The sequence below is a fragment of the Paracoccus denitrificans genome, assembly GCF_900100045.1.
GTDB lineage: Bacteria > Pseudomonadota > Alphaproteobacteria > Rhodobacterales > Rhodobacteraceae > Paracoccus > Paracoccus denitrificans.
Window position 1 is genome coordinate 1 of the sequence record NZ_FNEA01000026.1, and the last position, 55,367, is coordinate 55,367.

58 protein-coding genes and 1 tRNA gene (1 of these 59 running past the window's edge) are annotated in these 55,367 nt (G+C 65.5%); 20 read left to right on the forward strand and 39 right to left on the reverse strand.

All coding sequences use genetic code 11. From position 1 onward, the window contains the following. Positions 1-596: 596 nt before the first annotated feature. From BLT64_RS19510 to BLT64_RS19535, 6 genes are all read right to left on the reverse strand, one after another. On the reverse strand, positions 597-1,433 hold the full coding sequence (locus BLT64_RS19510; RefSeq protein WP_074810602.1) for a protein NO VEIN domain-containing protein: 837 nt from the start codon (positions 1,431-1,433) through the stop codon (positions 597-599). Further along, on the reverse strand, positions 1,430-3,277 hold the full coding sequence (locus BLT64_RS19515) for an SNF2-related protein (protein WP_217633921.1): 1,848 nt from the start codon (positions 3,275-3,277) through the stop codon (positions 1,430-1,432). The genes BLT64_RS19510 and BLT64_RS19515 overlap by 4 nt, the downstream gene beginning before the upstream one ends. A gap of 69 nt (positions 3,278-3,346) precedes the next feature. Next, the gene (locus BLT64_RS19520) at positions 3,347-4,678 is read right to left on the reverse strand and encodes a hypothetical protein (RefSeq protein ID WP_011750074.1); all 1,332 of its coding nucleotides are present in this window, start codon (positions 4,676-4,678) and stop codon (positions 3,347-3,349) included. A gap of 14 nt (positions 4,679-4,692) precedes the next feature. Continuing rightward, positions 4,693-5,157: a BglII/BstYI family type II restriction endonuclease gene (locus tag BLT64_RS19525; RefSeq protein WP_041530418.1), complete on the reverse strand. Its 465-nt coding sequence runs from the start codon at positions 5,155-5,157 to the stop codon at positions 4,693-4,695. A gap of 8 nt (positions 5,158-5,165) precedes the next feature. Continuing rightward, the gene (locus tag BLT64_RS19530) at positions 5,166-6,056 is read right to left on the reverse strand and encodes a DNA-methyltransferase (protein WP_049792407.1); all 891 of its coding nucleotides are present in this window, start codon (positions 6,054-6,056) and stop codon (positions 5,166-5,168) included. A 377-nt stretch (positions 6,057-6,433) separates the two neighbouring features. Next, a complete protein-coding gene (locus tag BLT64_RS19535; RefSeq protein WP_011750071.1) occupies positions 6,434-6,679 on the reverse strand; it encodes a helix-turn-helix domain-containing protein in 246 nt (81 codons plus the stop codon). A gap of 133 nt (positions 6,680-6,812) precedes the next feature. On the opposite strand from BLT64_RS19535, the gene BLT64_RS19540 reads away from it, so the two are divergent. From BLT64_RS19540 to BLT64_RS19565, 6 genes are all read left to right on the forward strand, one after another. Continuing rightward, entirely contained in the window at positions 6,813-7,112 is a 300-nt protein-coding gene (locus BLT64_RS19540; RefSeq protein ID WP_232290539.1) for a zinc ribbon domain-containing protein, read from the forward strand. Further along, positions 7,109-7,291 (forward strand): hypothetical protein, encoded by a 183-nt coding sequence (locus BLT64_RS19545; RefSeq protein ID WP_028717528.1) that lies wholly within the window; start codon positions 7,109-7,111, stop codon positions 7,289-7,291. Before BLT64_RS19540 ends, BLT64_RS19545 begins: the two co-directional genes overlap by 4 nt. After that, complete coding sequence (locus BLT64_RS19550; RefSeq protein WP_011750069.1) at positions 7,288-7,797, forward strand: DUF1176 domain-containing protein; 510 nt, start codon at positions 7,288-7,290, stop codon at positions 7,795-7,797. Before BLT64_RS19545 ends, BLT64_RS19550 begins: the two co-directional genes overlap by 4 nt. A gap of 14 nt (positions 7,798-7,811) precedes the next feature. Next, a complete protein-coding gene (locus tag BLT64_RS19555; RefSeq protein ID WP_221246477.1) occupies positions 7,812-8,072 on the forward strand; it encodes a hypothetical protein in 261 nt (86 codons plus the stop codon). A gap of 141 nt (positions 8,073-8,213) precedes the next feature. Then, positions 8,214-8,423: a hypothetical protein gene (locus BLT64_RS19560; protein WP_011748680.1), complete on the forward strand. Its 210-nt coding sequence runs from the start codon at positions 8,214-8,216 to the stop codon at positions 8,421-8,423. 327 nt (positions 8,424-8,750) lie between these two features. Next, positions 8,751-9,923 carry an ATP-binding protein gene (locus BLT64_RS19565; RefSeq protein WP_011750067.1) on the forward strand — a complete coding sequence of 391 codons (1,173 nt, stop codon included), beginning with the start codon at positions 8,751-8,753 and terminating at the stop codon, positions 9,921-9,923. A 224-nt stretch (positions 9,924-10,147) separates the two neighbouring features. On the opposite strand, the gene BLT64_RS19570 is transcribed toward BLT64_RS19565, so the two are convergent. The 6 genes from BLT64_RS19570 to BLT64_RS19595 form a co-directional block, all read right to left on the reverse strand. Further along, on the reverse strand, positions 10,148-10,681 hold the full coding sequence (locus tag BLT64_RS19570; RefSeq protein WP_041530416.1) for a hypothetical protein: 534 nt from the start codon (positions 10,679-10,681) through the stop codon (positions 10,148-10,150). A gap of 58 nt (positions 10,682-10,739) precedes the next feature. Continuing rightward, a complete protein-coding gene (locus BLT64_RS19575) occupies positions 10,740-11,027 on the reverse strand; it encodes a type II toxin-antitoxin system RelE/ParE family toxin (RefSeq protein ID WP_011750065.1) in 288 nt (95 codons plus the stop codon). Next, positions 11,024-11,269 (reverse strand): type II toxin-antitoxin system ParD family antitoxin, encoded by a 246-nt coding sequence (locus BLT64_RS19580; protein ID WP_010396097.1) that lies wholly within the window; start codon positions 11,267-11,269, stop codon positions 11,024-11,026. The genes BLT64_RS19575 and BLT64_RS19580 overlap by 4 nt, the downstream gene beginning before the upstream one ends. A 104-nt stretch (positions 11,270-11,373) precedes the next feature. Next, the gene (locus tag BLT64_RS19585; RefSeq protein ID WP_011750064.1) at positions 11,374-12,735 is read right to left on the reverse strand and encodes a plasmid recombination protein; all 1,362 of its coding nucleotides are present in this window, start codon (positions 12,733-12,735) and stop codon (positions 11,374-11,376) included. After that, positions 12,728-13,585, reverse strand: a complete 858-nt coding sequence (locus BLT64_RS19590; protein ID WP_011750063.1) for a hypothetical protein — start codon at positions 13,583-13,585, stop codon at positions 12,728-12,730. The genes BLT64_RS19585 and BLT64_RS19590 overlap by 8 nt, the downstream gene beginning before the upstream one ends. A 233-nt stretch (positions 13,586-13,818) precedes the next feature. Next, a tRNA-Tyr gene (locus tag BLT64_RS19595) sits at positions 13,819-13,902 on the reverse strand. 164 nt (positions 13,903-14,066) lie between these two features. Between BLT64_RS19595 and rlmB the strand changes: the two genes are divergently transcribed. From rlmB to BLT64_RS19610, 3 genes are all read left to right on the forward strand, one after another. Next, positions 14,067-14,864, forward strand: a complete 798-nt coding sequence (gene rlmB / locus BLT64_RS19600) for a 23S rRNA (guanosine(2251)-2'-O)-methyltransferase RlmB (RefSeq protein WP_011750061.1) — start codon at positions 14,067-14,069, stop codon at positions 14,862-14,864. Between the two features lie 124 nt (positions 14,865-14,988). Then, positions 14,989-15,378, forward strand: a complete 390-nt coding sequence (locus BLT64_RS19605; RefSeq protein WP_231000582.1) for a YHS domain-containing (seleno)protein — start codon at positions 14,989-14,991, stop codon at positions 15,376-15,378. Between the two features lie 183 nt (positions 15,379-15,561). Further along, positions 15,562-16,014: a CoA-binding protein gene (locus BLT64_RS19610; protein WP_011750059.1), complete on the forward strand. Its 453-nt coding sequence runs from the start codon at positions 15,562-15,564 to the stop codon at positions 16,012-16,014. Positions 16,015-16,081: 67 nt separating this feature from the next. Here BLT64_RS19610 and BLT64_RS19615 read toward each other — a convergent pair whose 3' ends face one another. After that, positions 16,082-17,101 (reverse strand): ribose-phosphate pyrophosphokinase, encoded by a 1,020-nt coding sequence (locus tag BLT64_RS19615; protein WP_011750058.1) that lies wholly within the window; start codon positions 17,099-17,101, stop codon positions 16,082-16,084. A gap of 81 nt (positions 17,102-17,182) precedes the next feature. On the opposite strand from BLT64_RS19615, the gene BLT64_RS19620 reads away from it, so the two are divergent. Together BLT64_RS19620 and BLT64_RS19625 are read left to right on the forward strand one after the other, a co-directional pair. Beyond that, positions 17,183-17,782 carry a 2-hydroxychromene-2-carboxylate isomerase gene (locus BLT64_RS19620; protein ID WP_011750057.1) on the forward strand — a complete coding sequence of 200 codons (600 nt, stop codon included), beginning with the start codon at positions 17,183-17,185 and terminating at the stop codon, positions 17,780-17,782. Continuing rightward, positions 17,779-18,549 (forward strand): alpha/beta fold hydrolase, encoded by a 771-nt coding sequence (locus BLT64_RS19625; protein WP_011750056.1) that lies wholly within the window; start codon positions 17,779-17,781, stop codon positions 18,547-18,549. Before BLT64_RS19620 ends, BLT64_RS19625 begins: the two co-directional genes overlap by 4 nt. 5 nt (positions 18,550-18,554) lie before the next feature. On the opposite strand, the gene BLT64_RS19630 is transcribed toward BLT64_RS19625, so the two are convergent. From BLT64_RS19630 to BLT64_RS19660, 7 genes are all read right to left on the reverse strand, one after another. Next, a complete protein-coding gene (locus BLT64_RS19630) occupies positions 18,555-18,905 on the reverse strand; it encodes an H-type lectin domain-containing protein (protein ID WP_011750055.1) in 351 nt (116 codons plus the stop codon). Between the two features lie 94 nt (positions 18,906-18,999). Then, complete coding sequence (locus BLT64_RS19635) at positions 19,000-19,446, reverse strand: F0F1 ATP synthase subunit epsilon (protein WP_011750054.1); 447 nt, start codon at positions 19,444-19,446, stop codon at positions 19,000-19,002. A 9-nt stretch (positions 19,447-19,455) separates the two neighbouring features. After that, positions 19,456-20,880, reverse strand: coding sequence for a F0F1 ATP synthase subunit beta (gene atpD / locus BLT64_RS19640; protein ID WP_011750053.1), 1,425 nt, complete (start codon positions 20,878-20,880; stop codon positions 19,456-19,458). 17 nt (positions 20,881-20,897) lie between these two features. After that, the gene (locus BLT64_RS19645) at positions 20,898-21,770 is read right to left on the reverse strand and encodes a F0F1 ATP synthase subunit gamma (protein WP_011750052.1); all 873 of its coding nucleotides are present in this window, start codon (positions 21,768-21,770) and stop codon (positions 20,898-20,900) included. Positions 21,771-21,782: 12 nt separating this feature from the next. Further along, positions 21,783-23,318 (reverse strand): F0F1 ATP synthase subunit alpha, encoded by a 1,536-nt coding sequence (atpA, locus tag BLT64_RS19650; RefSeq protein ID WP_011750051.1) that lies wholly within the window; start codon positions 23,316-23,318, stop codon positions 21,783-21,785. Next, positions 23,318-23,878: a F0F1 ATP synthase subunit delta gene (locus BLT64_RS19655; protein WP_175474417.1), complete on the reverse strand. Its 561-nt coding sequence runs from the start codon at positions 23,876-23,878 to the stop codon at positions 23,318-23,320. The genes atpA and BLT64_RS19655 overlap by 1 nt, the downstream gene beginning before the upstream one ends. Positions 23,879-24,192: 314 nt before the next feature. Next, complete coding sequence (locus BLT64_RS19660; RefSeq protein WP_011750049.1) at positions 24,193-24,975, reverse strand: class I SAM-dependent methyltransferase; 783 nt, start codon at positions 24,973-24,975, stop codon at positions 24,193-24,195. Positions 24,976-25,026: 51 nt separating this feature from the next. Here BLT64_RS19660 and gloB point away from each other — a divergent pair, with 51 nt between their 5' ends. Both gloB and clpA read left to right on the forward strand, forming a co-directional pair. After that, on the forward strand, positions 25,027-25,773 hold the full coding sequence (gene gloB / locus BLT64_RS19665; RefSeq protein ID WP_011750048.1) for a hydroxyacylglutathione hydrolase: 747 nt from the start codon (positions 25,027-25,029) through the stop codon (positions 25,771-25,773). Between the two features lie 261 nt (positions 25,774-26,034). After that, complete coding sequence (clpA, locus tag BLT64_RS19670) at positions 26,035-28,353, forward strand: ATP-dependent Clp protease ATP-binding subunit ClpA (protein ID WP_011750047.1); 2,319 nt, start codon at positions 26,035-26,037, stop codon at positions 28,351-28,353. A gap of 293 nt (positions 28,354-28,646) precedes the next feature. Here the strand turns inward: clpA and mfd are convergent, their stop codons facing one another. Both mfd and BLT64_RS19680 read right to left on the reverse strand, forming a co-directional pair. Beyond that, complete coding sequence (gene mfd, locus BLT64_RS19675) at positions 28,647-32,111, reverse strand: transcription-repair coupling factor (RefSeq protein ID WP_011750046.1); 3,465 nt, start codon at positions 32,109-32,111, stop codon at positions 28,647-28,649. 42 nt (positions 32,112-32,153) lie between these two features. Beyond that, positions 32,154-32,720 (reverse strand): hypothetical protein, encoded by a 567-nt coding sequence (locus BLT64_RS19680; protein WP_041530414.1) that lies wholly within the window; start codon positions 32,718-32,720, stop codon positions 32,154-32,156. A 151-nt stretch (positions 32,721-32,871) separates the two neighbouring features. Here BLT64_RS19680 and hemB point away from each other — a divergent pair, with 151 nt between their 5' ends. After that, complete coding sequence (gene hemB / locus BLT64_RS19685) at positions 32,872-33,870, forward strand: porphobilinogen synthase (protein ID WP_041530413.1); 999 nt, start codon at positions 32,872-32,874, stop codon at positions 33,868-33,870. A 70-nt stretch (positions 33,871-33,940) separates the two neighbouring features. Further along, the gene (locus BLT64_RS19690) at positions 33,941-34,513 is read left to right on the forward strand and encodes a lipid-binding SYLF domain-containing protein (protein ID WP_011750043.1); all 573 of its coding nucleotides are present in this window, start codon (positions 33,941-33,943) and stop codon (positions 34,511-34,513) included. A gap of 62 nt (positions 34,514-34,575) precedes the next feature. Here the strand turns inward: BLT64_RS19690 and BLT64_RS19695 are convergent, their stop codons facing one another. Further along, a complete protein-coding gene (locus BLT64_RS19695) occupies positions 34,576-35,223 on the reverse strand; it encodes a lytic transglycosylase domain-containing protein (RefSeq protein WP_011750042.1) in 648 nt (215 codons plus the stop codon). A 232-nt stretch (positions 35,224-35,455) separates the two neighbouring features. Here BLT64_RS19695 and ssb point away from each other — a divergent pair, with 232 nt between their 5' ends. Further along, positions 35,456-35,968 (forward strand): single-stranded DNA-binding protein, encoded by a 513-nt coding sequence (gene ssb / locus BLT64_RS19700; RefSeq protein WP_011750041.1) that lies wholly within the window; start codon positions 35,456-35,458, stop codon positions 35,966-35,968. Here the strand turns inward: ssb and BLT64_RS19705 are convergent. Genes BLT64_RS19705 through BLT64_RS19740 form a run of 8 tightly spaced genes read right to left on the reverse strand, consistent with a single transcriptional unit; the run spans position 35,965 to position 45,325 of the window. Beyond that, positions 35,965-36,504, reverse strand: a complete 540-nt coding sequence (locus BLT64_RS19705; RefSeq protein ID WP_011750040.1) for a carboxymuconolactone decarboxylase family protein — start codon at positions 36,502-36,504, stop codon at positions 35,965-35,967. The two genes, ssb and BLT64_RS19705, sit on opposite strands and share 4 nt — an antisense overlap. Positions 36,505-36,516: 12 nt before the next feature. Then, entirely contained in the window at positions 36,517-37,377 is an 861-nt protein-coding gene (locus BLT64_RS19710; RefSeq protein ID WP_011750039.1) for a carbon-nitrogen hydrolase family protein, read from the reverse strand. Further along, positions 37,374-39,044: an ABC transporter ATP-binding protein gene (locus tag BLT64_RS19715; RefSeq protein WP_011750038.1), complete on the reverse strand. Its 1,671-nt coding sequence runs from the start codon at positions 39,042-39,044 to the stop codon at positions 37,374-37,376. The genes BLT64_RS19710 and BLT64_RS19715 overlap by 4 nt, the downstream gene beginning before the upstream one ends. After that, positions 39,044-39,907 carry an ABC transporter permease gene (locus tag BLT64_RS19720; protein WP_011750037.1) on the reverse strand — a complete coding sequence of 288 codons (864 nt, stop codon included), beginning with the start codon at positions 39,905-39,907 and terminating at the stop codon, positions 39,044-39,046. Before BLT64_RS19720 ends, BLT64_RS19715 begins: the two co-directional genes overlap by 1 nt. Next, a complete protein-coding gene (locus tag BLT64_RS19725) occupies positions 39,904-40,848 on the reverse strand; it encodes an ABC transporter permease (RefSeq protein WP_011750036.1) in 945 nt (314 codons plus the stop codon). The genes BLT64_RS19720 and BLT64_RS19725 overlap by 4 nt, the downstream gene beginning before the upstream one ends. Before the next feature lie 55 nt (positions 40,849-40,903). Further along, entirely contained in the window at positions 40,904-42,493 is a 1,590-nt protein-coding gene (locus tag BLT64_RS19730; RefSeq protein WP_041530627.1) for an ABC transporter substrate-binding protein, read from the reverse strand. After that, entirely contained in the window at positions 42,493-43,992 is a 1,500-nt protein-coding gene (locus tag BLT64_RS19735) for a M81 family metallopeptidase (protein ID WP_011750034.1), read from the reverse strand. The genes BLT64_RS19730 and BLT64_RS19735 overlap by 1 nt, the downstream gene beginning before the upstream one ends. 7 nt (positions 43,993-43,999) lie before the next feature. Continuing rightward, positions 44,000-45,325: an aspartate aminotransferase family protein gene (locus tag BLT64_RS19740; RefSeq protein WP_011750033.1), complete on the reverse strand. Its 1,326-nt coding sequence runs from the start codon at positions 45,323-45,325 to the stop codon at positions 44,000-44,002. 196 nt (positions 45,326-45,521) lie between these two features. On the opposite strand from BLT64_RS19740, the gene BLT64_RS19745 reads away from it, so the two are divergent. Next, entirely contained in the window at positions 45,522-46,394 is an 873-nt protein-coding gene (locus BLT64_RS19745) for a MurR/RpiR family transcriptional regulator (protein WP_041530411.1), read from the forward strand. A gap of 130 nt (positions 46,395-46,524) precedes the next feature. Here BLT64_RS19745 and BLT64_RS19750 read toward each other — a convergent pair whose 3' ends face one another. After that, positions 46,525-47,889: an NCS2 family permease gene (locus BLT64_RS19750; protein WP_011750031.1), complete on the reverse strand. Its 1,365-nt coding sequence runs from the start codon at positions 47,887-47,889 to the stop codon at positions 46,525-46,527. A gap of 219 nt (positions 47,890-48,108) precedes the next feature. Here BLT64_RS19750 and puuE point away from each other — a divergent pair, with 219 nt between their 5' ends. Together puuE and BLT64_RS19760 are read left to right on the forward strand one after the other, a co-directional pair. Beyond that, positions 48,109-49,521 (forward strand): allantoinase PuuE, encoded by a 1,413-nt coding sequence (puuE, locus tag BLT64_RS19755; RefSeq protein ID WP_011750030.1) that lies wholly within the window; start codon positions 48,109-48,111, stop codon positions 49,519-49,521. Between the two features lie 86 nt (positions 49,522-49,607). Beyond that, positions 49,608-50,435, forward strand: coding sequence for a bifunctional allantoicase/(S)-ureidoglycine aminohydrolase (locus BLT64_RS19760; RefSeq protein ID WP_011750029.1), 828 nt, complete (start codon positions 49,608-49,610; stop codon positions 50,433-50,435). Between the two features lie 93 nt (positions 50,436-50,528). Here the strand turns inward: BLT64_RS19760 and alkB are convergent, their stop codons facing one another. Beyond that, on the reverse strand, positions 50,529-51,185 hold the full coding sequence (gene alkB, locus BLT64_RS19765; protein ID WP_011750028.1) for a DNA oxidative demethylase AlkB: 657 nt from the start codon (positions 51,183-51,185) through the stop codon (positions 50,529-50,531). Positions 51,186-51,252: 67 nt separating this feature from the next. Here alkB and BLT64_RS19770 point away from each other — a divergent pair, with 67 nt between their 5' ends. Next, positions 51,253-51,870 (forward strand): DsbA family protein, encoded by a 618-nt coding sequence (locus tag BLT64_RS19770; RefSeq protein ID WP_011750027.1) that lies wholly within the window; start codon positions 51,253-51,255, stop codon positions 51,868-51,870. 16 nt (positions 51,871-51,886) lie between these two features. Here the strand turns inward: BLT64_RS19770 and trpB are convergent, their stop codons facing one another. The 6 genes from trpB to rpsA form a co-directional block, all read right to left on the reverse strand. Then, positions 51,887-53,119 carry a tryptophan synthase subunit beta gene (gene trpB / locus BLT64_RS19775; protein WP_011750026.1) on the reverse strand — a complete coding sequence of 411 codons (1,233 nt, stop codon included), beginning with the start codon at positions 53,117-53,119 and terminating at the stop codon, positions 51,887-51,889. Positions 53,120-53,171: 52 nt separating this feature from the next. Beyond that, a complete protein-coding gene (locus BLT64_RS19780; protein ID WP_011750025.1) occupies positions 53,172-53,624 on the reverse strand; it encodes a GNAT family N-acetyltransferase in 453 nt (150 codons plus the stop codon). An 11-nt stretch (positions 53,625-53,635) separates the two neighbouring features. Continuing rightward, the gene (locus BLT64_RS19785) at positions 53,636-54,283 is read right to left on the reverse strand and encodes a phosphoribosylanthranilate isomerase (protein WP_011750024.1); all 648 of its coding nucleotides are present in this window, start codon (positions 54,281-54,283) and stop codon (positions 53,636-53,638) included. Between the two features lie 4 nt (positions 54,284-54,287). Beyond that, positions 54,288-54,689, reverse strand: coding sequence for a LapA family protein (locus tag BLT64_RS19790; protein ID WP_011750023.1), 402 nt, complete (start codon positions 54,687-54,689; stop codon positions 54,288-54,290). A 38-nt stretch (positions 54,690-54,727) separates the two neighbouring features. After that, positions 54,728-55,015 (reverse strand): integration host factor subunit beta, encoded by a 288-nt coding sequence (gene ihfB, locus BLT64_RS19795; RefSeq protein ID WP_011750022.1) that lies wholly within the window; start codon positions 55,013-55,015, stop codon positions 54,728-54,730. 197 nt (positions 55,016-55,212) lie between these two features. Continuing rightward, on the reverse strand, positions 55,213-55,367 hold the 3' portion of the coding sequence (gene rpsA / locus BLT64_RS19800; protein ID WP_041530408.1) for a 30S ribosomal protein S1. The gene runs 1,525 nt beyond the window's last position; the window shows 155 of its 1,680 coding nt (coding positions 1,526-1,680); its start codon lies off the right edge, out of view — the gene reads right to left on this strand; it ends in the stop codon at positions 55,213-55,215.

Genomic DNA, 55,367 nt, shown 5'->3' on the forward strand with positions numbered 1-55,367 from the left:
CGATCTGGGCCATGCAGACCAAGAGAGAAGACTATCGGGATCCCGGTCTCGCAGCCGCTTGAGCAAGCGCTCGGTCGCCGCGGGATCAGGAGAGGTGGGCATGTGAGGAGGTCGTGAACGTCAAGGGCAAATGATCGGACTGATCGGGACCAGGAAAAGCACCGAGGCTCCAAGAGCGAAAAGCTCGCTGAGTTGATTTGCGCCTGTTCCGCGTATCTCCATGACGGCCGGCGGCAACCACATCGCCGTATCGACAGGCCTGACACATGACCGCACCGATCACATGCCCGGCGGCACGAATTTGCCCTTGCATGAACCGGGGCATCCACACATGGAGCCTCCGGCAAACCCGGCGCGGTTCACTGTGCCGCCTTGCAACAGTGTGTCAGAAAAATACCCAGGGTCGGCCTCGCGGCAGCATAGTGCTACGCTCATGGCGATCAGCGCCGCAAACTGAAAAAGTCGCACCCCACTGCCGACCTTTGGATCGTGCGTGACGCTGCAGCACGGCTTCCCCACATCTGCCATTCGGTCCCCACTACAGCAATTTTGGCAAAAAAATCGTCATGTGGGACAGATCTCGACATTCTGCTAGTTTAAAAGTTTGTGAATACAGGGACTTGAGTGTTCGTCCAAGTTCCCCTGCCGCTATCTGTCGGGATGTGCGGAGCAACTTCGGCGACCGTACGGATGTGCAACACAGGCGCCGCTTGGTTCATATCCCAGATATGAAATACGTAGGCTTCGGCGGCCTGCACGGCCTTGTTCCACTCATTGCGTGTCACGATAAAGCGCAGAGGCGAAATCGTGGTGGATTTGACTTCGATCAGCCTATTCACGATTCCGGCGTTTCCGTGATCGTAAGAAAGGACATCGTAACCTGCAAAGTTATCATCGAATCCAGGCCATTCGGGTTCGAGATCGATGCCGACTTCTTTAAGGCGCTTGCGCTCATGTTCCAGCGAAAGGATTTCTGCAGCGCGTCCCTGCTCCATTTTTTCGTGATCTGTGAGCAGGCGTGCATAGCCTGAAACCGAATCCCACCAGGTAACAACATGCAGTGGCGTCGGGCTCTCCATCAGACCGGCAGCTGCGAAAATATCTTGGTCGTTGCGGTCAAGCCTTTTGACGAAGCGCTTGCGGCCTTGGCGCATGAGCTTTGCCCAAATCGGTTGGTGCTTTATCAAGACACCCTTGATGCAGGCCTGGTAGAAAAGATGGCCGTCGAGCGGGCAGTCCTTCTCGACGAGCCCGGACAGGTAGACAGATGCTTCCATATCCAGGCTGTGTGCGTCTGCTTCAACGCTTTCGATTAGCGCAAGCAGATCGGTGAGCGGAAGTTCTGGATGACTTGCCCGATACTTGCGGAACAGGCGAAGTCCTTCGAAGCACGGCAGCGAGAAGACACGTTCGGTAGAGATCGCCGCGGTCATTCGACCTCCGGCGGAACGTCCGGTGCTGTACCCTCCATCTCCGCGATGAGGTCGATTATATCCTTGAGCTCGACATCATAGTCGAGCGGATCGGCGGCCTCTTCTTCGTCAAAGGCGATCTCGTGGAGATCAGGATCGTCAAGGAGCTGCTGCATGTTGCGGATCTTCTCAACAAGGCGGCGACTGACCGACATGTCGATGCTGCCGATGACGGGCGGTGCCTTGGAGCGATAGATATGAATGTGGGTTTCTTCGTCGGGCGCTAAGCCGAGGCGATGAATGCGGTCGATGGACTGGAGGTAATGGGTCGATACGTAGCTGCGGTCGGCGTAGATGGCATTGTGGCAGACGGTGTGCAGGCTTATGCCCTCACCCGCTGCGGCTGGATTTGCCACGAGTACGAAGCATCCTGGGTCTTCGTGGAAGCGCCGAATCCGTCCCTCTCTAGTTTCAGGATCACTAGGCAGGCCTGACGGAACTCCGCCATGGATGTAGACGGGATTCAGGTCGGCAAGCGCCGAAACGAAGCTGTGGATCGTGTCGGTGAAGATCGTCCAGATCACGCACTTCTTGCCATCCCGCGCCAGTGCATAGGCATGATCCATGACAGCCCGCATCTTCGCGGAGTGGCCTTCGTCGAGCAACTGATCGACAATGGCCGAGTCTACCTTGACGTCATCATTGGCCATAGCGCTGAGCGCAAGGGTTGGATTGACGGAAAGCTGAAGCAGGCGCATGACCGAACGCCGTGCTTTCAGGAACTGCGCGTCACCCATGCCGCGCGATATCTGCTTCGAATAGTTGCGCAGGAATTCATTGCGCACGATGGAGTAAAGAGCGAGTTGCCCCGAATCCATGCCGACATCGATGAAGTGCCGCTCGGCAGGCGGAAGGCCTAACTCGGTCTTGGTCGTGCGGACGTAGAGGTTTCCGAGGACTTCACGCGGAGATTTCCCGTGCGAGATTTCTAGGCCGTAACCGTGTCCAGGCCACAGAAAATCAAGTTGCGACTCCATATCGGATGCCGCCTGCGGCATTGGTGTTCCTGTAAGGATATCGCGCCGTACAGGGTCATCTGCCGTTCGAAGAAAGAAAGCGCCGCGCTGAGATTGCCAGCCCGCCTTCATGCGGTGCGCCTCATCAAGTACAAGATGGGTCGGCGTGGTGGCGAAGTGCGAAGCCAGCAACCCTTGCTGACGGATTACCATGTCATAGGACATGATGAAGCGCGTCGCCCCCGACCGAAGCGTTTTGCGGGTTTCATCCTCAGAACCGACCAAGAGCGTGAAAGGTTCAGAGCCGCCGTCTGGGGCATCTTCAACCATGCACTCATCAACAATGTCCATCCAGGCCTGGAAGGCCGCCTTCGGCGCGACGACTATGAAGTGATGTCCAGGTTGCCGCGTCAACATATGCAGCGCGAATGTCACCGTGGTCTTCCCAGCGCCAGGAACGGAAAAATTTGCGCCGTTGCTGAGTGCAAGCAGATGAGAAAGGTCTCGAAGCTGGAAGTCGCGGAGCTCACGCTTGGTGAAGCCCATGTCCTTGAGCCGCGCTTCGATCTCATCCGTGGTGAGGACTTCGGTGATCTGACTGCGTAGCTCGCGCGTCTTGCGTATCTGCGCAGCGAACGCGCGCAACTTGCCTTCGGCCTCACCCTCGGGTCTGAAGCGGAAATTTAGGCTTATCTGGTTAGCCTTGCTGCCAAGCTCTCGCACCACGCCGAGAGTGTCTGGCCAAGACAGATTGATAGCGCCGCCCGCAACGGTGTGATCGAGCTTTTTCGTGCGGATCGCCAGCTTCAGGCGCGACCAGATGGGGGTTTCCAGCGCGTCGTCAGGCACTGTGAAAGTACCTGTGTGATCGGGATTATATCGAATGGCTACGGCTGTCGGAGTATCGCTCACGCAGGCTTACTCCTCCCCGTCATCATCGGCAGCAAGACCGACTTGGCGCGCTTGGATCGCGGCCTCGATCTTGTCGAGACCTTTGCGGATCGATCCAATTTGCTTGAGGATGGCTGGCAAAGTAGGCGTTCCTGCGGAACTTATGTCGATGCCCGTGATCTTGGAGTTGACCTGCGCCAGCGCCTTTAGCGCGGCTTCTTCGTTCTTCTGACCTTTGTCCAGCTCAATGGCGGTCTCGCAGGCTTCGATCAAAGTGGTGATCGCTTCGTCCCTCGTGTCTTCGTCCCGCAAAACCTCGATAATGGGCGTGTAGTCTTTGCTATCGCCGTCACTGTCGATATCGATGGCGAAGTCATCATCATCGACCTGATCGTCATCATCGTCGGCGGGCAGCTCAAGCTGATCTTCCATAATTTCCAGCACTTGGGGTGCCAGCTTGCCGAACGCCGCATTAAAGCGGTAGACACGCCCGCTAATCCTGTCGCGGTTCTCATAGAGACACCACGCAATCGCGCGGCTTGCGTTCTGAAGGTTCGCGTCCTTCTTGGCGATAGCTTTGGGGAGATCCCCAAATATCTGCTGCCCGTCCTGAAGCAGGTCGTATTCTCCCGGCTTCTTGACCCACTCGCTGAGGTACAAGTCTGCTTCATCGAGCGCTTGCAGGACGTTTTCGATGTCGGTCTTGCTGCGGCGAAGGCGGTCAGCGACCTCCTTCGTGGATCTGTTCTTCCCGACCTGGCGGCGGATCAGCCTTGCATCGCCGATCCAGTCATAGTCGAGCTTCGTTTGAGGCCGCGCTTGCAGATCGGCTTCGATATCGTCGATTTCGTCTCGCGTAACGTCTGGCGGTAAAACGGCACACTTGATGTTGGTGAAGCGATCATCAAGCGATCCATCCTTACGCTTCATGAGCTCGCGCATCGCGGCAAGTCGTCGGTTGCCGTTAACGACAACACCTGTGCTGGTGATGAGGATCGTCTCGCGTTGGCCGTCCTTTTCCAGAACCGAGATGATTGGGGTAACAGAGTCGGTGCCCTGCTTGGCGAGCCGCGCCAGGATTTCGTGCTGCGCCTGCTGAGCGGTGGTCAGCTCCTGACCCTTCTCGAAGAAGTCCTTGGCCAGGCCTTCACGGGCGATCTCCGTCTGCTGCGCGCTGAACGTGCGGCAGTTTTCCATGCGGTACACGGGAACGTCGATGGGCAAGGAAATCACCTTGGGCGTGAATTTGTCGCTGCGAAAATCAAAAATAGTTTCGCCGAATTCATCCGACGCCTCTCGCCTCTTGGCGATCATAGCCTCGCGCTCTGCTCGGGGTGTCAGATTGATTTTGTAGGTCACTGGCGTCCCCCTTCTTACTCGAACGCGACCACGAGGATGGGCACGGTGATTACACGGTCGAAGAGCTCAAGCTCTTTGATAACGCGCTCGGCGTTGGCGATATTATCGCCAATGATCTTTGCAGCTTCTCTTGTTGGCAGGGCTATGCCTGCGGCTTCGATCTTCTGGCTTTGAAATAGGTATTGGAGCTTCAGGAGATCGTAGGGCGCACGGCTCATGTTGCCCGTTTGAAGCTGGAACGCGAGATCGTCTTGCATGGCGAAGACGCTGAGGCCATGCGCCTGGTCGAGGTTGACGTTTAGCGCCCACCCTTCTTTCAGGAACTCGGTTTCGACATGCTTTCGAACATCGGGCGTGCATCGCGGCGCGATCTTGACTGCGGGCGCTTCAAAAACGTCCGTGAGCCATTCTTTCAGGTCACGCCGATCCCATTCGGCACCCGCGCTGTGGTGATCTTCGTAGGTATATGCGAGCTTCATGGACACTACTAAGCATTGGGGTCATAGACGGGTTTGTTCATCGGGCGGGTGCGGAGCGTACCTGCGCGCAGCTGGTGAATACGATCCCATGCAATATCGACATAGGCTTTATCGAGATCGCAGCCGTAGGCATGTCTTCCATGCTTCAACGCTGCAATCGCGGACGAACCAACGCCAAGATAAGGATCGAGGACGCTCTCGCCTTCGTTTGTCAAAGCCAACACCAATCTCTCCACCAGTCCGATGGGGAACTGGCAAGGATGATCGGTCTTTTCAACGTGGTTGGATTTGACATTGGGAATATCCCAAACATCGGAAGGGTTCTTTCCAAGAGGATTGCTGGAAAGCTCGCCCTTGTTCGGACCTTTGAAGTGCTTTTTGTTCGGATACTTCGAGGGGACGCGGACAGGATCTAGGTTGAACGTGTAGTCCTCAGATTTGGTGAACCATAGAATCGTTTCATGCCTACCCGAAAAGCGCTTCTGGCAGTGCAGCCCATGACCGAACGTCCAAACAATTCGATTGCGGAGTTGCAGGCCGTGGTGCTTAAAGAGCGGGTAGAGAAGGATGTCTAGCGGGAATATCTCGCCTGAGTCAACGTGGTTGCCAACCTGCCAGCAGATGGACCCGTTTGGCGCGAGCAGACGTACGGCTTCGGCAATGCACGCCGCCTGATCCTCAACATATTTTTCTTGCGATGTGCGCTTTTCATAAGACTTTCCAATGTTGTAGGGCGGTGACGTCACGATCAGGCTCATGGATTCGTCAGGCAAACGACGCATGAACTTGAGATTGTGCTCGCAAGCGATCTCGGCTTTCGCGTCTCGCTCCAAGCGATGAACCGTGGCACCATCGTCGTGGTCAGAGCGGAGAAGAGCCAAGGCTTGTTTCGGGGACATGTCTTTGTTCCGGTGATTCTTGAGGCCACAGGAAAGGTGCGGCATGACGACAAACAGGCGGTATCTCACACGATATCTGGTGTCAGACGATAAAGACAACCCCGCATCTTGCAGATACGCGACACCCGAGAGGTGTCTCTCGTACCATAGCTGAAAATCGTTGATAAAGGCCGAACAGCGCCAAACTGGTCTCGCTCGCGCGGTTGTCCGCTCGCCCTCCGATACGCCAGTGATAGCCTTGTTTTCGCTGCGGAGCGCATGAACGGCAGCTATCGACGATTTCTGGAAGCGCGATGCTGCCCCGCCGCGAGTCCGGTCTCCGCCCATAGCCTGCCCCCGCCCTGATGCAGACCACATCTAACATCTGCGCGCCTGTATCAGCGTCCCTCAGCATCTCGCACGATCTGAATGATATCATGAGGGTCTGCCCCTATCGCATCAGCGATCTCGATCAATTCCACAACCTCGATCCGCCGCTCACCATTCTCGTATTTCGCCACGAAAGACTGCGGCCGCTTCAGGCGCTCTGCCAGCTCGGTCTGCGTCAGCCCTGCATCCAGGCGAGCCTGCTTGAGGGCAGCCATCAAGGCCAGATGACCAGGGCTGCGCAGGGTTCGGCCCATCCTTGAACTCCAGATAAATCCGGAATTCGGATAGTGGCACTTGAGCGTTATCCCATTTTGGGTTATTCCGTGCCGGACGTGTTTGCATCTTTATTTTCAGGACCAACTGATGCCCCAACAATGTCCACATTGCATGACCGAGATTCACGCCGAGGCCTCAACCTGCCCCGCCTGCGGGGCGATCCGCGGGGTGTGGGGCCGCTCGGTCGAAAGCTGGCGCCAGGCATCGACCTTCATGCTCGGCGTGGCCGCATTCTTCGTTCTTGCCGGCATAGTCTTTGGTACCTGGGTTGCATCGGTCGATGACCGGACGACGGCATTCGACGGCTTGATCGCCTTCCTGTTCCTGTCGCCCTTCATGCTGTTCGCCGGCGGTGTCGGCCTGCTCCTGCGCTACGTGATCCCCCGCATGCAGGAGGGCTGGTACCGATGAGAGCCGCGAAGCGGAAACCGACCGTCGGCCCGAAGCGCACCTCGATCTGCCTCAGCGCCGAGGCGCACAAATCCCTGCGAATCGAGGCGCTGCGGCGCGACATCACCATGAGCCAGCTGATCGCGCGGGCGCTGGCGGACGCCGGCATCGACATTCCCCCAGAGGATCTGGAAGCATGAAACACCTGTTCACCGCCGCGCTGATCGCCCTTGCCAGCCCCGCCTTCGCCGCCGGCTGGTATTTCGAGGCCTCCGTCGAAGGCGGCGCCGAATACTGGACCTTCACCAACGAGACCGGCGATGTCAGCCCGCGCCGGGTGCGCGGCAACGAAATCTGGATCACCCGCACCGACCAGATGAACGAACTCGACGCCAACGGCACCTGCGACTTCAACAACTGCCGCGTCAGCGTGACGCTGGACGGCCGCAGCGCCGAAGCAGGTGATCGCGTCAGCATCCGGTTCTCGAATGGCGAGAAGCTGGATTTCGTGGCAGCCGGTGGCGACATCCTGCTGAGCAATTTCGACACGGCCGGCATGGGCGCGACCAACCTCTTCGTCCACAACGTGCGGCAGGCGGAATGGGTCGAGATCGGCTTCGGCGGCAAGCGCCACCGCTTCAGCCTCGCCGGATCGGCGGCGGCTCTGGACGCGATCCGGCCGTGGATGACGGGAGGCAAGCGGTGACCTCACACGGGACCATGCACGCAACCAACGGATATCGGCGTAAAGGGCCTGACTATCTGAACAGCCCGGACATGGTTGCGTTCACCATCGGTCGGGTCGTGATGGCCAAGATGACGACCGGCCGCCCCCTCAGCTGGAATACGCTGCGGGCGCGGCTGATGCGTATCGCTGAAGGAGATATCGTCGATCTGCCTGCCGGCGTGAATGCGGAGATGGCATTGGCGGCCCTGCGATATCTTCCAGAACCTCCGGGCGCTTCCCGTTGCAAGGGCTGAGGGCGGGAACCTGGTGCGCTGAACGGGGTTCCCGCCCAGGAATTGCTCAGGCGCGGCATGAGCCACCGCCCCAGCCTCAGCCTCGCCCAGATCAGCGGCAGCGCTGGATACGACCCAGCGACAGATGACAGGAGACAAGTGATGCCCCCGCAACCGTTCAAAGGCGAACTGCCCGCATCGATCTTCCAGCCGGATGAGGTCAAGGCACGCAACTGGTGGGCCGCGCTGACCGAGCCGGAACAGGAAGAGCGCATCTACGACCTGACCCAAGTGCTGGAATTCTACGGCATCGACCTGCCCGACAGCGATGAGCGCTGGATGATGGCCTGCTGGGAAAACGAATTCGCCTGACCCCGTCCCTACGGCCCGTCGTGATGCGAGCGGGCCGGGGTCAGGCTGCGCGCAAACCACATTCCGACCGCCCCCACGAGGCTGGGGCGGAATGGGGTTTGCGGCCGCCCATCGGGCGGCACTCCTTAACGCTGTCGCCGGTCAAGATACCCTACATCTCCATCGCGCTTTGACCGTGCTTGCGCTGCACTGTTGGTTGCCATGCACAAACCCGGAGGTATGTAGCGGGCCTCAGTTGGGCTCCTTGAAGTCAACTCGGCAGCGGATAGAAATAGCAGCCCTCAAAATAACCTTGCAAATCGGGAATTAAACTCCATAAATGCAAGGATGTTGATCGAGCGCCGTATCACCGCAACCGTGAAGTCCCTTCTGGACGACAGTCCCGCCGTTGCCCTGCTGGGGCCGCGCCAGGTAGGCAAGACCACGCTGGCCCAGGAGCTGGGGGATGCGCGCCCCTCGCTCTATCTCGATCTCGAATCCAGCGCCGACCGGGCCAGGCTCTCGGACCCCGAACTCTACCTTTTGGCGCATGAGGACAAGCTGGTCATCCTTGACGAGGTCCAGCGGGTGCCGGACCTGTTCCAGAACCTGCGCGGCCTGATCGACCGGGGGCGGCGCAAGGGGCTGAGGGCGGGCCGGTTCCTGCTGCTCGGCTCCGCTTCCATCGACCTGCTGCGGCAATCCGGCGAGACGCTGGCGGGCCGGATCGCCTATGCCGAACTCGCCCCCCTCGATGCGCTGGAGGTTCCCGCTGCCGATCTGGACCGGCTCTGGCTGCGCGGCGGCTTTCCCGACAGCTTCCTCGCCAAGGGCGATCAGGCCAGCCTGCGCTGGCGGCGCGACTTCATCCGCACCTATCTGGAGCGCGACATTCCCGCACTCGGCCCCCGCATCGCGGCCGAGACGCTGCGGCGCTTCTGGACCATGCTGGCGCATCGGCAATCCGGCCTGTCGAACGCCGCCGAACTTGCCCGCGCGCTTGGGGTCGATGCCAAGACCGTCGCCTCCTATCTCGATCTGCTGGTCGATCTGATGCTGGTGCGCCGCCTGGAGCCCTGGCATGCGAATATCGGCAAGCGGCTGGTCAAGTCCCCGCGCATCTATGTGCGCGACACTGGCATCCTGCACGCGCTTCTGGGGCTGACGACGCTGGATGACGTTCTTGGCCACCCCGTTGCGGGGGCGAGCTGGGAGGGGCTGATCATCGAGACCGCCCATGCCCTGATGCCGGAAGGGACGCAGGCGCAGTTCTACCGCAGCGGTGCGGGGGCCGAGGTCGATCTGGTGCTCACCCTGCCGGGCGGCGCGGTCTGGGCCGTCGAGGTCAAGCGCAACCTTGCGCCCAAGGTCGAGCGCGGCTTCCACTCGGCCTGCGAAGACCTGAAGCCAGAGCGGCGGATCGTGGTCTATCCGGGGGATGAGGCTTTCCCGCTGCCGAACGGCATCGAGGTCATGTCGCTGCACCAGTTCGGGCGGGATCTGCTGGCGCTTCATCCGTAAGCAATGCGGGTGCCCAAAGGGCGGCGTCGGGGATCGATCTTCTTCATGGGCGGAGAAAGCTGGGAACCGGGGCGCAGCGCCTGGTCCGACATTTTGCGGGTGGTAGGTCAGTACCGGGCCCCGCAAAATAATAGTCGGTCACTAATATTTGGCGAAATCGCGAAAAGTAGCCCACTTCGGGCCATGGTCTACAGCCGGCGCAGGACAGCTTTGCACCACCCGGATCAGGTAAGATCCAGCACCTCGAAACTATCGGGTTGGCGCGAGAGGATGCGCCCATAGCCCAGAAACCCCATCGAATCGGCACTGACATTCCCGCATGCGCAACTGGCCACGCCGATCCTTGCCTTTGCGGGCGCGGGACAGTCGCGATGCCAGCTTTCCGCCACATCGCCACAAAGCAGACATTTCACCCTGAAGGGGCCGGGAACCATGTCCGGCTCCCCGGACAGATCGTCCATGAAGGCCTTTTCATCGGCCATGCGCCGGAAACCATCAGCCCTGACCTGCGCCTGAAGCGCTGCAATCGGCCCGCCGGAACCCGGCACCGGTTCGCTCGCGGCCAAGCTGTCGTAAAGCCCGCGCTCTTCCGGCCCCATCGCGCCCAGATCGGCGGCCGTCGCCAGTGCGTAGAGTCGGCGGCAGGCGCGGACGTCAAGCCGCGTAGCCGTGGTTCTGCCGGCCGCGAGCCGCGCCAAGACCGGATAATCGCTGAGCAGATAAGTCATCATCAAGCTCTCCACGCCCAAGGGGCGCATATGCCAACATTGCAATTTTACCCTTCGAGCATCGTGCCATCGCACAGACCCATGCTGGTCACAAATGCCGCTCGACGTCCTGTGCACCGTGCAGGATGCGGACGATTTCCAGCGTATCGCCCAGATCCCGGAAAAAGATGATATGCGACCCGCTCAGGCACTTCAGATAGCCGGGCCGAACGTCAACTTTCCTGCCGCGCCTTTCGCCCGAAGCCAGCGCGTGGCAGGTGTCGCGCAGCTCCTCCGCATACCGCCGGGCTTGCGCCAGACCCCATTCGCCTTCCGTATAATCCCAGATATCCTCCAGATCGACCGTTGCCGCGACGGTGAAGGCCAATGCCTTCACGCATTGCGACCGGCCATCTTGCGGGCAATGAACTGATCGAGGTCGAAGCCCTCCGCCCGGCCGGAGTCCTCTCCCGCGATCAGGGCGTCCTGGAGGGCCTTTACCTTGGCCTCGTGCTCCTCCAGAAGCCGCAGCCCCGCCCGCACCACGTCGCTGGCCGAGCCATAGCGGCCGCCCTTCACCTGCGCGTCGATGAAGCTGACGAAGTGATCGCCGAGCGAAACCGAAGTGTTGCGGGACATGCGGGCCTCCTGTGCGTCGATACCGGAAATTACCAAGAAATCGTATCAGCCGCAATTGCCGGCTCTCCGTCGCCGGATGTGCATATTGGCACAAGCGCATGCTGTCATATGCCCCTCTGCGATGAAGCGTTTGGTCGAGAGCCGCGCGAATTCGTCAGCGCCTGCACCGCCCGCGCCTGATCCAGCCGCGTCTTTGCCTCGCCGGTGAAGGATTGCCATACTGGCGAGGCCTCGATGACCCCGGCCAGGGTCGAGGCTGTGTAGGTCGTGCCGAACGCCTGCTTCGCCCCATGGGCTACATAGGCCACGGTTTCCGGCCATTTCAGCCAGCGCGGACTGGCATCGGCGAGGCGATTGACCCAACCCGCAACCCCGCGCAGGAAGCCGGACAGACCGCCGAGCAACCCCGGACCTCCCCGTGGCTGGCGCAGGGCTTCCAGCCCGTCGCTGAGAACCGGCGCCAGCGCGTTGTGCATTTCGCGGTTGCGATCTGCATCGTGATGCGTCCAGGCGCCCATCTCCCCCGGCGTTTCCAGCCGCTCCAGCAGCACCGGGTCGGGATCGATCTGCCGGATGGCGGCGATCAGCCCACCGGCAGCGATGGCATGGACCGTCTCGGCCTCCCGAATCCGTCTGGCGACCGTGTCCTGCATGACCAGGTCGCGGCGGCGCTCTTCCTCGTCGGCAAGGCGACGGGCCTCTTCGGCGCGCAAGATGGCAATCTCGGCGTCCTTCTGCGCCTTCAGCCGCTCCTGCTCGGCCTTCCACGCCCCGCGGTCCAGACGGCGGCGGCGCGGCCCCGTCCGGGCCTGCCCATGCTTCGCTCCGACCTCGGCATGATAGCGGTCCTGCCAGCCGCGCATCGCCTGCTTGTAGCTGCGAGACGGCGAGCCGGACCAGCCGTGATCCTTGTGCCGGTCCTGCTCGCGGTGACCCTCATGACAGCGCTTGGCGTCCATGCGCATATTGCCCTCTGCACATATGGGCACCGCCAGCACATGCACATGCGGGTGGGCTTCATCGAGATGCTCGACGATGCTCAGCACCTCGGCCGCGTTGCGCGCTGCATCGTCCTTAGCGAAGGCGATCACGTCCTTGCGCCAGCGCAGGTAATCGGCCTCGTTCATGTCCTCGACCGGATCCGGAAAGCTGAAGACGCTGGCGATCAGCACATGCGTGTCGCTGCGGATGCCCCGCGCGGCGTCCTTGCGATCCGGCTGCTCCTTGCGCAGTTGACGCAGTAGCTTGTTCTGTTCAGCAATACGCTGCTCGATCAGCGCGACCACCTCCGAGGGCTGGATGCCTTCGAGGATAGTGGGCGGCTGCGGGTTCTCGACATGCGGGCAGGCCCCGTCAAGCCGCTCCGCCTCGTCTGCGATCTCTCGGACCGACCGGCTCTTGCTGTTGCCCTTGCGCGAATAGGTCTGCTTGTGCGCGAAGATGGATTTCCCGAAGCGGTCAGACATAACGCAAGCCCTCGTTGAAGCCTGCAGCGCACACTTCGCTGCGGGAAACCAGCTCCAGGTCCAGCGCCATGCGGACCTGCCCGACGCTCAGGGTTCGGCACAGGGGATGACGGGATTTGATCCAGTCGGCAGTTTTGGCCGCATGCGCCGGGGTCGGTTCCTCAGGCGATTCCGGCTCGTCTTCGATATAATCGCGCCAGCGGCCCGTCCTGAACCAGTTATCCGAGAAACAGACCTTTGAGCGCGTATAGCCTGCGGTCTCCAGCGCATAGCGCTTTACAGCCGAGAGAAGCTTTTCATGCCCGACCTCCTGCATGGCAGCTTCGACGTGATGCAGGCAGGTCGCTTCGTCGCGACATCGGTCGATTGGATAGGCCTTCAATATCTCCAGAGATTCCGCCGCCGCCTCGCGTGCACGCGCACGCGAAGGTGGTTTATGGATGGTTTCAGGATGGTTTGGGGTCCGCTGTGGACGGGGTACCGGGTCCGCAGCGGACCCCGTTCCGGGTTCACGGTAGACCCCGTCCTCTGTGGACCCCGTCTCATCATCGGGTTCGGCAATGCCCTCCAGCGTGCGGACGGCGGCAAGGGAAATGCGATAGACGACGGTAAAACCGTTCTTGCAGGCACGGCGGCCGGTCTCGATCAGGATGCCTTCGTTCAGGAACTCGTTGATCGTGCGCTTGACGGTGGTTTCGCCAAGCTCGGTGTGCCGCTGGATCGTTCCCTTGGAACACCAGATGCCAGACCCGTCATCGCTGGCCTTGTCGGCCAGAAACATGATGATCTGCTTTCGGACCGGACTGCCGAAGCGCCGCCCGGCGCAAAGATTCGCAACCTTCCAGCTCATGCCGCACCTCCCCATGGGGTTGCGCGGCGAGGCGCTGTGACATAATCTTTGGGCAGAAGACCTTTGACAGTGCCGTCGGATGGAGTGCCAGCTCCTCCGACGGTTTTCTTTTGCGCAGAGGTCAAGCCGCAAAACTGCGGGACACCTGCGTCATAACCTATTGATTTGCATGCTGCCGCATTGCACGAATGCGGGACACCACTTCGTTGATTTCGTTCAGTTTTCAGAAGAAGTGGTGGGCGACCCTGGAATCGAACCAGGCATGGGTCTCCCCGGCGGAGTTACAGTCCGCTGCCGCACCTTGCAGCACGTCGCCCGCCGAACGCTCTCGGCGTGAAGCGGTGATTATCCCGCCCGGCAGGGGGCGTCAAGCAGGGATCAGCGGAAAAGTCGCACTTCATTGCAGCCCCTGCCGCACCGTCGCGACGGTTGCATTCGGCGGCATTTTCTGCGCAGTCGGAGGGGCAACCGGGAATGCGACATGGCCGAGAAACCACAGAAATCCAAGAAACCCACCTGGGTCATCGACAAGGAGCGCGCGCGCCGCGCCGCCGCGGCCGAAACCGTCTGGCTCTTCGGCCTGCATGCGGTGCGCGACGCCCTGGCCAATCCCAGGCGCGAAAAGCTGCGGCTGGTGGTCACGCGGAACGCGCTGGACCGGCTCGGCCCACTGCCGCCGGACCTGGCGCATGAAATCGTGGACGCCCGCACCTTCGACCGCGCGGTGCCGCTGCCCGCCGAAAGCGTGCATCAAGGCGCCGCGCTGGAGGTCAGGCCGCTGAAATGGGGCAGCCTGGTCGATCTGGCGCTGTCCGGGCCGGGCCGCCCGCTGCTGGTGGCGCTGGACCGGGTGACCGACCCGCATAATGTCGGTGCCATCCTGCGTTCGGCCGAAGTCTTTGGCGCGCGGGCGGTCATCGCGCCGGCGCGGCATTCCGCGCCCGAGACCGGCGCACTGGCCAAGACCGCCTCGGGCGCGTTGGAACGCCAGCCCTATCTGCGGGTCACCAACCTGGCCGATACGCTGATCGAACTGCAATCCATGGGTTATACCGTGCTGGGCCTCGACGGCACCGGGGACGAGCTCTTGCCCGAGGCGCTGCGCGACCTGTCGGGCCGGGCGATCTGCCTGGTGCTCGGCGCCGAGGGGCCGGGCCTGCGCGAACGCACGCGCGAGACCTGCGACCGCATCCTGCGCATTCCCTTTGCTGCGGATTTCGGCTCGCTCAACGTCTCGAACGCGGCCGCAGTAGCGCTTTACGCCGCTTCACAGATCTGAGCCGAGGCTTCACATCGGCGCTAGAAACCGCCCGTCCCGGTTGAGAATCCTCGGCCGATTTGCCAGATCGGTAACACAGCTCCCTCATCCGCGCACCGCCATGATTCGACCGATTCTCGCCAGCATGATCCTTGCCCTGCCCTTTGGCGGGGCAATGGCGCAGGATTGGGCACTGGATGGCATGGACCCCGTCTCTTACGGGACCGAGCACGCCGCCGTGCCCGGGCGTACCGATCTGGTCACGGTGTGGCGCGGACAGGCCTGGCATTTCGCCAGCGAGCAGAACCGCAATCTTTTCGAGGCCAATCCACGGGCCTACGCCCCCGGCCTGGGCGGGCTTTGCGTCCTCGCCCTGTCCGAAGGCCGCTCGGAGCCCGGAAATCCGCGCTATTTCGTGGTGATCGGCCAGCGCACGTATTTTGTGCGCTCGGAACAGGCGCGTGAGCGACTTCTTGCCGATCCGCAGCGCATTCTGATGCGCGCCAAGGCCGCCTGGACCCGGATGAACCCCTGAATTTCACTTTTTTGCGATCAAGGTGGAACTTTTTGGCCACGGTTCCCATTTATTTACCGAACATGGCCACGGAACGGTCATGTTCAGATCACTGTCCCTCGTTCCGCGACTTGCGCCCGGCCAGACCTCTGGACCGGGCGCTTTTTCCATGCCACTTTCGGTTGAGATCTGGGGGAGGATCACATGAACCTGGCAGTACTTCGCGATATCGGCTCCTCGCCGGTCGATGATGACATTGCGCGCATCGCCCGGACGACGCGCTGCATCGCCATCGTCGGCCTGTCGCCGAACGAGGCTCGACCATCCTGGGGCGTCGCCCGCTACCTGAAATCCCAGGGCTACCGCATCATCCCGGTCAATCCGGGCCATGCGGGCGGCACCATCCTGGACGAACGGGTCTATCCCGACCTGCGTGCGCTTCCGCCCGATGCGGCGGTGGACATGGTGGACATCTTTCGCCGGGCCGAGGCCGTGCCCGCCATCGTCGAGCAGGCCATGGGGCACCTGCCCCGGCTGGGCACGATCTGGATGCAGCTTGGCATCCGCCATGCCCATGCGGCCAGCCGTGCCCGCGCGCGCGGCCTGACGGTGATCGAGGATCGTTGCCCGAAGATCGAGTTCCCGCGCTTTCTTTGAGCTGCGAAAGCCGCATGAAAAAGGCCCCGGTTCCATTCGGACCGGGGCCTTTTTGCGGCAAGGGCGATCAGACGCCCGAATAGAGCCCTTCGTAGATCGGACCCAGCGTGTCCACCTCGAACAGCGAGCTGACCGAAGTGCCGTTCCAGATGTTCAGGATCGCCTGCGCAAACATCGGCGCGGTCGGCACGATGCGGATGTTCGAGGCCGATTTCACCTTTTCGGTCGGCTCGATGGAATCGGTGATGACCAGCGATTTCATCACCGAGCCCTGCACCCGCTCGACCGCCGGGCCGGACAGGACGCCATGGGTGATATAGGCGTGAACCTCGGTCGCGCCGTGCTCGGTCAGGACCTGCGCCGCCTTGCACAGCGTGCCGGCCGTGTCGCAGATGTCGTCGACGATGATGCAGGTCTTGCCGGTCACGTCGCCGATCACGGTCATCTCGGCCACCTCGCCCGGCTTCTCGCGGCGCTTGTCCACGATGGCCAGCGGTGCGCCGATGCGCTGCGCCAGTTCGCGCGCCCGCGCCACGCCGCCCACGTCGGGCGAGATCACCATCAGGTCCGAGAGCCGCTCGCGGAAATGATGCTTGATGTCCAGCGCAAAGACCGGCGCGGCATAGAGGTTGTCCACCGGAATGTCGAAAAAGCCCTGGATCTGCGCGGCATGCAGGTCCAGCGTCAGCACGCGGTCCACGCCCGCCTCGGTCAACAGGTTCGCCACCAGCTTGGCGCTGATCGGCGTGCGGGCCTTGGCGCGGCGGTCCTGCCGGGCATAGCCGAAATAGGGGATCACCGCCGTGATGCGCGCCGCCGACGAGCGCTTCAGCGCATCCGTCATGATCAGCAGTTCCATCAGGTTGTCATTGGCCGGGTTCGAGGTCGGCTGGATGATGAACATGTCCTCGCCGCGGACGTTCTCATAGACTTCGACGAAGATTTCCTGATCGTTGAAGCGCTCGACCCGCGCCTCGATGGGGGCGACGTTCATCCCGCGATGCATCGACATGCGCCGGGCGATGGCATTGGCCAGAGGCCGGTTCGCATTCCCCGCGATAAGCTTCGGTTCGGTCATGGCCGGCATGGGCTTTCCCTGTCTGGATTCGTGCGATTGCACCCCGCTTAGCACCGGGCTAGCTTGCCCGCAAACCCCGGAGGCACACTGATGGCGCATATCGACTATTACTTCGGCACACCCAGCCCCTGGAGCTATCTCGCCGGCAACCGGCTGGAGGAGATCGCGGGCCGGCACGGCGCGACGATCACCTACAAGCCCGTCGATCTGCTGCAGCTTTTCGACCGCACCGGCGGCGTCCGCCCCGCGAACCGCCACCCGTCGCGCATGGAATACCGCGCCCAGGAGTTGCAACGCTGGTCCCGGCATCTGGGCATGACGCTGAACCCGAAGCCTGCCTTCTGGCCGGTGAACCCCGCGCCCTCGTCCTATGCCATCATCGCCGCGCAAGAGGCGGGCGGCGGCAACCTGCCCGGCCTCGTGCAGGGCTTTCTGCGCGCCGTCTGGGCCGAGGATGCGGACATCGCCGATGATGCGGTGATCCGTGAGAAGCTGGCGGCTGCGGGCTTCGACCCCGACCTGGCCGACAAGGGCCTGTTCGTCGGCGCCGAGACCTTCGGCCGCAATCTGGAGCAGGCGGTCGAGGCCGGGGTCTTCGGTGCGCCGTTCTATGTGGTGCGCGAGACCGGCGAGCGGTTCTGGGGCCAGGACCGGCTGGATTTCCTCGACCGCCACCTGGCAAGCCTGTGAGCGCGCTGCATCTGAGACGCTGGCCGGGCAACGAGGACCGCCCGGCGCTGGCGCTGCATTGCATGATGGGCAACGGCGTCTATTGGGGGCCGATCGCCGAGACGCTGCGCGAGCGGGCGCGGATCAGCGCCCCCGACCTGCCCGGTCATGGGCAAAGCCCGGACTGGGAAGGCACAATGCCGGACTACCATACCTTTGTCACGCGCGAGGCCGCCGCGCTGATCGACCGGCCGCTGGACCTGATCGGCCACAGCATGGGCGCGACCGTGGCGCTGCGCATCGCCGTCGCCGCCCCCGAGGCCGTGCGCAGCCTGACCCTGATCGAGCCGGTGCTGTTCGCAGCGGCGCCCGAAGCCTTCAACGACGCGCTGCTGGACGATGTCGCGGCCCGTCTCGCCGCCGGAGAGGATGCCGAGGCGGCCCGCGCCTTCCTTGGCGTCTGGGGCGGGCTCGACTGGGATTCGCAAACGCCGTCCGGCAAGGCGCGGCTGGCGCGGCAGATCCATCTGGTCCAGGCCAGCAACGATGCGCTGCGCCGGGATACCGCCAATATCCTGCGGCCGGACGGGCTTGAAGCCATCGACGCGCCGGTGCTGATCGTCATGGGCGAGGATTCGCCCCCCGTCATTCCGGCGATTGCCGATGCGCTGGCGGCACGGCTGCCCGATGTCGGACGCGCCCGCGTTCCCGGTGCGGGCCACATGCTGCCGATCACCCACCCCCGGCAGGTGGCCGAATTGATCGGGCTGAACCTGGACCGCGCCTGAGCGGATCAATCCGGGTCCCAGTCATCCTCGTGCCGCAAGGGGCCGATCGCCATCCAGCTGGCGCGCACCCGCGCGACGCGGGTATCGCCCCAGGTGCGGAATTGCAGATCGAACCCCTGTGGGGTGATGTTCACCGCCTGGATATCGGCCCGTTGATTGGCGTGCCGATCCAGGTCCCACATGCTCAGCGAAACATGGACCACCGGCGGCTCGACGAAACTTTCGTCGAATAGGATCGCCTGCGACTCGACCCGGGGGCCCTGCCCGGTCCACATCGGCCCGCCATCCTCGAAGGCCGAAAACATCTCGGTCGAGCCACTGGCGACGCCGACCGCGAAATGTTCAAAACGTCGCAATTCACGCTCCTCCCGCGCATCACGAAATGCCACGACGGCGAATGAATAAAGCCCCGGAAAAACCGGGGCTTTCTATCTTCTGGACAGATCCCGCCTAATGCGGGAAATTCGCATGGTTCGGATCGAGCCCGATATGCGTGCCAAGCGCCTCCATGTCGGCCAGCAGCTTGACCGCGGCGGCGACCAGCTCCTCTCCGGCGGATTCGCGCTCCTTGGCGGCTTCGACGCGACGACGGGCCTGGGCCATCATCTCGTTGAAGACCTCTTGCGTCATCTCGGCGCGGGGATGTCCGCGTTCGGCCAGCAGGGTGACGGATTCGTTGTTGATCTCGGCGAAACCGCCGGTCACCGCGAATTCCGTCTCGGACCCGTCCCCAGCCACCACGGTCACCAGACCGGGGCGCAGGTTGACGATGGCCGGCGCATGGCCGGGCATCGCCGTCAGGTCGCCATCGGCGCCGGGCAGGCGCACCTCGCGCACCGGGACGGAAACCAGGTTCCGTTCCGGCGAGACGAGGTCGAACTGCATCGTGTCGGCCATGTCGCCCCCTTACGCCGCGTCAGCGGCGAGACGCTGAGCCTTGGCTTTCACATCCTCGATGCCGCCGACCATGTAGAAGGCCGCTTCCGGCAGGTGGTCGTATTCGCCGGCCACGACCGCCTTGAACGACTTGATCGTGTCCTCCAGCGGCACCTGCACGCCGTCCGAGCCGGTAAAGACCTTGGCGACGTCGAAGGGCTGCGACAGGAAACGCTGGATCTTCCGGGCGCGGGCCACGGTCAGCTTGTCCTCTTCCGACAGTTCGTCCATGCCGAGAATGGCGATGATGTCCTGGAGCGACTTGTATTTCTGCAAGATGCCCTGGACGTCGCGGGCGACCTGGTAATGCTCTTCGCCGACAACCGCCGGATCGAGGATCCGCGAGTTCGAGTCGAGCGGGTCCACGGCCGGGTAGATGCCCAGTTCCGAAATCGCGCGCGACAGCACGGTCGTGGCGTCGAGGTGGGCAAAGGTCGTGGCCGGGGCCGGGTCGGTAAGGTCGTCGGCCGGAACGTAGACGGCCTGGATCGAGGTGATCGAGCCGTTCTTGGTCGAGGTGATGCGTTCCTGCATCGCGCCCATGTCGGTGGCCAGCGTCGGCTGGTAGCCCACGGCCGAGGGGATGCGGCCCAGAAGCGCCGACACTTCCGAACCCGCCTGGGTGAAGCGGAAGATGTTGTCGACGAAGAACAGAACGTCGGTCCCAGTGGCGTCGCGGAACTGCTCGGCCACGGTCAGGCCGGTCAGCGCAACGCGCATCCGCGCCCCCGGAGGCTCGTTCATCTGGCCATAGACCAGCGCCACCTGGGATTTCGACAGGTCGTCCGGCTTGATGACGCCCGATTCCACCATCTCGTGGTAAAGGTCGTTGCCCTCGCGGGTCCGTTCACCGACGCCCGCGAACACCGAATAGCCCGAGTGCACCTTGGCGATGTTGTTGATCAGTTCCATGATCAGAACCGTCTTGCCCACGCCGGCGCCGCCGAACAGGCCGATCTTGCCGCCCTTGGAATAGGGAGCCAGCAGGTCGATGACCTTGATGCCGGTGACCAGGATCTCGGACGCGGTCGCCTGGGCGGCGAAATCCGGGGCCTGCTGGTGGATGGCACGGGTCTGGGTCGCTTCGACGGGGCCGCCTTCGTCGACGGGCTCGCCGACGACGTTCAGGATGCGGCCCAGCGTCGCGTCGCCGACCGGAACCATGATCGGGCCGCCGGTATCCTTGACCGGCAGGCCACGGACCAGACCTTCGGTCGCGTCCATGGCGATGGTGCGGACGGTGTTCTCGCCCAGGTGCTGGGCCACTTCCAGCACCAGGCGCTTGCCGTTGTTCTCGGTTTCCAGAGCGTTCAGAATCGCAGGAAGCTGACCGTCGAACTGCACGTCGACGACGGCGCCGATCACCTGCGTGATTTTTCCATTGGCCTCTGCCATGTCTCTACCTCTACGTGTCAGAGCGCCTCTGCGCCCGAGATGATTTCAATCAGTTCCTTGGTGATCGCGGCCTGACGTGAGCGGTTGTAGACCGTCGTCAGCCTGTCGATCATGTCGCCGGCGTTGCGCGTGGCGTTGTCCATGGCGGTCATCCGCGCGCCCTGCTCGGACGCCGCGTTCTCCAGCAGCGCCGCAAAGACCTGCGTCGCCACCGAGCGCGGCAGCAGGTCGTTCAGGATCGCGTTCTCGTCCGGTTCGTAGTCGTAGAGCGACGAGGCACCCGCCTCGCCTTCTTCGATCACGGCGGGGATCACCTGCCGCGCGGTCGGAACCTGGCTGATGACGGACTCGAAGCGGTTGTAGAACAGCGTCGCCACGTCGAACTCGCCGTTGTCGAACCGATCCAGGATCTCGTCCGCGATGGCGCGCGCGTTGTCATAGCCGATGCGCTTCACTTCGCTCAGATCGACGTGATTGACGAAAAGGTCGCCATATTCGCGCTTGAGCTGCTCGCGGCCCTTCTTGCCCACGGTCAGGATCGACACCTGCTTGCCCTGTGCCTGCAGCTCTTGCAGGCGCAGGCGGGCGAGCTTGACGATGGACGAGTTGAACCCGCCCGCAAGCCCGCGCTCCGAAGTCATCACCACCAGCAGGTGGCGGCGGTCTTCGCCGGTCCCCGCCAGCAGCCGCGGCGCCATGTCCGAGCCCGCCGCCGCAGCGGTCAGCCCGGCCATGACAGCGGCCATCCGGTCGGCATAGGGACGCGCGGCTTCCGCCGCTTCCTGCGCACGGCGCAGTTTCGCGGCGGCGACCATCTGCATCGCCTTGGTGATCTTGCGCGTGTTCTTGACGCTGCCGATCCGGTTCTTGAGGTCCTTGAGGCTGGGCATCTATCCCTCCCCTCAGGCGTAGGTCTTGGCGTAACCGTCCAGCGCTGCCTTGATCGCATCTTCAAGCTCGCCCGCCACCTTGCGGTCGTTCTTGGTCATGTCCTCAAGCAGATCGGCCTTCTGGTTGCGCAGATACTGGAGCAGCCCATGCTCCCATTTGGTCACGTCGCGAACCGGGATGCCGTCCAGGTAGCCCTTGGTGCCGGCATAGATGACGATGACGATCTCGGCATTGGTCAGCGGCGAGTATTGCGGCTGCTTCATCAACTCGGTCAGGCGCGCACCGCGGTTCAGCAGTTTCTGCGTCGCGGCGTCGAGGTCCGAGCCGAACTGCGCGAAGGCCGCCATCTCGCGATACTGGGCCAGTTCCAGCTTGACCGGGCCGGCGACGGATTTCATCGCCTTGGTCTGCGCCGCGGAACCCACGCGCGACACCGAAAGGCCGGTGTTCACGGCAGGGCGGATGCCCTGGAAGAACAGTTCGGTTTCCAGGAAGATCTGGCCGTCGGTGATCGAGATCACGTTGGTCGGGATGTAGGCCGACACGTCGCCCGCCTGCGTCTCGATGATCGGCAGCGCGGTCAGCGAGCCGGCGCCATTGGCCTCGTTCAGCTTGGCCGAACGCTCCAGCAGGCGCGAATGCAGGTAGAACACGTCGCCCGGATAGGCTTCGCGCCCCGGCGGGCGGCGCAGCAGCAGCGACATCTGGCGATAGGCCACGGCCTGTTTCGACAGGTCGTCATAGATGATCAGCGCATCCATGCCGTTGTCGCGGAAATATTCGCCCATCGCGGTGGCCGAATAGGGCGCCAGATACTGCATCGGCGCCGGGTCCGAGGCGGTCGCGGCCACGACGGTCGTGTAGGCCATGGCGCCGGTCTCTTCCAGCTTCTTCACCAGCTGGGCCACGGTCGAGCGCTTCTGGCCGACGGCGACATAGATGCAGTGCAGGGTCTTCATGCCATCGGCCTCGCGGCCGTTGTAGTTCGCCTGGTTCAGGATGGTGTCCAGCGCGATGGCGGTCTTGCCGGTCTGGCGGTCGCCGATGATCAGCTCGCGCTGGCCGCGGCCGACCGGGATCATGGCGTCCACCGATTTCAGGCCGGTCGCCATCGGCTCGTGCACCGATTTGCGCGGCATGATGCCGGGGGCCTTGACGTCGGCGATGCGGCGCTCGGAGGCGTTCAGCGGGCCCTTGCCGTCGATCGGGTTGCCAAGCGCGTCGACGACGCGGCCCAGCAGTTCCTTGCCGGCGGGGACTTCCACGATGGCGCCGGTGCGCTTGACGGTGTCGCCTTCCTTGATGTCGCGGTCGTCGCCGAAGATCACGACGCCGACGTTGTCGGTTTCAAGGTTCAGCACCATGCCGCGGATGCCGCCCGGGAATTCGACCATCTCGCCGGCCTGAACCTTGTCCAGGCCATAGACGCGGGCGATGCCGTCACCGACGGACAGCACCTGCCCGACCTCGGCCACCTCGGCGTCCTGACCGAAATTCTTGATCTGATCCTTGAGGATGGCCGAGATTTCGGCTGCCTGGATTCCCATTATCCGACCTCTTTCATAGCATTCTGGAGGGAGGCGAGCTTCGAGCGGATCGAACTGTCGATCATCTGCGAGCCCAGTTTGACGATCATGCCGCCGATGAGGCTTTCATCGACGCGCGCGTTCAGTTTCACCGTCTTGCCCGATTTCGCGGCCAGCGTATCGGCAAGCCGGGCCTTCTGTTCGTCCGTCAGCGCCTGGGCGCTGACCACGTCGGCGGTGACTTCGCCCTTCGCATCCGCGATCAGGTTGCGCAGCTTGGCCACGAATTGCGGCAGCGTGAACAGCCGGCGGTTGCGGGCCAGCAGGCGCAGGGTGTTGGCCAGCTCGGCCGACAGGCCCATGCGCTCGGACAGCGCGCCGACCGCGGCCTCTTGCTGCTGGCGGTCGTAAAGGGGCGAGAGGGTCAGGTCGCGCAGGTCCTGGCTGGCGTCATAGGCCGAGGCCAGATCGTCGATCTGGGAGGACAGGGCGTCGATGCCGCCCGAGTCCCTGACCAGATCGAACAGGGCCTGCGCGTAACGCCCGGCGATATCAGCGGAAATCGAAGCGGAATTGGCCACGGTCATCCTTCCGGTTAGCGCAAGCTCCGCTGGCGGGCCGGCTGGCGGGCCGGTCTGTCGCGGAGCGCGGGTCAAGGGCGGGCCCTGGCATAATTCGGCTAGAGCCTTCCCGAAATCTGCGGCGTCTCTAGCAGGTGATTTTCCCTGCCGCAACCGCCTTGAACACGGAAAAATGAGCGTTTGCGACCCTTGGCCGAGGCCCGGCCGCAACCGATTGCGCAAACACCTCGCCCGGCAGGCCGCTCGCGCGCGGAAAGATTTCGCCGCAGCCGCCCCACGCGAGGGGATTCGCCGCGGGCGACCGGCCTCGCGCCTCAGCCCGGATCGCGCGCCGTCCGCCCCGCGCCCTGCCCCGCCGGGCGCGGCCGGGCGATACCCTCCAGCACGTCGAGCGGGCTCGGCACGCTGACGCGCCGCCCCGGCCCGACCGGCGCCTGCACCTGCTTGCTGAACTCGGTCAGCACCACGCCGGCAACCAGCACCTGGCTGATGCGCAGCCCCGCGCGTTCCCACATCTGCGCGCTTTTCAGCCAGAACCGCCGATCCGAGGGCGGGATGTAGAGCGCTGCCCCCGTGCGCTCGGTCACGAAGCCCGCCGCGCGGGCCTGCACCTCCAACTGGCCTGCGGTATAGCTGCGGCCGAAGCCGAAGGGCGTGGTCTCGGATCGGGCCCAGAGCCCGGCCCGGTTCGGCACCATCACCAGCAGCCGCCCGCCCGGTCCCAGGACGCGCCACGCCTCGTCCATCAGCGCGGCCGGATGGTCCGCCGTCTCCAGTGCGTGCAGCAGCACCAGCCGGTCGACGCTGCCCGTATCCAGCGGCCAGGCCGTCTCTTCGCACAGGACCGAGCAATTCGGCAGCCCGGCCGGCCAGGCCATCACCCCCTGCGGCCCCGGCATCAGCGAGATCACCCGCCGCGCCCGCGTCAGCCAGGGCCGCAGCAGCGGCGCGGCAAATCCGTAGCCGGCAACGGTCATGCCCTGCGCCTGGTCGGGCGGCCATAGCCCGGTGAGCCGGTCGCGCAGCACGCGCTGCACCACCCGGCCAAGGGCGCGGGTATAATAGAATTTTCGCAGCTCGAATACGTCGTGATGCATTGCGCCTCCCGCCTCGCAAGGCCAGACTGCGGCAAAGAAAGGAATTTGCCAATGCCGCTGGAACTCGTTCCCGTCCGCTGCCTGACCGACAACTATGCCTGGCTCCTGCACGGGAACGGACGGACCGCGCTGGTCGATGCGCCGGAAGCGGCACCCATCCTGGCAGAATTGGCCGCGCGCGGATGGTCGCTGGACCAGATCGCGCTGACCCATCACCACGCCGACCATATCCAGGCCGTGCCCGAGTTGGTGGACAGGACCGGGGCCTGGGTCGTAGGCAATGCCGGCGACGCCACCCGGCTGCCGCCCCTGGACCAGCCCGTCCGCCCTGGCGAACGCTTCACCCTTTGCGGAGAGGACGCCGAGGTCATCGACGTGCCGGGCCACACCATCGGCCATGTCGCCTTTCACCTGCCCGCCTCGGCCATGGTGTTCACCGCCGACAGCCTGATGGCGCTTGGCTGCGGCCGGCTGTTCGAGGGCGATGCCGACATGATGTGGGCCAGCCTCTCGCGCCTGAACGCCCTGCCTGCGGAAACGCTGGTTTGCTCGGGACATGATTATTGCCGCGGCAACGGCGCCTTCGCCCTGTCGGTGGAGCCCGGCAACGCCGCATTGCAGAAACGACTGGCCGAGACGGCGGCGGGCCAACGCCCCTGCGCCCCCTCCACCCTGGCCGAGGAGCGGGTCACGAATCCCTTCCTGCGGGTCAGGGAGCTGGCGGATTCCCTGGGCCTGCAGGGGGCTTCCGATGCCGCGGTCTTTGCCGAGCTTCGCGCCAGGAAGGATCGCTTCTGACGTGTTTCCGCAACGCAGCAAGGAAAATCGGCACGATGCGGCAGTCCATTTCGCAAGGGCCATTCCGCAAGGCCGCATGCTTGAAATCCGGCCGGCCTGCTATCACATCTGCCTCAACCGCGGAGAATCCGCAGGCGTGGACGCAAATACCGCTTGAATTGCGCGCCAATCCACCAAATCTTAACTGTATCGTGACAGTCTGGTCAGGTGGACCGCTAAATCTGGCGGCCCATACCGCCAGCCGACTGACAGGAGCTTGAAGTGCCGTCCTTTTCGACCTCGTTGGAACAGGCCATCCATGCCGCGCTCGCGCTGGCCAACGAACATCGCCATGAGCTTGCCACGCTCGAGCACCTGTTGCTCGCGCTGACGGAAGAGCCCGATGCCGTGAAGGTGATGCGGGCTTGCAATGTCGATCTGGACGAGTTGCGCCGGATGCTGGTCGAGTTCATCGAGGACGACCTTTCGACCCTCATCACCGATGTCGAGGGTTCCGAGGCCGTCCCCACCGCCGCATTCCAGCGCGTGATCCAGCGCGCTGCGATCCATGTCCAAAGCTCGGGCCGGACCGAGGTGACGGGGGCGAACGTCCTGGTCGCCATCTTCGCCGAGCGGGAATCGAACGCCGCCTTCTTCCTGCAGGAACTGGACATGACGCGCTACGACGCGGTGAATTTCATCGCCCATGGCGTCGCCAAGAACCCGTCCTTCTCGGAAAACCGCCCGGTCCAGGGCGCCGAGCAGCAGGACCAGGCCCAGGCGGAAACCGCCCAGGCCAAGGACGAATCCGCGCTGGCGAAATATTGCGTCGACCTCAACAAGAAGGCCGCCAAGGGCGATGTCGATCCCCTGATCGGCCGCGCCGACGAGGTGGAGCGCTGCATCCAGGTGCTCTGCCGCCGGCGCAAGAACAACCCGCTGCTGGTCGGCGATCCCGGCGTCGGAAAGACCGCCATCGCCGAAGGGCTGGCATTGAAGATCACCCGGGGCGAGACGCCGGACGTGCTGGCGGGCTCGACCATCTTCTCGCTCGACATGGGCGCGCTGCTGGCCGGCACCCGCTATCGCGGCGACTTCGAGGAGCGGCTGAAAGCCGTCGTCAAGGAGTTGGAGGACCATCCCGACGCCATCCTCTTCATCGACGAGATCCATACGGTGATCGGCGCCGGCGCCACGTCCGGGGGCGCGATGGATGCCTCGAACCTGCTGAAGCCCGCATTGGCCGGCGGCAAGCTGCGCTGCATGGGCTCGACCACCTACAAGGAATTCCGCCAGCATTTCGAAAAGGACCGCGCGCTGTCGCGCCGCTTCCAGAAGATCGACGTGAACGAGCCGACCGTGCCCGACACGATCAAGATCCTGATGGGGCTGAAGCCCAGTTTCGAAAAGCATCACGACCTGCGCTACACCAATGACGCGATCAAGATGGCGGTCGAGTTGTCGGCACGCTACATCCACGACCGCAAGCTGCCCGACAAGGCCATCGACGTGATCGACGAGGCCGGCGCCGCGCAGCACCTGGTCGCGGAAAGCAAGCGCCGCAAGACCATCGGCCCCAAGGAGATCGAGGCAGTGGTGGCCAAGATCGCCCGCATCCCCCCGAAAAGCGTCTCCAAGGACGATGCGGCGGTGCTCAAGGACCTGGACGCAACGCTCAAGCGCCTGGTCTTCGGCCAGGATGCGGCGATCGAGGCACTGTCCTCGGCCATCAAGCTGGCACGGGCCGGGCTGCGCGAGCCCGAAAAGCCGATCGGCAACTATCTCTTCGCGGGCCCGACCGGCGTCGGCAAGACCGAGGTCGCCAAGCAGCTCGCTTCGACGCTCGGCGTGGAACTGCTGCGCTTCGACATGTCGGAATATATGGAGAAGCATGCGGTCAGCCGGCTGATCGGCGCGCCTCCGGGCTATGTCGGCTTCGACCAGGGCGGGCTTCTGACCGATGGCGTGGACCAGCATCCGCATTGCGTGCTGCTGCTCGACGAGATCGAAAAGGCGCATCCGGATGTCTACAACATCCTGCTGCAGGTCATGGATCACGGCAAGCTGACGGACCATAACGGTCGCCAGGTGGATTTCCGCAATGTGATCCTGATCATGACCTCGAACGCCGGTGCGGCGGACCAGGCCAAGGCCGCCTTCGGCTTCGGCCGCGAGCGGCGCGAGGGCGAGGATACCGCCGCCATCGAGCGCACCTTCACGCCCGAATTCCGCAATCGCCTGGATGCGGTCATCAGCTTCGCGCCGCTCTCGCGCGAGATCATCGTGCAGGTGGTCGAGAAATTCGTCCTCCAGCTCGAGGCCCAGCTGATCGACCGTGGCGTCCATATCGAACTGACCGCCGAGGCCGCCGACTGGCTGGCCGAACGCGGCTATGACGAAAAGATGGGCGCCCGCCCGCTGGGCCGCGTGATCCAGGAAACGATCAAGAAGCCCCTGGCCGAAGAGCTGCTGTTCGGCCGACTGACCAAGGGCGGGGTGGTCCGGGTGCGGATCGAGGACGACAAGCCGGTCTTCGACATCACCGGCCCCGAAACGCCCAGGATCAGCAACTCCAAGCCGCCGCTGCTGACCGCGGATTGATCCAGACCCAAGGGCGATGCCAACCGGCGTCGCCCTTTTCGGTTCAGGCAGCCAGAAAAGCGGTTCACCGTCTCATGACCGCCGCCCCCCCGAATGCCGCAAACGATCCCGCCGCGGGCTTAACCGGCACCCGCTACTCGCGGACCTTCGGCACAACGGTGCCAGAACTCCAAACAGCCCCGCCGCACATCACACACGCACTCTCCCGCTCCCGATCCTGTCTTTCCGTTGTCCAAATACCCCGGGGGTCCGGGGGCAGCGCCCCCGGTCCGGCCATGCGGCGATCACCGGCCTCAACCCTTGGCCTTGCCTTCCCTGATCTTCGCTGCCAGTTCCTTGGCGATGGCGAAGCTGCCCTTGATGCGGTCGGCATCGGTCGGCCAGTCGCGCAGGATGACGATCCGGTTGTCGGTGACCTTGGCCTGGCCGCGCTGCTCGTGGATGAACTCGACCAGCCCTGCCGGGTTCGGGAACTTGTCGCCGTGGAACTGGATGGTTGCGCCCTTCGGACCCGCATCCAGCTTGGCGATATTCGCCCGCTTGGCCATGGCCTTGATGCGGATGACCAGCAAGAGCGTGTTCACCTCGCGCGGCAAGGGACCGAAGCGGTCGATCAGTTCGGCGGCAAAACCCTCCAGCTCGACCTTGGTCGTCAACTCGGCCAACCGGCGGTAAAGGCCCAGCCGCACGTCCAGATCCGGCACATAGCCTTCCGGAATCGTCACCGGCACGCCCAGGTTCAGCTGCGGCGCCCATTCGTCCTCGGGCGTGCCCTCGATCTCGCCGGATTTCAGCTTGGCGATGGTCTCCTCCAGCATCTGCTGGTAAAGCTCGAAGCCGACTTCCTTGATATGGCCCGACTGCTCTTCGCCCAGAAGGTTTCCCGCACCGCGCAGGTCCAGATCCTGCGAGGCCAGGTTGAACCCTGCCCCCAGGCTGTCGATGGCGCCCAGGAACTTCAGCCGCCGCATCGCCTGCGGCGTCAAGGGCACCCGCGGCTTGGTGGTCAGGTAGCAATAGGCTCGGGTCTTCGAACGCCCGACCCGGCCGCGGATCTGGTATAGCTGCGCCAGGCCGAACATGTCGGCGCGCCAGACCACCATGGTATTCGCGGTCGGTATGTCCAGCCCCGATTCGACGATGGTCGTCGCCAGCAGCACATCCGCCCCGCGGTCGTAAAAGGCGTTCATGCGGCGGTCCAGGTCGCCCGCCGCCAACTGGCCATGGGCAACGATGGTGCTGACCTCAGGCACATGCTCGCGCAGCCATTCCTCGACCTCCGGCAGGTCGGCCAGGCGCGGGACGACGAAAAAGCTCTGCCCGCCGCGATATTTCTCGCGCAAGAGCGCCTCGCGGATGGTCACGCCATCGAATTCGCTGACATAGGTGCGGATCGACAGCCGATCCACCGGCGGCGTGCCGATGATCGACAGGTCGCGCACGCCCGTCAGCGACAGTTGCAAGGTGCGCGGGATCGGCGTCGCGGTCAGGGTCAGGACGTGAATGTCGCTGCGCAACTCCTTCAGCCGCTCCTTGTGGGCGACGCCGAAATGCTGTTCCTCGTCCACGATCAAGAGGCCCAGGTTCTTGAAGCGCACCTGCTTCGACAGCACGGCATGGGTGCCGACGACGATATCGACCGTGCCCTCGGCAAGGCCCTTGCGGGTCTCGGTGGCATCCTTGGCCGAAACGAAGCGCGACAACGGCCGGACATTGATGGCCGTGCCGCGGAAGCGTTCGGCGAAGGTGCGGAAATGCTGCCGCGCCAGCAGCGTCGTCGGCGCCACCACCGCCACCTGCCGCCCCTGCGAGGCGGCGATGAAGGCGGCGCGCATGGCGACCTCGGTCTTGCCGAAGCCGACGTCGCCCACGACCAGCCGGTCCATGGGCCGGCCGGCGGCCAGATCCTCGGCCACGTCGGCGATGGCGCTGGCCTGGTCCTCGGTCTCGGCATAGGGAAAGCGGGCGGCAAAGCTTTCGATCTCGTGATGCTCGGGCTCCAGCACCGGGGCGGGGCGCAGCATGCGCTCGGCCGCGACGCGCATCAGCTTGTCGGCGATCAGCTTGATGCGTTCCTTCAGCCGGGCCTTGCGCGCCTGCCAGGCGCCGCCGCCCAGCTTGTCGAGCAAGCCCTCCTCGTGCCCATAGCGGCTGAGCAACTCGATATTCTCGACCGGCAGGTAAAGCCGGTCGCCGCCGGCATATTCCAGCGCCACGCAATCATGCGGCACGCCAAGCGCCTTGACGGTTTCCAGCCCGGTATAGCGGCCGATGCCGTGCTCGACATGCACGACCAGGTCGCCGGGGGTCAGCGTGGTGGTGTCGCGCAGGAAATTCTCGGCCTTGCGGCGCCGTTTCGCGCCCCGGATCAGCCGGTCGCCCAGCACGTCCTGTTCCGAGATTACCGCCAGCGCGCCGGTAGCCGAGCCGTCCGAGGTAAAGCCCTCTTCCAGCGGCCAGACCGCCAGACCCAACGCACCGGGCTGGTCCGGCAGGTCGCGCAGGTCGGCGATGGGCTTGGCGCCCTTGATCCCCTCATCGGCAATCAGCCCGGCAAGCCGCTCGCGCGCGCCTTCCGAGAAGCTGGCGATCACCACGCGGCGCGAGGCTTGAATGTTTCGAATATGATCGGCAAGCGCCTTGAAAAGATTTCCCTTCTCGGCTTGCCGTTCGGGTGCGAAGTTGCGACCGACGCGGCCTCCGGCATCCAGAATCCCCGGTCCCGGCGGCTGGGGCAGAACCGAAAGCCGCAGCATGCGATGCGCGGCCAGCCAGCGCATCCATTCGGCCTCGTCGGGGAACATCTGGACGGGCAGGACCGGGCGATAGACAGCGTCGGCGCTGCTCTTGCGGGCCAGCGCCTCGCGCCGGGCCTCGAACTGTTCGGTGATCGTGTGCCAGCGCGCACCGCGAACCTGGTCCAGATGGTCGTCCGCGACCACCGAGGCGCCGGGCAGATAGTCGAACAGGCTTTCCAGCCGCACGTGGAACCAGGGCAGCCAATGTTCCATGCCGGCCATCTTGCGGCCGGCGCTGATGCCTTCGTAAAGCGGATCGTTGGCGCCGCCGCCGTATTCGGCACGGTAGTTCTGGCGAAAACGGGTGATGGCGGCTTCGTCCAGGATCACCTCGGACATGGGCGCAAGCTCGATCCGGTCGAGCTTTTCGATGGAACGCTGTGTTTCTGCATCGAATCTGCGCGCGCCATCCAGGACGTCGCCGAACATGTCCAGCCGGATCGGGCCGGTGTCGCCGGGAGGAAAGATGTCGATGATGCCGCCCCGGACGGCAAAATCGCCAGGCTCGGTCACGGTCGGCGCCTGCACGAAGCCCATGCGGGCAAGAAAGGCGCGCAAGGCCCCCTCGTCCATGCGATCGCCCACGGCGGCCGAGAAGCCGGCATCGCGCAGCGCCTCGCGCGCAGGCACGCGCTGCATGGCGGCCGACAGCGTGGTCAGCAGCACGAACGGCCCCTTCAGCGCGCCATGCGCCAGCGCCGTCAGCACCGCCATGCGCGCCGCCATCACGCCGGGGGCGGGCGAGACGCGGTCATAGGGCGTCGTGTCCCAGGCCGGAAACTCCAGCACCGCGGCCGAGGGCGCGAAGAACCCCAACGCGGCCCGCATCGCGGCCATGCGCCGGTCGTCGCGGGCGATATGGGTGACGGGATTGCCGCGGGACAGTTCGCGCGCGATCAGCGCGGCGTCCATGCCCTCGGGCGCGCCGGACAGGGTCAGGTGTTCGGGAAGCGGTGCCATGCGCCCCGAGGTAAAGCCGGCATCGGCGAAGTCAAGGCCGAGTCAATGGCCGAAGGGATGCACGATCATCCAGATCGCGCCGTAAAAGGCCGTCAGTGCCACCGCCAAGATCGACATCGCCACGATCACCACCCGATGACGGCGCATCAGCCGCGCCGCCCGGAGCCCGGCCTCGTTCACCGGCATGCCCACCTCGGCCTGGGCCAGCACGGCGCGCAGCCGCCGCGCCAGCCGCAGTTCCAGCGCGAAAAGCAGCGCGAAGGGCAGGATCAGCAACACCAGCGCCTGCGCCATCTCCAGCCCGTAGCCGAAGCCCAAGATGGCCAGCGTGGTCAGCAGGAAAGCGCCCAGTCCCATGAGGACCGGCCCCTCGCGCCGGTCGACGCGCCAGCGCGGCAGGGTCAGCGACAGCCAGTCGAGCAGCGTCAGCGCCGCCGGATCGTCCCGGGGGCCGGGCTCGGCGCGGATCGCGCCGGCGATCACGTCCGCGGGCACGCCCAGGATGCGCCGCCCCGCCAGGGTCCAGGCCAGGGTCAGGATCACCCAGAACCAGATCGAGCCGAAGGACCGGCTGTCCAGCAGGGCGAGGATTCCCTCGGGTCGGGGCACGTCTTCTCCTTGCAGCGGTTGCGTCAGGCAAACTAACCTTGGCCGGCGCAAAGGAAAACCGTGATTTTCCGCCCCCGCCGCCAAGGGGTTGCACCCTGCCGGCCCAGGGTGCAGTTTCAGGCCCAGACCACCCCAGCCACAGGCCCCGCCCATGTCCCCGAACCCGATCGTCGCCCCCTTTCCCGCCGCGCGCCTGCGCCGGCTGCGCCGCACCCCCGCCCTGCGCGCGATGGTGACCGAGGTGGACCTGACCCCCGCGAACCTGATCTGGCCGATCTTCGTGACCGAGATCGCCGGCGGCGAGGGCGAGATCCCCTCAATGCCCGGGGTCGAGCGGCTGACGCTGGAGGGCGCGAAACGCGCGGCGGAAACCGCGATGCGGCTGGGCATCCCGGCGATCTGCATCTTTCCGCATTCCGACCCGGACCTGAAGACCGAAGGCTGCGAACGCGCCTGGGACCCCCAGAACATCGGCAACCGCGCCATCCGCGCCATCAAGGAGGTGGCGCCCGAACTGGCGGTGATGACCGACATCGCGCTGGACCCCTATAACGCCAACGGCCATGATGGGCTGGTGCGCGACGGCGTGATCCTGAACGACGAGACGGTCGAGGCGCTTGGCCGCATGGCGCTGGTGCAGGCCGAGGCGGGGGCGGATATCCTGGGCCCCTCGGACATGATGGACGGGCGCATCGGCGCATTGCGCGGGCTGCTGGAGGCGAACGGCCACAAGGACGTGGCGATCCTGTCCTATGCGGCGAAATTCGCCAGCGGGTTCTATGGTCCGTTCCGCGACGCGGTGGGCGCCTCGGGGCGGCTCGTCGGCGACAAGAAGACCTATCAGGTGAACCCCGCCAACCGCGAGGAGGCGATGCGCTGCGTCGCCCGCGACCTGGCCGAGGGTGCCGACATGGTCATGGTCAAGCCGGGCATGCCCTATCTGGACATCTGCCGCATGGTGAGGGACCAGTTCGCGGCACCGACCTTCGCCTATCAGGTCAGCGGCGAATACGCGATGATCGAGGGCGCGATCCGCAACGGCTGGCTGACGCGCGAGGTGGTGGTCGAAAGCCTGCTGGCCTTCCGCCGCGCCGGCTGCGACGGCATCCTGACCTATTACGCGCCGCAGGTGGCCGAAAGGCTGGCATGAGGCCGCCCGGTCCTTTATCATCGCCGCCTTACAGGCGGGCCAGCCGCCGATCAGGGAACGAGGGCGAAAGATGATGTATTCCAAGCGGATGAGCCGGCGCCTGGTGCTGCTGGGCGGTGCGGCGCTGGGGCTGGCGGGCTGCTCGAACGCGGTCGGGCAGGATGCGCCCTCGCGGCTGGACGCGCGGGTCGATGCGACGCGGGATTTCCTGCGGCGCAGCTATCCCAACGTGGCGCCCATGGTGCAGAACGCCAAGGGCGTGCTCTACATGCCGCTGATGACCGAGGCGGGATTCGGCGTCGGCGGCGCCTATGGCCAGGGCGCGCTGCGCATCAACGACGTGACGGTGGACTACTATTCGGCGACGCAGGCCAGCGTCGGCTTCCAGATCGGCGCACAGCAATATGCGCATGTGCTGATCTTCCAGACCGATGCCGCGCTGGCCGATTTCCGCAGGGCGCCGGGCTGGGTGGCCGAGGCCGGGGCCTATTACGCCCTGCCCGCCGGCGGCGTCTCGATGGGCACCGACACCATCACCTCGCAGCAGCCGGTGGTGGCGATGGTGTTCGGCCAGTCCGGGCTGATGGCCGGTGCCTCGATCGCCGGGACGAAATACACCCGCATCATCCCCTCGACCTTCTGAGGCTCGACCTTCCGAGGGACGAAAATCGAAAAGGCCGGGCGCCCTGCCCGGCCTTTTTCGTTTCAGCTGCCGTGGATGATGCGGACGTAGTTGCGCGTCTCGCGATAGGGCGGCACGCCGCCGTATTTCGCCACCGCCCCCGGACCGGCATTATAGGCCGCCAGCGCCAGCCGCCAGTTGCCGAAGGTGTTGTACATCATGCGCAGATAACGCGCGCCGCCTTCCAGGTTCTGGATCGGGTCGTTCGGATCGACGCCCAGCTTGGCAGCGGTGCCAGGCATCAGCTGCGCCAGCCCGCGCGCGCCCTTGTGCGAGCGTGCCGACGGGTTCCAGCCCGATTCCTGCTGCACGAGGCGCAGGAACAGATCCTCGGGGACGCCATGCTTGCGGGCCATGGCGCGGGCATGGGGCAGATACTGGCTGCGCCGGTTGCCGTTATAGGCGGGCACGGCTGTGGGCAGGTCCAGCTCGACCACGCTCTTGGTCGAAGTGCCGCCCGGGCGCAGCCGGGCCGATTGCTGGTATTGCCCGGCCAGGCGCGAATCCATCAGCCGGGTCTGGCGCTCGAACTGCGCCTGTCGCGACTTGCCGCTTTTCACCTGCAGCCGCAGCCCTTCGGCCGCAGCGGGCGCAGCCAGCCCAGCCGAAAGCGTCAGGGCCATTACGGCCCGGCCCAACCGGCGCAGCATCGCCTGATCGCGTGAAAGCATTACTGGTCCCTCATGCATGGCGTTGTCTTTTTTGTGCGGCACTATAGCGCAAAGCCGGGCCGGCGCCGCAAGAGGATTTCACGGCGCGCGCAGCAACGGAATCTTCGGCGGATTTTCGCCGATCATCGGCGCGACGTCATTCCATTGGCCCCCGACGCCATTCCGCTTGCCCCTGCGGCCCATCACGCGCTACACCCGCGCGGGAACCAAAGACAACGAAAGGGACCGCGGCATGGCAGGCAGCGTGAACAAGGTGATCCTGGTCGGCAACCTGGGCCAAGACCCGGAGGTCCGCAGCTTCCAGAACGGCGGCAAGGTCGCCAACCTGCGGATCGCCACCAGCGAGCAGTGGAAGGACCGCAACACCGGCGAGCGTCGCGAGCGCACGGAATGGCACACGGTGGTCATCTATTCCGAACCGCTGGTCCGCGTGGCCGAGCAATTCCTGAAAAAGGGCTCCAAGGTCTATGTCGAAGGCCAGCTGGAAACCCGCAAATGGCAGGATCAGAGCGGCAACGACCGCTATTCGACCGAGGTCGCGCTGCGCCCCTTCCGCAGCGAGTTGCATATGCTCGACAGCCGCGGCGGCGCGGGCGGCGGCGGCGGCCGCGATGAAGGCTATGGCGGCGGCAGTTACGGCGGTGGCTCTTCCGGCGGCAGCTCGTCCGGGGGCGGATATTCCTCGGGCGGCGGTGGCGGCCAGTCGCAGAGCCGCCCCGATTTCGACGACGACATCCCGTTCTAAAGCGGCCGGGCGGCCATTTCGGCCGCCACGGCATCGTCGATCGGCGTGCCGTAGGTCATCAGGATATAGCCTAGGACCGAATAGAAGCCGACGGTGGCGATCAGGTCCATGACCGCCTCGCGCCCAAGGGCCTGCGCCAGTTCGGCCTCCAGCGTCTCGGGCAGGCGGCGCTGGTCGAAAAGCGCATCGACCGCCGCCGCGATCAGCCCGTCCTCGCCCCCCGGCATGCCCTCGCCGCGCATGGCAAGGATGCGCTCGTCCGCCATGCCAAGCGCCCGCGCGCGGCTGACGTGATGCGCCCATTCATAAGCCGAGCCCATGCGATGGGCCGCCCGCAGGATCACCAGTTCCGAGCGGATCGGGCCAAGCGCGGTATCCTTGACGACATGCTGGCGCAGCGGCGCCCAGGCCCGCAACAGCGCGGGGTGATGGGCCATGGTGCGATAGACGTTCAGCGCCCCGGCAAAACCCTGGCGCAGGTCGAGGATCTCTGCGGGCCAGTCGGCATCCGCAAGCGGCGGGCAGGAAGAAGTCATGAAAAGCTCCGGTCAGGGAAAGTATTTCGCATAGATCTCGGGCGCGCGATCGGCCCAGATGCCGGTGAAGCCGCGATAGCGGGCGATCTGCGCCAGGTCGATCTCGACCCGCAGCACGTCCTCGCCATCATGGTCCAGCGCACCCAGCACGGCGCCGTCGGGCGCCAGCGCGCAGGAGCGCCCGAAAAAGCGCTGCCCGCCATGGCTGCCGCTGCGGTTGCAGCTAAGGAAGAATACGCCGTTCTCGGTCGCGCGCGTATAGGCGCGGTGCAGGAACAGCGCCTCGTCGGGGACCGGCGCATCCTCGGCGCCGAACGAGGCCCAGACCGAGGTCACGATCCCCGCGCCCTGCATGGCCATGATGCGGGTGATCTCGGGAAAGCGGATATCGTAGCAGATCTGCATCCCCAGCCGCGTCTCGCCGAAGGCAAAGCTATCGATCCGGTCGCCGCGGGTGAAATACAGCTTTTCGTTCTGCCATTGGTGGATCTTGGCATAGCAGCCCAGAACCCCCTGCGGACCGATCAGCAGCGAGCAGTTGCGCATCACGCCCTCGCGCAGCGGATCGCGCAGGCCCATGCCGATGACGACATGGGTGCCGTGCCGCTGCGCCGCCTCGGCCAGCGAGGCGATCTCGGGCCCGTCCGGCGCGGCGCAGGCGCGATGCAGCGCGCCGGCATAATCCGCCGGCGGCAGGGTCATCGCCCCGCCGGGGACCAGCGGCTCGACATAGCCGGTATTGGCGAGTTCGGGAAACAGGATCAACTGCGCGCCGCGTCCCGCCTCGGCGGCGATATGGTCATGGATGCGGCGCAGGTTCCGGGCGGGGTCCAGCGCCGCCACGTCCATCTGGACCAGGCTCGCGGCGATCATGCCGGCACCTCGATCCGGCGGCCCGTGGAAAAATCCCAGTCGCGGCCGGGTGCGGCGGCAATCAGCGCGCGGGTATAGTCGTGGCGCGGATGGGCCAGCACCTCGGCCGCCGGGCCATGCTCGACCACCGAACCGCGCCGCATCACCATCACCTCGTCGCAGATCTGGGCGGCGACGCGCAGGTCGTGGGTGATGAACAGGATGGCCAGATCGCGCTTGGCCTGCAATTCGGCCAGCAGGTCCAGCACCTGCGCCTGAACCGAGACGTCCAGAGCCGAGACCGCCTCGTCCGCCACGATCACCTCGGGGTCCATCATCAGCGCGCGGGCGATGGCGATGCGCTGGCGCTGCCCGCCCGAGAACTGGTGCGGAAAGCGCCGCAGGCTGGCGCGCGGCAAGCCGACGACCTCGATCAGCTCGCCCGCGCGTTCCAGCGCCGAGGCACGGCTTTCGCCCATGTTCAGCGGCCCCTCGATCATGCTTTCGGCAATGCGCAGCCGCGGGTTCAGCGAGCGGTTGGGATCCTGGAACACCATCTGCACCCGACGCCGCGCCGGGGCCAGCGCCCTGGCGCCTCGCAAGCGGGCGATGTCCTGGCCGCCGACGCGGATCTCGCCGCCGCTGGGATCCTCCAGCCGCAGCACGCAACGCGCCACCGTGGACTTGCCCGAGCCGCTTTCGCCGACGATGCCCAGCGTGCGGCCCTGCGCCAACCGAAAGCTGACCCGGTCCACCGCATGGACGCGATGCGGCGCTCGGCCCAGCAATTGCGCCGGCAGCGAGCCGATCTGGAAGACCTTCTCAAGCGCGCTGACCTCGATGGCGGGCGGGCCGGCCGCCTCGGGACGCGGCGCGCGCGGGACCAGCGAGGGCACGGCGCGCAGCAGCGCCTGGGTATAGGGCTGGGTGGGGTGGCTCAGCACCTGCCCGACCGGGCCGGCCTCGACCATCTCGCCATGGCGCATGACGCAGACGCGGTCTGCGATATCGGCCACCACCCCCATGTCGTGGGTGATGAACAGCACGGCGGTATTCTGCTGCTCCTGCAATTCGCGGATCAGGCTCAGGATCTGCTTCTGGGTGGTCACGTCCAGCGCGGTCGTCGGCTCGTCGGCGATCAGCAGCCGGGGCTTCAGCGCCAGCGCCATGGCGATCATCACCCGCTGGCGCTGGCCGCCGGACAGCTGGTGCGGATAGCTGTCATAGATGCGCGGCGGATCGGGCAGGTGCACCGAGGCAAAGACCTCCAGCGCCGCCTGCCGCCGCTCGGCCGGGCTCATCCGGCGGTGGGCACGATAGACCTCGTCCATCTGCAGGCCGATCTTCAGCACCGGGTTCAGCGCGGTCATCGGCTCCTGAAAGATCATCGCCATGTCCGAGCCGCGCAGCGTCTTGGTCCGCGCCGGCGTCGCGGTCAGGATCTCTTCTCCGTTCAGCCTGACCGAGCCGGCGGTCGCGCGCAGCTCGCCCTGAGGCAGCAGGTCCATGGTCACCAGCGAGGTCACGGACTTGCCCGAGCCGGATTCGCCGACCAGGCAGACCGTCTCGCCCGGCGCGATGTCGAAGCCGATGCCCTTGAGGATCTCGACCGGCTCGCGGCCGCAGGTCGAGACGCGCAGGTCGCGGATCGACAGCACCGGCTGGGCGGCATTGGCGTGATCGGCCATCAATCGGCCCTCCCCTTCATCTTCGGGTCCAGGCGGTCGCGCAGCGCGTCGCCCAGAAGGTTGATCGACAGGATGCACAGCGACAGCACGATGGCCGGCCAGAATACCAGCCAGGGCCGCATGGCGAAGTAAAGCCGCCCCTCGGCCATGATGTTGCCCCAGGTCGGGATCTCGGTGCCGATGCCGACGCCCAGGAAGGACAGCGCCGCCTCGGTCAGGATGGCGGAGGCGTAGATATAGGTCGCCTGCACGATCAGCGGCGCGATGGTCGCCGGCAGCAGGTGGCGCAGGATCAGCCGGGGCGCGGGCGTGCCCAGCAGCTGGGCTGCCTCGACATAGGGTTCGGCCCGCGCCGCCAGCACGCGCGAGCGTACCAGCCGCACCACCTGCGGGATCTCGGGGATCATGATGGCGATGATGACCGTGACCAGCCCCGCCTTGGTCAGTGCGACGATGGCGATGGCCAGCAGGATGCCGGGAATGGCCATCATCCCGTCCATCAGCCGCATCAGCACCGCGTCGAGGCCGCGGAACCAGCCGGCCAGCAGGCCCAGCGGCAGGCCGATCAGGATCGCGCCCGCCGCCACGCCAGCCCCCACCACCAGCGAGACGCGGGCGCCATGGATGATGCGGGAATAAAGGTCGCGGCCGAAGCTGTCGGTGCCCAGCCAATAGGTCTCGGATGCGGGTTGCAGCCGCATGGCGGCATTGATCCGCGTCGGCTCGAAATTCGCCAGCTGCGGGGCAAGGATCGCCATGGCAAGGGCGGCGGCAAGGATCGCCAGCGACAGGATGACGGTCCAATGCGGCAGGTTGCCTGCCAGCCGGCGGCGCGGCAGCGCGGGATTCAGGGGCGTCGTCATTGGTAGCGTATCCTCGGATCGGTCAGCGCATAGGAGATGTCGATCAGCAGGTTGATCACGACATAGGTGCCGGCGGTCAGCAGGATGATCGCCTGGATCAGCGGATAATCCCGCGCCAGAACCGCATCGACCACCAGCCGGCCAAGGCCGGGGACGTTGAACACCGTCTCTGTCACCACCACGCCCGAGATCATCATGGCAAAGCCGGTGCCGACCACGGTCAGGATCGGGATGGCGGCATTGCGCAGCGCGTGGCGGAACAGGATCACCCGCTCGGACAGACCCTTGGCGCGGGCGGTGCGGATGTAATCCTCGCGCAGCACCTCGAGCATGGCGGCCCGCGTCATGCGCGAAACCAGCGCGATATAGATCAAGGAAAGCGCAAGCCCGGGCAGGAAGATGCGGTGCAGGAAGGGCCAGAACCCCTCGGCCAGCGGCCTGTAGCCCTGCACCGGGAACCATTTCAGATGCACGGCGAAGATGCCGATCAGCACATAGCCGATGACGAAGATCGGCACCGAAAAGCCCAGCACCGACAGCGACATGACCAGCCGGTCCACCAGCCCGCCATGGCGGCGCGCGGCGACGACGCCCAGCGGCAGCGAGATCACCACGGTCAGCACCATGGCGACCGTGGCCAGCGCCAGCGTCGGGCCGATGCGCTGGCCGATCATCTCCAGCACCGGGCGCTGCGAGATCAGCGAATGGCCGAAATCGCCGCGCAGCATGTTGCCGATCCAGGTCGTGAACTGCGTGGCCAGCGGCGCATCGAGGCCAAGGCTGTCGCGGATCGCGGCGATCTGCTCGGGGCTGGCCTGATCGCCGGCGATGGCCTGCGCCGGATCGCCCGGCGTCAGCCGCAACAGCATGAACACGATCAGCGCGATCAGGAACATGACGGGCACCGCCATCAGCAGGCGGCGCAGCAGGTAATAGAGCATGGCGACCTCTCGTGAAGCGTCGGGGCGCGGGCAAGGCCCGCGCGCCCGGACCTGCTTATTCGGGCTTCTTCACGCCCCAGAACAGGGTGATCGGACCGGGTTGCAGCTCGGTGATCCCGTCCCGCCAGGCGGCGACCGACTGGAACTCGCCGGCATTGTAGTAGAAGCCCTGGTCATAGGCGATCTGCTGGATCTCGGCGGCGATGCGCTTTTGCTCGTCCAGGTCGGTGGCGACCAGATACTGCTCGCGCAGCGCCTCGATCTCGGGGCTGACCGGCCAGCCGGACCAGGCGTTGTCGCTGCCCGAGCCATCCAGCAGCGCATGGACCAGCGGGTTCCAGATCCCGGTCACGCCCCAATAGGTAAAGAGCATGTTCCAGCCGCCCTCGGCCACCGGCTGCCAGCCGTTCTTGCGCGATTGCAGCGTGGCCCAGTCCATCGAGGCGACCTCGACCGCAAAGCCGGCCTCGCGCAGCCGCTCGGCGGCGACGATGGGCTGGGTGGACAGGATGGTCAGGTCGGTCGGCTGCATCATCAGCACCGGGGTTCCGTCATAGCCTGCGGCCTTCAGGATCTCCTGCGCCTTGGCCATGCGCTCCTCGGCGCTGCCGGCCAGGTATTCCGAGCCGGCATCCGACGCCAGCGGCACCTCGCAGCCGTAATCCGAGGCGCAGAGCGTGTAGTATTCCGGGTCGCCGATGGCGGTCTGCATCAACTGCTCCTGATCCAGCGCATACATGGCGGCGCGGCGGATCTCGGCATCGTCAAAGGGCGGCAGTCGGTGGTTGAAGCGCCCCGTGACCTGGCTGCCCAGCGGGTTGATGACGCCGTATTCCACCTCGTCGTTCATTTGCAGCAGGGGCAGCAGGTCGATGGTCACCTGCTCGATCAGATCCACATCGCCCGATTGCAGCGCGTTGATCGAGGTCTGCATGTCCGGCATCGCCTTCCACACCACCTTGTCGACATTCACCACCTTGCCGCCGGCGGTCCAGCTGGCCGGCTCGGGGCGCGGCTGGTAATCCTCGTTCCTGACATAGACCGCCTGATCGCCGGGCCGGTATTCCTCGGCGACGAACTTGAACGGGCCCGAGCCGACCATCTCGGCCACCTGCTCGCCCGAGGGCGTCTCGGCCAGGCGCTTGGGCATCATGAAGGGCGGCACCGGCGAAGGCTTGGCCAGCAGGTCCAGCACATGGCCGAAGGGACGGGCCAGCGTCAGCACCAGCACCTTGTCCGAGGTCGTCTCGATCGAGGCGACATATTCCATCATCTTGCGCCCGGCCGGATCGTTCTCGGCCCAGCGTTTCAGCGAGGCGACGCAATCCTCGGCCGCGACCGGGCTGCCGTCATGCCATGTCAGCCCGTCGCGCAGGGTGAAGGTATAGGTCAGCCCGTCGTCCGAAACCTGGTAATCCGCCATCTGCGGCTGCGGCTTGTAATCCGCATCCATGCCCAGAAGCGTGTCGAAGACCATGAAACCATGCGTCCGCACGATCTGCGCCGTGCTCAGATGCGGATCCAGCGTGCGCAGCGGCGCCTGCATCACCACGTTCAGCACCGTCTCGGCCGAAGCCGGCCCGGCGTGGAGCAAACCCGCCGCCATGGCGGCCCATCCAAGGGCGCGAAGTCCCGAAATCGTCATCATACCTCTCCTGTTTCTGGTTCTTTTGTGATTTCCGGCAGTTCGCACCACGGCCATGCCCGGGTGACGTCCAGCCGGCGATAGGGGATCAGCCGCACATCCGCAGGGCCGAGGTCGGGGGTGTCGACCACGAGGATGCGTTCGGCCAATGGTTCGTAGAAGTCGCGGAAATGCGTCTTGGAGCGCAGCAGGATCACGTCGTAATCCTGCGCCCGCTCGCCGAAGATGGTGAAGGGATCGCCATCCACGGCAAAGGCGAAATGCGACACCACCGAGACCCGGACCCGCCCGATCCGCAACAGCGCCGTCAGCCCCAGATCGACAAAGCTGCCCTGCTGGTAGCGGCCCGAGACGGTAAAGGATTTCGCTCCGGTCCAGAGCACTTCGGCCGCGGCCTCGACCGGGCCGCCGGTTTCGGGCGCGCTCTTGCCGCCCAGCCTGACGGCGATGCGCGCGCCCGCGCCCGCCGCATGGGCCTGCGCCGCCGTCTGCGGGTCCAGCAGAAAGGGCACCATGACCCTGCCCACATCCCGGCCCAGCAATGCGCGCAGCAGATGCGTGGAATCGTTCATCCGGTCGGCATGTTCCAGCAGCACCACCGGCCTGCCCGTCGCGGGATGCGCGGCCAGGTCGGCCATCGCCTGATCGACCGTCATGACCGGCACCGCCCCGGACAGGTCGCGCCGCAGCCCGTGCAGGCGGCGGGCGAAATGCTGCGCCCGCGCCTCGGCCGCCGCCTGCCCCTGCCAGTCGAGGCAGATCACCGACATGCCGGTATTGGCGGCATCGGCATAGGAAAACCCGGCCATGACCGAGATGTCGCAATCGCCTTGGGCTTCCGCGGCCCGCGCTTCGGCCATGACCCTTGCCAGCGGCTGCAACGAGGTGGCCGACATGATCGAGGGGATCACGATCCCCGGCCGCGCCACCGCAAGGCCGGGCCGTCGCCCTTCGCGGATCATGCGCAACAGGGCGCGGGTGGCGCGCTGGCCGGTCTCGCCCATGTCGATATGCGGCGAATGGCGATAGGCGACGGCGATGTCGGCACCGCGCAGCATCCGCGCATCGACATTGCCGTGATAATCCAGCGCCACCGCGATGGGCAGATGGGGTTGGGCGGCGCGCAAGCTGTCGATGACATGGCGCTCGACATCCGCATGGCCCTCGGCCCAGCAGGCGCCGTGCAGGAACAGGACGATCCCGTCCAGCCGCCCGGCTCCCGTCACGCCCTCCAGCAACTCGCGCGTGTAATGCGCCACCGCCTCGTCGCTGGCGGGGCCGAGCGCGCCCAGCAGCGTATGGAACAGCGGCACGAATTCCGCGCCCTCGCCCTCGCAGATCGCGATGCTGCCGCCGGGCACGGTATTGGTGCCGCGAAACCGCGCCGGGATCTGGGCGCCGCGGGTGCAGACGCGCTGGAACTCGGCCAGCTCGACCCGTTGCGGGACGGTACTGACCGATTCCAGGTTGAACCCGGCAAAGGCGATGCGCGGCGCCATGGCGGCCCTACCCCGCCGTCGCGGCGGCGATGGCGCCGGCAAGACGGTCGACGATCTGGTCGATTTCCTCGGGCTGGATGATATAGGGCGGCGCCAGCAGGACATGGTCGCCGCGCACCCCGTCGATGGTCCCGCCCATCGGATAGCACAGCAGGCCGCGCGCCATCGCCTCTTTCTTGACGCGCGCATGGATGCGGCGGGCGGGATCGAAGGGCGCCTTGTCGTCCTTGTCGGCGACAAGCTCGATGCCCCGGAACAACCCCCTGCCCCGAATGTCGCCGACATGGGGCGATTGCCCCAGCGCAGCGTCGAGGCCGGATTGCAGGCGCTCTCCCATGGCCTGCACATGCTCCATCATCCCGGGGCGCGACAGGATCTCGACCACCTTGTCGGCGGCAGCGGCAGCGACCGGATGGCCGATATAGGTATGGCCGTGCTGGAACAGGCCGGACCCGTCGGCAAAGGCGCGATAGATGCGCTCGGACAGCATCACCGCGCCGATGGGCTGGTATCCGCCCCCCAAGCCCTTGGCGATGGTGACCAGGTCGGGACGCACGCCCTCGGCCGCGCAGGCGAAGATCGAGCCGGTGCGCCCCATGCCGCACATCACCTCGTCCAGGATCAGCAGCACGCCATGGCGGTCGCAAACCTCGCGGATGCGGCGGAAATAGCCCGGCACCGCCGGCACCGCGCCCATGGTGGCGCCGACCACCGGCTCGGCCACGAAAGCGATCACCTGATCCGGGCCGAGCTCGATGATCCTGGCCTCCAGCTCCGCGGCCAGCCGCGCGGCGTAATCCTCGACCGTCTCGTCCGGGCGCTGGTCGCGATAGGCATAGCAGGGCGAGACGTGATGCGTCTCGGGCAGGATCGGCTGGAACTGCGCGCGGCGCCAGGCATTGCCGCCCGCGGCCAGCGCGCCGATGGTGTTGCCGTGATAGCTCTGCCGCCGGGCGATGATATGGCGCCGCTGCGGCTGGCCGATCTCGACGAAATACTGCCGCGCCATCTTCAGCGCCGCCTCGACCGCCTCGGAACCGCCCGAGACCGGATAGACATAGTCCAGCCCCTCGGGGGCCAGCCGCACCAGCCGCTCGGCCAGCGATTCCGCGGCATCGGTGGTGAAGAACGAGGTATGGGCATAGGCGATGCGATCCATCTGGGCGCGCATCGCCTCCAGCACCTCGGCATTGCCGTGGCCCAGGCAACTGACCGCCGCACCCCCCGAGCCGTCGATATAGCTGCGCCCCTCGGCATCGCCGATATGGACGCCCTGCCCCGAGACCGCGCGCGGCAATGCCGCTGCAATCGAGCGGTGAAGAATCCTGGTCATTCGTCTGTCCCGTATCTGCAAGGGAATCGCGGCAATGCCGCCCTGGACGATTCGTGCCAGAATCGATTCCACATTGCAACGATTGTTTTACGAACTAAGTATTCGATACATTCGGATTGTCATTTTGCCGGAAACCCGTTGCTTTCCTGCGATGTTCAGGCAATTTGGTGACCCAGGAAGCAAAGGTTTGAAACATATGTCTCAGGGCGACGCATTGCGTGACCGGATCATCGGCACCTTCGAGTCCATGCCGCCGCAGTTGCAGCAGGCCGCGCGCCACATACTGGAACATCCCGACGAGGTGGCTCTGGTCTCGATGCGGGAACTGGCGCGCAATGCGGGCGTGCAGCCCTCGACCATGACGCGGCTGGCCAAGTTCCTCGGCTTCGCCGGCTACGAGGATATCCGCGCCCATCACGCCCAGGCAATCCGGTTGCGGGTCGACGGCTTCGCCGCCCAGCAGGAACGGGCCAGCACCAGCGACGAGGGGCTGGCCCAGCAGATGCTGCACAGCCTGTCCCTGCAGATCGCACGGCTTGGCGAGCCCGCCTCGATCGCCCGGCTGGAGGCTGCGGCCGAACGGCTGGCGCGGGCGCGGCGGATCTATGTGCTGGGCCTGCGGTCATGCCATCTGGTGGCCTGGCATTTCCACTATGTCATGACGCTGCTGGGCGAGCGGACCGAGCATCTGGACGGGCCGGCCGGCACGGTGGGCGACGGGCTGATGCGCGCGGGGGCCAAGGATGTGCTGCTGGCGATCTCGATCAACCCCTATGCGCGGCACAGCCTGGAACTGGCCCAGCTCGCGCGGGAAAAGGGCATGGGCGTCGTCGCCATCACCGACAGCGAGGTCTCGCCGCTGAACGGCGTTGCCGACGAGGTGATTCTTTGCGCGACGGAAAGCCCGACCTTCTTTCACACCCTCGCGCCGGCGCTGGCGGTGTCCGAGGTGCTGTGCGGATTGCTGGCGAACCGCGACCGTGCCGCCGCGCTCGAAGCCCTGCAAAAGGCCGACCGCCACCTGCTGGCCCTGAACACCTATTCCAGCGCGATCCCCAGGCGGCAATGATCGTGCCGGGGCGGGTCGCACCGCCCGGTCGGCGCTGCCTGGACCCGGAACTGGAAAGGCCCGCCAAAGCGGCGGGCCTTGTTCTTTTACGCTCCGGCTGGCGGACGATCCGCCCCACCAAGAACGAAGGTCACTCCATGAAGAAGGCGAAGCGGATGACGAACAGCGCGGCGACGATCCAGGTCGCTGCATGCACCTCGCGCGCGCGGCCGGTCGCCAGCTTGATCGCGGCATAGCTGACAAAGCCGAAGGCCAGGCCGTTGGCGATGGAATAGGTAAAGGGCATCATCAGCGCGGTCAGCACCGCCGGCGCGCTTTCGGTGACGTCGCTCCACTGGATTTCCTCGAATTCGCGCACCATCAGGCAGGCGACGTAAAGCAGCGCCGGCGCGGTGGCATAGGCCGGAACCGAGCCCGCCAGCGGCGCGAAGAACACCGCCAGCAGGAACAGCCCCGCGACGACCAGCGCGGTCAGCCCGGTGCGCCCGCCCGCCTGCACGCCCGAGGCGCTTTCGACATAGGCGGTGGTCGAGCTGGTGCCCAGCATCGAGCCTGCCAGGATCGCCGTCGAATCCGCCATCAGCGCCCGGCCGAGGTTCTTGTTGGTATGGGTCGGCCCCTCGGTCAGCAATCCGGCGCGCTTGGCCACGCCGATCAGCGTGCCGGTGGCGTCGAAGACCTCGACCAGCACCATGACCAGGATGACGTGGAAGATGCCCACGGTCAGCGCGCCTGCGACGTCGAGTTGCAGGAAGGTCGGCATGATCGAGGGCGGCATCGAGATCACCCCGCCGAAGGGGCTGGCGCCGATGGCGATGGACACGACCGTGATGACCATGATGCCGATCAGGATCGAGCCGCGCACCTTCAGCGCGTCCAGCGCCGCGATGATGAAGAAGCCGACGATGGCCAGCAGCGTGCCGGTCTGGGTCAGGTCGCCCAGGCCCACCAGCGTCGCCGGATTGTCGACCACGATGCCCGAGTTCTTCAGCGCGATCAGCCCCAGGAACATGCCGATGCCGGCGGCGATGGCGCTGCGCATGGATGTCGGAATGCCCGCGATCAGCCAGCGCCGGATGCCTGTCACCGACAGGAACAGGAATATCAGGCCCGAGATGAACACCGCCCCCAGCGCCTGCTGCCAGGTGAACCCCAGCGCGCCGACCACGGTAAAGGCGAAAAAGGCGTTCAGCCCCATGCCCGGCGCCATGCCGATGGGCCAGTTGGCCCACAGCGCCATGATCGCCGATCCCAGCGCCGCGGCAAGGCAGGTCGCGACGAAGACCGCGTTGCGGTCCATGCCGGTCGAGGACAGGATCTCGGGGTTCACGAAGATGATATAGGCCATCGTCAGGAAGGTGGTAATCCCTGCGATCACTTCCGTCCTTACGGTTGTGCCATGGGCCGTCAGGCCGAACTGCTTGTCTAGCACGGTTCCTTCCCCTGGACTGATGCTGGCGCCGCTGGCCGTCAGGCCGGATTGCTTGTCTGGCATGTTTCCTCCCAATTGGCGGCTTGCCCGCCGTGCTGGCCAGAATATGCCCGGTGATCTTCAACGAGAATGCAAGGTATAGCGACAGAGTTTCAATGAGATGTTTATAAACAGTGATTTTCAAGAAAAACTTGGTTCTGTTTATAGAAATTCTCGGGTTGCCTGAAAGGCCGGCAGGGTGATGAGTGCTAGACAGCCAGAAATCAGGAAAGGAAGCAAGTGATGCGATACAGCCGCGACATGATCGGTTATGGCGAGCACACGCCCGACCCCCAATGGCCCGGCAACGCCCGGATCGCGGTGCAGATCGTCATCAACTACGAAGAAGGCGGCGAAAACAGCATCGAGCACGGCGACGCTGCCTCGGAAGCCTTCCTGTCCGAGATCATCGGCTGCCAGCCCTGGCCCGGCAAGCGCCACTGGAACATGGAATCGATCTATGACTACGGCGCGCGGGCGGGTTTCTGGCGCCTCCATCGCCTGCTCAAGGATGTGCCGCTGACCATCTACGGCGTCGCCACCGCGCTTGAGCGTGCGCCCGAGCAGGTCGCCGCCATGCAGGCCGCAGGGTGGGAGATCGCCACCCACGGCTATAAATGGATCGACTACCGGGACATCCCGCGCGAGGTCGAGGCCGAGCATATAGCCAAGGCCATCGAGCTGCACACCCGCGTCACCGGCGAACGGCCGCGCGGCTTCTACCAGGGCCGCACCTCGATGAACACGGTCGAGCTGGGCTGCGAGGAAGGCGGCTTCGAATACCTGGCCGACACCATCGCCGACGACCTGCCCTATTGGCACGTCCACGACGGCAAGCCGCAGCTGATGGTACCCTATACGATGGACGCCAACGACATGCGCTTTTCGTCCGGCCAGGGTTTCGGCACCGGGGTCGAGTTCTTCGACTACCTGCGCGACAGCTTCGACGTGCTCTATGCCGAGGGCGAGGCCGGCGCGCCCAAGATGATGTCCATCGGGCTGCATTGCCGCCTTGCCGGCCGTCCGGGCCGCGCCATCGCGGTGCAGAAATTCATCGAACACGCCCGCAAGCACGAGGGCGTCTGGTTCGCCACCCGGCTCGACATCGCGCGGCACTGGGCCAGGACCCATCCCTACCAGCCGAAGCAGCGCCCCTCGCAGATGGAACGCGAGGAGTTCGTCGCGGCCTTCGGCGGCATCTACGAGCATTCGCCCTGGATCGCGGAGCGAGTCTGGGAAGGCGAGATGGGCGCGATCCACGACACCCCCGGCGGGCTTGCCGCACGCATGGCGCAGGTCTTCCGCGCCGCCAGCGACGAGGAACGGCTGGGCGTGCTGCTGGCGCACCCGGACCTGGCGGGCAAGCTGGCCGCTGCCAAGCGCCTGACCGCCGACAGCACCGCCGAACAGGCAAGCGCGGGCCTCGACAGCCTGACCGACGACGAGCGCGCCGAATTCGACCGGCTGAACACGGCTTATGTGGAAAAGCACGGCTTCCCCTTCATCATCGCCGTGCGCGACCACGACAAGCCGGGGATCATGGCCGCCATGCGCCGGCGCATCGACAACGACACCGCGACCGAGCGCGCCGAGGCCGAGCGCCAGGTCAGCCGCATCGGCGCGCTGCGCCTGCAACAGATCCTGGGCGATAACTGAGCCCCTTCCCCGCCCGCGCCGACCCGCGGGCGGGGCGCAAGACATGATCCGGGCCAACAGAGATCCCGGCGCAACGGAGACCTGCCATGACCGCCACCACCCCGACCTATGCCGGGCCTTTCGCCGGCCTGCCGCCGCAGACCGACCTGACGACCGACACCGCCACCTTCACCGAAGCCTATGCCGTCATCCCCGCCAGCACGATGCGCGACATCGTCACCAGCTTCCTGCCGGGCTGGACGGGGATGCGGATGTGGATGATCGCCCGCCCGCTCTCGGGCTTCGCCGAGACTTTCAGCCAATATATCGTCGAGCTTGCGCCGCAGGGCGGCTCGGACCGGCCCGAGGACGACGCGGGCGTGCAGGCGGCGATCTTCGTCACCGAAGGCACGATCACGGTGACCATCGACGGCACGGCGCATGAGCTGACCCCCGGCGGCTTTGCCTATATCCCGGCGGGCATGGCATGGTCAGTGAAGAATGGCGCCGAAACCGCGCGCTTTCATTGGTGGCGCAAGCGCTGGCAGGCAGTCGAGGGGTTGTCGAAGCCCGACGTGATCGTCGCCAACGAACGCGACATCGCCCCGATCCCGATGCCCGACACCAACGACAGCTGGGCGACCACCCGCTTCATGGACCCGGACGACCTGCGCCACGACATGCATATCACCATTGTGACCTTCAAGCCCGGCGGCTCGATCCCCTTTGCCGAGACGCATGTGATGGAGCACGGGTTGTTCGTGATCGAGGGCAAGGCGGTCTATCGGCTGAACCGCGACTGGGTCGAGGTCGGCCCGGGGGATTTCATGTGGCTGCGCGCCTTTTGCCCGCAATGCTGCTATGCCGGCGGTCCGGGCAATTTCCGCTATCTGCTCTACAAGGACGTGAACCGCCACGCGCCGATCTGGAAGTAAAGGGGCTCCGCCCCCGCGCGGCGCCCGCCCCTTGATGGGGCGGACGCCGCGCTCCCCCGGGGTATTTGAAAAACGGAAAAAGCCTGCGACGGCCTAGCCGGCGCGGCGAAAGGTCAGGTTGATGCGCGCGGCGCCGGTCAGCGGATGCTCGGCCCGTCTCAGCGTCAGGATGCCGTGCCAGGCCAGCCGCGCCGGCCCGCCCCAGACCACGACATCGCCATGGTCCAGCACATGCTTCGCCACCGGATCGCTGCGCTCGGGACCGCCGAACTGGAACGTCGCCGGCAAGCCCAGCGAGACCGAGACGATGGGCGCATCGAATCCCGCCTCGTCGCGATCCTGGTGCAATCCCATCTTGACCCCCGGCACATAGCGGTTGACCAGGCAGGCATCGGGCCGGAAGCCGGGGAACCCCGCCCGCGCGGCCGCCTCATCCGCCAGTTGCAGGAAGCGTGCGGGCATCGCCGGCCAGGGTCGCCCGGTCAGCGGATCGCAGGGCTCATAGCGATAGCCGCGCCGGTCGCTGACCCAGCCGAGCGCACCGCAATTCGTCATCTCGACACCGATCCGGCGCCCGCCCGGGGTCAGCATGTGGCGGAAGGGCGAAAGGGCGGCGATGCGCTCGACCTCGGCCAGGATCTCGGGGGCCGAGGCAAGGCCGCGCAGGATCATGGCGCCCGGGCCGATGGGCTCGTCGCGACGGGTTCCGAACAGGTCTGGCTCCATGCCGTTCTCCCACGGAATTGTCATGGCGCGGATCTTGACCCGCGCGCCCGGCAATGGCTTTCAGGTCTGGCCACAGCAAAGGACTCTTGCCATGCTCCGCCCCCTTGCCGCAATCGCCCTTGCGCTGCTTTGCGCCCTGCCGCCGGTCCCCGCGCAGGCGCAGGACCACAGCCCGGCCGAGGTCGCGGCGATCAAGGATGCCGTGTTCAACGGCCCCGGCCTGCCGGTGATGGGCAATGCGCAGGGCGATGCGGTACTGGTCGAGTTCTCGGATTACAATTGCGGCTTCTGCCGGAAAAGCGCGCCGCAGGTCATGGCACTGCTGCAATCGGACCCGGGGCTGAGGCTGGTGGTGCATGAGATCCCGATCTTCGGCGAGGGCTCGCGCTTTGCCGCCGAGGCGGCGCTGGCCGCGCAGGCGCAGGGCAAGTATGCCGAGTTCCATCGCGCCCTGATGGCGATGCGCGGCAAGGCCGAGAAACCTTCGGTGCTGCGCGTGGCGCGCGAGGTCGGGCTGGACGTGGCGCGGTTGCAGCGCGACATGCAGTCGCCCGAGATCACCCGGCGGATCGAGCGCTCGCTGGCGCTGGCCGACGAGATCGGGCTGGTCGGCACGCCCAGCTTCATCGCCGGCGACCGGGCGATCTTCGGCTATCTGAGCAAGGACGACCTGGCCGAACTGGTGGCCGAGGCGCGCGCCGCGAAATAGCGCGCGCCTTTCGCATTCAGGTGCGGATATCGACGCCGAGATGCTTGGCGACGGTGAAGATGTCCTTGTCGCCCCGGCCCGACAGGTTCACCACCATGATATGGTCGCGCGGCAGGTCCGGCGCGATCTTGACGACATGGGCCAGCGCGTGGCTGGGCTCCAGCGCCGGGATGATGCCTTCGAGCCGGCAAAGGGTCTGGAAGGCCGCCAGCGCCTCGTCATCGGTCACGCTGACATATTCGGCGCGGCCCTGTTCCTTGAGCCAGGCATGCTCGGGTCCGATACCGGGATAGTCCAGACCGGCGCTGATCGAATGGCCTTCGAGGATCTGGCCCTCGCCGTCCTGGAGCAGATAGGTGCGATTGCCGTGCAGCACGCCGGGGCGGCCGCCGGTCAGGCTGGCGCAATGCTGCATGCGCTCGTCGACGCCCTTGCCGCCGGCCTCGACGCCGATGATGCGCACCGAGGGCTCGTCGAGGAAGGGATGGAACAGCCCCATGGCGTTCGAGCCGCCGCCGATGGCCGCGACCACGCTGTCGGGCAGCCGCCCCTCGCCTTCCTGCTCGGCCAGTTGCCGGCGGGTCTCGCGACCGATGATGCATTGGAAATCGCGCACCATGGCCGGATAGGGATGCGGGCCGGCGACGGTGCCGATGCAATAGAAGGTGTCGCGCACATTGGTCACCCAGTCGCGCAGCGCGTCGTTCATCGCATCCTTGAGCGTGCCGCGGCCCGAGGTGACCGGCACCACCTCGGCGCCCAGCAGCCGCATGCGGAAGACGTTCGGCGCCTGGCGCTCGACGTCATGCGCGCCCATGTAGACGATGCATTTCAGCCCGAAGCGGGCGCAGACCGTCGCGGTCGCCACGCCATGCTGGCCGGCGCCGGTTTCGGCGATGATCCGGGTCTTGCCCATGCGGCGCGCCAGCAGGATCTGGCCCAGCACGTTGTTGATCTTGTGGCTGCCGGTATGGTTCAGCTCTTCGCGCTTGAGATAGATCTTGGCACCGCCCAGTTCCTCGGTCAGGCGCGGGGCGAAATAGAGCGGGCTGGGCCGGCCGACGTAATGTTTCCACAGATCGTCCATCTCGGCCCAGAAGGACGCGTCGTCCTTGGCGCGCTCGTATTCGGCCTCGAGGTCGAGGATCAGCGGCATCAGCGTCTCGCTGACGAAGCGGCCGCCGAAGATGCCGAAGCGGCCCTGCTCGTCCGGGCCGGTCATGAAGCTGTTGATGAGGTCTTCGGCCATGGCTCTCCTCGGGCGCGGTCGCAATGAGTATTTGGGGAACAGAGAAGCCCCGTCAGAGGGATTTCTTATATCCGATATGGGAAGGGGTAAAGCCGAGCCTGTCGTAGAAGCGATGCGCCTCGCTACGGCTGCGGTTGGTGGTGAACTGCAAGAGCGTGCAGCCGGCGGTGCGGGCGCGGGCCTCGGCATCGCGGATCAGCGCCTCGCCGATGCGGCGGCCGCGCTGGTCGGGACGGACGCGCACCCCCTCGATCTGGGCGCGGCGAGCGGCGGAAAGCGACAGGCCGGCAATGAAGGTGATCTGGTAGCAGGCGATCACCTGCGCGTCGATCAGGCCGACGATCAGGTGGTTCGCGGCCTCGGCCTGCATGGCGTCGTAGGCGGCGAGATAGGGGGCAAGGTCGTCGCCTTCGCGCCCCTGACCCAGCATGTCGTCGCGCAGGAGCGCAAGGATGGCGGGAACCTCGTCGCGCCGGGCCTCGCGAAAGGCGACGGTGGCAGTCACGGGACCGGCAGTCACAGGATCGGCGCCGTGGCGCGGGCGATGAAGCTGCGGATGCGGTCGGGATCCTTGACGCCGGGCGCGCTTTCGACGCCGGAGGAGACATCGACGCCCGGCGCGCGGGTCAGGCGGATCGCCTCATGCACGTTCTCGGGCGTCAGGCCGCCGGCAAGCAGCCAGGGCTTGAGGATCTGCCGCCCGGCCAGCAGCCGCCAGTCGAAGGCAAGCCCGTTGCCGCCCGGCAGCACCGCATCCTTGGGCGGTTTCGCGTCGATCAGCAGCATGTCGGCGACCAGCCCGTAATCCCAGAGCGCGTCGAGATCCTGCGGATCGGCCACGCCCACCGCCTTCATCACCGGCAGGCCGGTACGCGCCTTGACCTCGGCCACGCGGGCGGGCGTCTCGGCGCCGTGCAACTGGATCACGTCCAGGGGCACATGTGCCAGCACCGCGTCCAGCGCCGCGTCATCGGGGTTCACGAACAGCCCGACCTTGGCCACGCCCAGCGGCACTTGCGCGGCCAGCTCCGCCGCCGTCCCGGGCGTCACATGGCGGGGGGATTTCGGAAAGAAGACGAAGCCGACATAGCGTGCGCCCGCGTCGACGGCCGCCGCGAGGCCCGCGGCCTCGGTCAGGCCGCAGATCTTGACGGAAACGGCCATGGCATCAACGCGGCGCCGGCAGGGTCGAACCCGTGCCCGCCGGGGCGGCCGCCGGCTTGCGCGTCTCGTCCAGGATCGCCAGCACATCGTCGCGCGGCGCGGCATGGGTGCGGCGCAGATCGCCGACCTCGCGCTGCAGCTGCGCCAGATCATGCGCCCGGCGGCTGGATTCGGCGCGCAGATGCGATTCGCGGATCCATTCCCAGACCAGCCCGAGCAGCACGCCGAAGACCATGGCCAGGAACAGCGCGACAAAGGCGGGCATGGTCAACGACCATTGCCCGCCGGCAAAGGGCGCCAGCGCCTCTGGTACCAGGCTGACAGTGACAAGCTGGCGATTCGCCGCCGCCAACAGCATCAGCACGACGGCCAGAATGACAAAGAAGAAGACCCGGATCGCGCGCATGCCTTGAACCCCGTAAAGATTGTCGCCGGCAATCTGGCCTATTCGTCGAGGCCGTTCAACCGTTCCCGCAACAGCTTGCCGGTCTTGAAGAAGGGCACATGCTTTTCGTCGACGCTGACGGTCTCGCCGGTGCGCGGGTTGCGGCCCTGGCGGGCGTCGCGCTTCTTGACCGAGAAGGCACCGAAGCCGCGCAACTCCACCCGGTCGCCCCGGGCCATGGCGTCGATGATCTCCTCGAAGACGGTGTTCACGATCCGCTCGACATCGCGCTGGAACAGATGCGGGTTTTCTTCGGAGATCTTCTGGATCAGTTCGGATCGGATCATTGCGGTTCCTGAATCTGGTGTTCCAACAATTCCTGCCGCCCGATCATATGTCAGACATCGCGGCATTCAACGACAGAACGCATGTTTGGCGGTTTGGTTGCCGCGCTTTTCAAGACTTTATGGTTCAATCGGCGACGATCCGCAACGAAAAGCGCCCCCGGACGGGCCGGGGGCGCAAAGTTCAGCCTATGGTCGGCTCAGTTGCGGCCTTTGAGCGCAGCGCCCAGGATGTCGCCCAGCGAGGCACCCGAATCCGAGCTGCCATACTGTTCGACGGCCTCTTTTTCTTCGGCGATTTCGCGCGCCTTGATCGACAGGCCCAGACGGCGGGTCTTGGTGTCGATGTTGGTGA

Bases quoted from the DNA above. Each gene is read 5' to 3' on its own strand.
- BLT64_RS19510 (WP_074810602.1), bottom strand. From the start codon at position 1,433: ATGACCGCGGCGATCTCTACCGAACGTGTCTTCTCGCTGCCGTGCTTC.
- BLT64_RS19525 (WP_041530418.1), bottom strand. From the start codon at position 5,157: ATGAAGCTCGCATATACCTACGAAGATCACCACAGCGCGGGTGCCGAA.
- BLT64_RS19530 (WP_049792407.1), bottom strand. From the start codon at position 6,056: ATGTCCCCGAAACAAGCCTTGGCTCTTCTCCGCTCTGACCACGACGAT.
- BLT64_RS19535 (WP_011750071.1), bottom strand. From the start codon at position 6,679: ATGGGCCGAACCCTGCGCAGCCCTGGTCATCTGGCCTTGATGGCTGCC.
- BLT64_RS19540 (WP_232290539.1), top strand. From the start codon at position 6,813: ATGACCGAGATTCACGCCGAGGCCTCAACCTGCCCCGCCTGCGGGGCG.
- BLT64_RS19545 (WP_028717528.1), top strand. From the start codon at position 7,109: ATGAGAGCCGCGAAGCGGAAACCGACCGTCGGCCCGAAGCGCACCTCG.
- BLT64_RS19550 (WP_011750069.1), top strand. From the start codon at position 7,288: ATGAAACACCTGTTCACCGCCGCGCTGATCGCCCTTGCCAGCCCCGCC.
- BLT64_RS19555 (WP_221246477.1), top strand. From the start codon at position 7,812: ATGCACGCAACCAACGGATATCGGCGTAAAGGGCCTGACTATCTGAAC.
- BLT64_RS19560 (WP_011748680.1), top strand. From the start codon at position 8,214: ATGCCCCCGCAACCGTTCAAAGGCGAACTGCCCGCATCGATCTTCCAG.
- BLT64_RS19565 (WP_011750067.1), top strand. From the start codon at position 8,751: ATGTTGATCGAGCGCCGTATCACCGCAACCGTGAAGTCCCTTCTGGAC.
- BLT64_RS19570 (WP_041530416.1), bottom strand. From the start codon at position 10,681: ATGCGCCCCTTGGGCGTGGAGAGCTTGATGATGACTTATCTGCTCAGC.
- BLT64_RS19580 (WP_010396097.1), bottom strand. From the start codon at position 11,269: ATGTCCCGCAACACTTCGGTTTCGCTCGGCGATCACTTCGTCAGCTTC.
- BLT64_RS19585 (WP_011750064.1), bottom strand. From the start codon at position 12,735: ATGTCTGACCGCTTCGGGAAATCCATCTTCGCGCACAAGCAGACCTAT.
- BLT64_RS19590 (WP_011750063.1), bottom strand. From the start codon at position 13,585: ATGAGCTGGAAGGTTGCGAATCTTTGCGCCGGGCGGCGCTTCGGCAGT.
- rlmB (WP_011750061.1), top strand. From the start codon at position 14,067: ATGGCCGAGAAACCACAGAAATCCAAGAAACCCACCTGGGTCATCGAC.
- BLT64_RS19605 (WP_231000582.1), top strand. From the start codon at position 14,989: ATGATCCTTGCCCTGCCCTTTGGCGGGGCAATGGCGCAGGATTGGGCA.
- BLT64_RS19610 (WP_011750059.1), top strand. From the start codon at position 15,562: ATGAACCTGGCAGTACTTCGCGATATCGGCTCCTCGCCGGTCGATGAT.
- BLT64_RS19615 (WP_011750058.1), bottom strand. From the start codon at position 17,101: ATGCCGGCCATGACCGAACCGAAGCTTATCGCGGGGAATGCGAACCGG.
- BLT64_RS19620 (WP_011750057.1), top strand. From the start codon at position 17,183: ATGGCGCATATCGACTATTACTTCGGCACACCCAGCCCCTGGAGCTAT.
- BLT64_RS19635 (WP_011750054.1), bottom strand. From the start codon at position 19,446: ATGGCCGACACGATGCAGTTCGACCTCGTCTCGCCGGAACGGAACCTG.
- atpD (WP_011750053.1), bottom strand. From the start codon at position 20,880: ATGGCAGAGGCCAATGGAAAAATCACGCAGGTGATCGGCGCCGTCGTC.
- BLT64_RS19645 (WP_011750052.1), bottom strand. From the start codon at position 21,770: ATGCCCAGCCTCAAGGACCTCAAGAACCGGATCGGCAGCGTCAAGAAC.
- atpA (WP_011750051.1), bottom strand. From the start codon at position 23,318: ATGGGAATCCAGGCAGCCGAAATCTCGGCCATCCTCAAGGATCAGATC.
- BLT64_RS19660 (WP_011750049.1), bottom strand. From the start codon at position 24,975: ATGCATCACGACGTATTCGAGCTGCGAAAATTCTATTATACCCGCGCC.
- gloB (WP_011750048.1), top strand. From the start codon at position 25,027: ATGCCGCTGGAACTCGTTCCCGTCCGCTGCCTGACCGACAACTATGCC.
- mfd (WP_011750046.1), bottom strand. From the start codon at position 32,111: ATGGCACCGCTTCCCGAACACCTGACCCTGTCCGGCGCGCCCGAGGGC.
- hemB (WP_041530413.1), top strand. From the start codon at position 32,872: ATGTCCCCGAACCCGATCGTCGCCCCCTTTCCCGCCGCGCGCCTGCGC.
- BLT64_RS19690 (WP_011750043.1), top strand. From the start codon at position 33,941: ATGATGTATTCCAAGCGGATGAGCCGGCGCCTGGTGCTGCTGGGCGGT.
- BLT64_RS19695 (WP_011750042.1), bottom strand. From the start codon at position 35,223: ATGCTTTCACGCGATCAGGCGATGCTGCGCCGGTTGGGCCGGGCCGTA.
- ssb (WP_011750041.1), top strand. From the start codon at position 35,456: ATGGCAGGCAGCGTGAACAAGGTGATCCTGGTCGGCAACCTGGGCCAA.
- BLT64_RS19705 (WP_011750040.1), bottom strand. From the start codon at position 36,504: ATGACTTCTTCCTGCCCGCCGCTTGCGGATGCCGACTGGCCCGCAGAG.
- BLT64_RS19710 (WP_011750039.1), bottom strand. From the start codon at position 37,377: ATGATCGCCGCGAGCCTGGTCCAGATGGACGTGGCGGCGCTGGACCCC.
- BLT64_RS19715 (WP_011750038.1), bottom strand. From the start codon at position 39,044: ATGGCCGATCACGCCAATGCCGCCCAGCCGGTGCTGTCGATCCGCGAC.
- BLT64_RS19720 (WP_011750037.1), bottom strand. From the start codon at position 39,907: ATGACGACGCCCCTGAATCCCGCGCTGCCGCGCCGCCGGCTGGCAGGC.
- BLT64_RS19725 (WP_011750036.1), bottom strand. From the start codon at position 40,848: ATGCTCTATTACCTGCTGCGCCGCCTGCTGATGGCGGTGCCCGTCATG.
- BLT64_RS19730 (WP_041530627.1), bottom strand. From the start codon at position 42,493: ATGACGATTTCGGGACTTCGCGCCCTTGGATGGGCCGCCATGGCGGCG.
- BLT64_RS19735 (WP_011750034.1), bottom strand. From the start codon at position 43,992: ATGGCGCCGCGCATCGCCTTTGCCGGGTTCAACCTGGAATCGGTCAGT.
- BLT64_RS19740 (WP_011750033.1), bottom strand. From the start codon at position 45,325: ATGACCAGGATTCTTCACCGCTCGATTGCAGCGGCATTGCCGCGCGCG.
- BLT64_RS19745 (WP_041530411.1), top strand. From the start codon at position 45,522: ATGTCTCAGGGCGACGCATTGCGTGACCGGATCATCGGCACCTTCGAG.
- BLT64_RS19750 (WP_011750031.1), bottom strand. From the start codon at position 47,889: ATGCCAGACAAGCAATCCGGCCTGACGGCCAGCGGCGCCAGCATCAGT.
- puuE (WP_011750030.1), top strand. From the start codon at position 48,109: ATGCGATACAGCCGCGACATGATCGGTTATGGCGAGCACACGCCCGAC.
- BLT64_RS19760 (WP_011750029.1), top strand. From the start codon at position 49,608: ATGACCGCCACCACCCCGACCTATGCCGGGCCTTTCGCCGGCCTGCCG.
- alkB (WP_011750028.1), bottom strand. From the start codon at position 51,185: ATGACAATTCCGTGGGAGAACGGCATGGAGCCAGACCTGTTCGGAACC.
- BLT64_RS19770 (WP_011750027.1), top strand. From the start codon at position 51,253: ATGCTCCGCCCCCTTGCCGCAATCGCCCTTGCGCTGCTTTGCGCCCTG.
- trpB (WP_011750026.1), bottom strand. From the start codon at position 53,119: ATGGCCGAAGACCTCATCAACAGCTTCATGACCGGCCCGGACGAGCAG.
- BLT64_RS19785 (WP_011750024.1), bottom strand. From the start codon at position 54,283: ATGGCCGTTTCCGTCAAGATCTGCGGCCTGACCGAGGCCGCGGGCCTC.
- BLT64_RS19790 (WP_011750023.1), bottom strand. From the start codon at position 54,689: ATGCGCGCGATCCGGGTCTTCTTCTTTGTCATTCTGGCCGTCGTGCTG.
- ihfB (WP_011750022.1), bottom strand. From the start codon at position 55,015: ATGATCCGATCCGAACTGATCCAGAAGATCTCCGAAGAAAACCCGCAT.